We start from the raw sequence: 55,552 nt of genomic DNA, 5'->3' as shown, positions 1-55,552 counted from the left end.
GCGGGCTCGGCGATGTCGCAGTCCTCGCAGTACAGCCCGCCCATGCCGTCCAGTCGGGGCGAGGTCGCCGCCCACACCTGGGTGGCCGCACCCTGCTCGGGTGTCTTGAAGGCGTCCGGGTCCACCAGGGCGCCCGTCTCGTCGATCCAGCCCCGCTCGACCATCTCCTCCTTGGCGAGGTGACGCTGCAGCGGGGTGAGGATGCCGCCGGGGTGCAGCGAGAAGGCGCGGACGCCGTCCTTGCGGCCCAGCCGGTCCAGATGCACGGCGAACAGGACGTTCGCGGTCTTCGCCTGGCCGTAGGCCTCCCACTTGTCGTACCCCTGCTTGAAGTGCAGGTCGTCCCAGCGGATCCCGGACCTGTGGTGGCCGGTCGACGACACGGACACCACGCGCGCCCCGCCCGGTGCGATCGCCGGCCACAACCGGTTCACGAGCGCGTAGTGGCCGAGGTGGTTCGTGGCGAACTGCGCCTCCCAGCCAGGCCCCACCCGTGTCTCCGGGGTGGCCATGATCCCGGCGTTGTTGATCATGATGTCGATGGACCGGTCCGACGCGAGGAACCGCTCGGCGAACTCGCGCACGCTCTGAAGGTCACCGAGGTCGAGCTCGTCCACCTCGACCCGGTCGAGCCCCGCCAGAGCCTCCTGAGCGACATCCCGGCGCCGCGCCGGGACCACCACCCGGGCGCCCGCCTTGACGAGCGCCCGCGTCGTCTCCAGGCCGAGCCCGGAGTAGCCGCCCGTCACCACCGCGAGCTTGCCGCTGAGGTCGATTCCCCGAAGTACGTCGTCGGCGGTGCTCCTGGCGTCGAAACCCGACCCGATCCTGTGCTGTGCAGTGCTCATGCGAGGACGCTACGAATTGGAGTGCGCTCGAAGTCAAGCCGGTGCCGTCCCGGGGCACCAGGACGTACGGCTTGGGATGTGCGGCGTGGGGGGCGTGCGGCCCGGGCGGCGGGCGTCAGGCCGTGCGGGGCCGGGCGTGTGCGGGCAAGGGAAAGCCCCGACCGGACGGGGGAATACCGGTCGGGGCAGTCTGTGTGGGCGCACACGGCGGTCGCCTCTCGGCGAAAGGCTCCACAGGGCTTCAGCCGAACGATCGTCCCTGTGGGCGGAAGGTGAGGCCCGGGGACCCTGTCCCGTGCGCTCCCACGGCTCGTTCAACAGAAAACTACCGGTCGGTGTTCCGGAAAATCCAGCCGCCCGAGGTGATCTGCATCACTTCGCGACGCGTGCGGTCCGCCGTCTACGTATCCGGGGCCAGCGGACTGTCCCCCAGCATGGCCAGCAGATGCGCCGGATCCCGGTAGATCGCGCGCGCCCCGGCCTCCTGGAGATCCGCGCTCGGAATGCCCCCGGACAACAGGCCGACGCACGTCACTCCGGCCCGTGTCCCCGCCCGCATGTCCCACACCGTGTCGCCCACGAACACCGCCTGCTCGGGCGGCACCCCGGCCAGCTCCAGGGCATGCTCCACGGGCTCCGGCGCGGGCTTGCCCGCCGCCACGTCGTCCGCGCTCGCCGTCGCCGCGATCGCGTCGTCCGCCCCGATCGCCCGCCTCAGCGCCGACAGCTCCCGCCCGCTCGCCGAGGTGGCGAGCACGACGTTCCAGCCGTCGTGGTCGAGCCGGCGCAGCAGCCGTCCGGCGTCCTTGAGCGGCGGCAGACGGTCGAAGTACGTGCCGTACAGGGTCGTGTGCGCGGCCACCAGCATGTCGACCTCGTCCCGGTCCCGCCCGCCCAGCAGATGGGCGATCAGGTCCTGGGAGCCGAGGCCCACCGCCCGGTGGATGGCGTGCATCGGCACCTGGTGACCCGCCTGCCGGAACGCCTCCCACCACGTCGTGACATGCAGATGATTTGTGTCGACGAGGGTTCCGTCCACGTCGAACACGGCCGCCCGTCCCATGCTCGGTCCTCTCCTCCCTCAGGTACCGGGCCGGGTACCACGCGCCGCGCCGGCCACACGCGGGGGAACCCGCCGCTCACGGGTCCAGGCCAGCAGCTCCTCGGCGGTCCAGGTCGTGACCACACGGTCCACGGGCACCTGGCACTCCTCGGCCCGGGCGCAGCCGTTGATCTGCCAGTCCAGTTGCCCGGGCGCGTGGGCGTCGGTGTCGATCGCGAACAGCACCCCCGCCTCGACCGCCCGGCGCAGCAGTCGACGCGGCGGGTCCAGCCGCTCGGGCCGGCTGTTGATCTCCACGGCCGTACCGGACTCGGCGCACGCGGCGAACACCGCGTCCGCGTCGAACTCCGACTCCGGGCGCCCGCGCCCGGTGATCAGCCTTCCGGTGCAGTGGCCGAGCACGTCGGCCAGGGGATTGCGGACCGCCGCGATCATGCGGCGCGTCATCGAGCGCGCGTCCATGCGCAGCTTCGAGTGCACCGATACGACCACGACGTCGAGCCGGTCCAGGAGTTCTGGGTCCTGGTCCAGTGAGCCGTCCTCGAGGATGTCGCACTCGATGCCGGTCAGCAGCCGGAAGGGCGCCCACTCCTCGTTCAGCGCGGCGACCACGTCCAGCTGCTCGCGCAGCCGCTCCGCGGACAGCCCGCGGGCGACGGTGAGCCTGGGGGAGTGGTCGGTGAGCGCCGCCCACTCGTGTCCGAGCAGCGCCGCCGTGCGGCCCATCTCCTCGATCGGGCTGCCTCCGTCCGACCAGTCCGAGTGCAGATGGCAGTCGCCGCGCAACAGCGCCCGCAGCCGCTCGCCGCCCCGCTTCGGCGCGGTCCCGGCCTCCTGCTCCAGCTTCTCCAGGTAGCCGGGGACCTGCCCGGCCACAGCCTCCCGCACCACCTGGGCGGTGGTGGGACCGATGCCCTTGAGCGACTCCAGGGTCCCGGCGGCCGCGCGCTCGGCGACCTCGTCCGCGGGCAGAGCGGCCACCACGGCGGACGCGGTGCGGAAGGCCCGTACGCGGTAGGTGGGGGCCTGGGCCCGCTCCAGCAGGAACGCGATCCGGTCCAGCGCTGTGACGGGGTCCATCGGCACCTCCCTCCTCAAGCGTTGCCCAGCCGGGTGCGGCCCGCACGACGGGCGCGTCCGGCCGCCCCGGAGCGCGGACCGCTCTACCCTCGATTGCATGACCGAAATCGCGAGTCCCCACATCTCCCGTCCGCGGATCGTGGTGCTCGGGGTCCAGCCGGGCGACCCGCCGTTCCGGATCGTGGAGGTCGACGGTGAGGTGGTCGGCGCGGCGCACTCGCTCACCGACGTGCTGGCGCTCGCCGCGGAGGCGGGCGTCCTGGTCCACGACTGCGACGACCCGGACATGGTCCGCTGGGTGGGCGGCGGCAAGTTCCGCTGGACGCCGCACTAGCCGGTACGACGACCCGGTACGACGACCCGGTACGACGACCTGGTACGACGGCTCGGCGCGAGGCCGTTGCCTCAGGCCTTGCGCGGCTTGCGCGCATGCACGGCCCGCCCCAGCCTGCGCCCCACCAGCAGATGGCCGAGCAGCGCGCCCGCGGTGTTGAGGATGACGTCGTCGATGTCGAAGGCCCGCCCGGTGACGACCGCGCCCTGCACCAGTTCGACCAGCAGCATCACGCACGCGGTGACGAAACCCACGCGCAGGATGCCCCGCGCCCCGGGCGCCAGTACCGGCAGCAGGATCCCGAACGGAACACCGAGCAGTACGTTCCCGCCGATCTGCCGCACGGCGTCGCGCGCCCCGGACTGGTCCAGATAGGCGCGCAGGGAACGCCCCGGATGCAGATTGCTGTGGACCAGCGCCCGCGACGCGGGCGACGGCTCCAGCGTCAGCCGGGCCAGCGCGGCGGCGAACGCCACCATCGCCACGAAGGCCAGGGCCATGGCCAGCAACCGCAGCGGAAGCGGCAGCGGCCGCCGTTCCCGCTCAGGGGCCGTCTGTGTCCGGCGGAGACCGGACCTGGCGGCCAGTGCGCGCAACGCCGGATGTGCCATCGCTTCCTCCCGTGTCAACTTCCCTCCAGGCGAAGCTGGTTACCCGCTATCGCGGCATCGAAGCGCGGTGGTGCGCAAGCCGGGACAGCCGTCCACCACTGATGAGCCTGAGGCATACCGCCGTCGGTTTCCCCGCCCGTAGGCGGGGCACTCCGAGCAGCAGCCAGTCGCGCGCGCCGCCACCCCCCGCGGCCCGTGCGGTGCTTGGATGACACCCGGATATTTCGGACTTCCACGGCGACGATGGACGGAGGCGGTGCATGAACGCGCGTACGACATTCCGGGCCGCCGTCGAGATCGTCCTCTGGTGGGGCGGCCTCACCGTGCTCTGGATCGTTCTCATCAGCTCCATCGACACCCTGGAGTGGGCCGTCGGCGCGTCGGCCGCACTCGTGGGCGCCGTCGCGGCACGCGCCGCACGACGGGCGGTGGGCGCCCGGTGAACGGCTGGACGCTCACGGCCACGATCGCACTCGGCGCGGGCGTCGGCGCCACGGTGTGGGGTGTCTCGACCGGACCGCTGCGCCGCCGGGTCGTCGCCCAGAACCTGTCCAGCGCGGTCGCCTGCCCCGGACTGCTGCTGCTGTCCCAGGGGTTCGGGCGCACGTCGTACGTCGACCTCGCGCTCCTGCTGGCCCTGCTGGGGCCGGTCGGCACCCTCGTCTTCGCCCGGCTGCTCGCCGACGAACTGGCCGAGGACCCGCCGCAGGCCCGGGGCATCACCCTCGCCGTCGCGGGATACGGGGCCGTGGTGGTGCTGGTGCTGTGCGCCGTCACCGGGCCCGGGCGTGCGATGGTCAAGCTGCTGGTCGTCGGGGCACTGCTGATCAGCGGCAACCTCATCGCCTCCCGGGCGCTCGCGGGCGGATTCGGGAGCCACCGTGGATGACCCGCTGATCGTCGTCGCCCTGCTGCTCGTCGCCGCCTCCGCGACCGCGGCCGTCGCCACCCGCGACCCCGCCCGCCAAGCCCTCGTCCTCGCCCTGCTCGGCCTGTGTCTGGCCGTGCTGTTCACGGTGGTGCAGGCCCCCGACGTGGGCCTGTCGCAGCTCGCGGTGGGGTCCGCGGTCACCCCGCTGCTGATCATGCTCTCGGTGCGCAAGGTCAGGAGGAAACCCAAGGGCGGGAAGGGGGAGGAGCGATGACGCGGCGCGTCCGGGTGGTCGTGCTGGCTCTCGGAGGCGCCTGCATCGCGGCCCTCCTCGTCGCCGCCTGCCTCGACCTGCCCTCCTTCGGCGGCTCCCGGCACCCCTACGGAGACCGGGCCGTCCACGCCTCCCTGTCCCGGCAGACCGCCAACACCATCGCCTCCGTCAACTTCGACCTGCGCGCCTTCGACACGCTCGGCGAGATGAGCATCCTGTTCGCGTCCGTCCTCGGCACGGTCGTCCTGCTGCGCCAGACCCGCGACGAGAAGCGCGCCACGCCGGAACCGGAGGCGGTCGCGCCACCCGTCCGCCGGTATGCGCTGATCGTGCTGCCGGTCGCCGTCCTCACCGGCCTCTACGTCATCGCGCACGGCCAGCTCAGCCCCGGCGGCGGCTTCCAGGGCGGAGTCGTCGCCGCGACCGGTCTGCACCTGCTCTACCTCGGCGCCGACTACCGCGCACTGGAACGTGTCCGGCCGATCGACGTGTACGAGATCGGCGACGCGCTCTCCGCCTCCGGCTACCTCGTGACGGGGCTCGCGGGTGTCCTCGCCGGCACGGCGTTCCTCGCCAACACGCTCCTGCCGTACGGCACGTTCAACACGCTGTCGTCCGGCGGAATCGTGCCGGTGCTGAACGCCGCCATCGGCATGGAGGTGACCTGCGCGATCGTCGTCCTGCTCGCACGCTTCCTGGACCAGGCCGTCGAAATCGAGGAGGAGGACGGGAACCGATGAGCGTACTGCCGTACCTCGTGGCCGTCTGGATCTTTCTGACCGGCTGCTACGGCCTCGCGACCAGCCGCAACCTGATCCACGCGGTCGGCTGCCTCGCCGTCTGCCAGTCCGCCACCTACGTCCTGCTGCTCGCCGTCGGCTACCGCGACGGCGGCACCGCGCCCGTCTTCTCCGACCTCAAGCCCGGCTCACGGCCCGTCGTGGACCCTGTCGTACAGGCGCTCACCCTCACCGACATCGTCGTCGGCGCCACCGTCACCGCCCTGCTGCTCGCCCTCGTCATGCAGGTCGCCAAGCGCCACGGCACGGTCGACCCCGACGAACTGCGGGAGTTGCGCGGCTGATGAACCACCTGCTGCCGCTGCTCGTCGCCGTCCCGCTGCTCGGCGCCGGAGCGCTGGTCGCCTGCGGACGCCGGCTGCCCCGCGTCGTCGCCGAGAGCGCCGGGTGCGCCCTGTCGGCCGGCACCGCCGGGCTGGCGGTGTGGCTGCTCCTCAACTCCTCGCCGCCGCTGACCGAATGGGTCGGTGCCTGGACACCCGTGGGCGGCGAGAGCGTCGGCATCGTCCTCGTCGGGGACGGCCCCGGGCTCGGGATGGCCGCTCTCGCCTCCGTGCTGACGCTGGCCGCCCTCGGGTACTCCTGGCGCTACTTCGAGGAGCCGCCCCGTGGGCACGCCGGTTCCTACCCCGCCCTCATGCTGCTGTTCCAGGGCGGCATGTGCGGCTTCGCGATCACCGGCGACCTGTTCAACGCCTTCGTGTTCTTCGAGTTGATGGGCACCGCGGCCTACGCCCTGACCGGCTACCGGGTCGAGGAGGCCAAGGCCGTCCAGGGCGGCCTGACCTTCGGCATCATCAACTCCCTCGGTGCCTACGCCATGCTCATGGGCATCGGACTGCTCTACGCGCGCACCGGTGAACTCGCCATGACCAAGCTGGGACGCGGGCTCGACGCCCACGGTGGACCCGACGCGCTGACCCTCGCCGCATTCGTCCTCGTCCTGACGGGGTTGCTGGTCAAGGCCGCCGCGGTGCCGTTCCACTTCTGGCTGCCCGACGCGCACGCCGTAGCGCCCACTCCGGTGTGCATGCTGCTGTCCGGCGTCATGGTCGAACTCGGCCTGTACGGGGTCTGGCGCGTCTGCACCACCGTCTTCTCGGGTCCCGGCGGGATTCCGGCGGCCGACCTGGAGCGGGCCCTGGTCGTCCTCGGCATCCTGACCGGCGTCGTCGGCGCCCTCATGTGCTGGCAGCAACGGCACATCAAACGGCTCCTGGCGTGCTCGACCATCGCCCACATGGGGCTGTTCCTCGTCGGGGTCGGCACGCTCGTGCCCGAGGCGGACGACGGGGTCGCCCTGTACATCCTGGGCCACGCCGGAGCCAAGGCCGCCCTGTTCGCCTGCACCGGCCTCCTGCTCGACCGGTTCGGCTGTGTCGACGAGGCGGCGCTGCACGGCAGCGGCCGTCCCCTGCGCGGCGTCGCGGTGATGTTCGTGCTCGGCGGGCTCGCGCTCGCCGGACTGCCCCCGTTCGGCACCTCCCTCGGCAAGGCGGTCCTCGAGGAGGCGGGCGGGCCGCTGACCGTGCTCTACGTCGTCGTGTCCGCGGTGACGGGCGGCGCGGTCCTGCGGGTCGCGGCCCGCGTCTTCTACGGGCTCGGGCCTCAGCCGCAGGTCGATGCGTCGTACGAGACCACCGGCACCGGAGAGGAACCCGAGACCCGGCACCGGCTGCGCCGCATCCCGGACACCATGACGGCCGTGCCCGCCGTGCTGCTCGCCGCGTCGCTCGCGGTGGGCGTCGTCCCCGGCTTCGCGCAGACGGTGGCGCGCTCCGTGAACGAGGCCGGCTCGGGCGGTGCGGCCGTCTCGGTCCACTGGACCGCGGCCGGCGTCCTGCTGGGGCTCGCCTCCACGGTCCTCGCCCTCGCCCTGGCCGCACTCGCCGTCGCCCGCCCCGGACTGCTCGCCCTCCGGGCGTGGACGCTGCCACTGCGCCGGCTGCAGTCCGGGCACATCGGGGACTACGTGGCATGGGTCCTGGCGGGCGCGGCCCTGCTCGGGGTGCTCGCCCTGCCGGCCGTCCTGACCGGCTGAGAGCCCCGGACAGAGGGCAGGGGGCTCAGGTGCCGTAGTAGACCTTCACCTCCTTGAAGCCGAGGGACTTCAGCAGCCCGTCGAGCATGCTGGTGGTGTTCGTCTCGGCGCGGCCGGTCAGTTCGCTCTCCTTCGCGGCCTCGGCGATGTGCTGGACGGCCAGTTTCTGCACGGCCTGCTCACTGCCCGGGTTGTCCGAGAAGAAGTCGCCGATGCGGTCGAGCAGGCCGCGCTGTTTGGAGACGGCGTACGAGCGGTCGGGGTCGAGCGCGGGCTTGCCCAGGGCGGCGTGGGGGAGCCGGATGGTGGCGGACGTGCGGTCGCCGTCGACCTTGACGTCCTGATCGCCGACCTTGCCGAGGTCGACGTAGGCGTCGACGGTGCCCGCGCCGACGTACAGGGTGCGGGTGCCGCGGATCGCCGACGGCAGGAACCTGGAGTCCTTCTCCAGGTCCACGACCACCTGGAAGTTGCCCGAGGCGGCCTGGTAACGGCTCATGTCCTGGATGGACTTCAGCAGTGCGGGTCCGGACCGGTCGTGCGTGTCCGTGCCGAACAGGTCACGCAGCCCCGGGAACACGCTCAGCCGCAGCCCGGCGAAGAACACCGCGAGCAGGGCGACGAGCGCGACGACGGCCTTGCCCCAGCCGGGCATCCGCCGCCTCGCGGCCACCGATGAGGGTGCCTGCTTCGTGGACGTCGTCATCTCGACAGTCCTCCCTTCTGACAAGCGGTTGCCCGCCGGGAGCCTTGCTCGAACGCGGTCCTGGGCGCCGGGGAAGCGAACGGCGTGGCCATGAGGTCGCTGTGAATTTCCGGTGCGGTTGAACACGGGCGGGTTCCGCCACGTACACGGAGGGAGGCTTTCCATGCCGAGCCGGTCAACACCTGTAGGAGCACTGCCTTGAGACGCAATTCGCGTAGACGTCCAACGGGCGCACGGCGCGCGACCTTTGCAGCGGTCGCGCTGATATTGGGCGGAGGGGGGCTGGTAGCGGCGAACGTCTACGCCTCGGCGACCGAGGGCGGCTGGGGCGGCTCGGAACAGGGCGGCGGCGACCGGGTCCTTGCCGCCGGAACCGTCACCATCGACTGCCCGGACGTCGGCCAGAAGCTGACCGACGTGCCGGACGCGGCCAAGCCGCAGGTCGACACGGAACTGGCGACCCTGGACCAGCAGATCACCGAGGCCTACGACCGGCTGGCGTCGACGCGCCAGGCGCAGGCGGGCGACACGAGCTACGTCCAGAACTCCATTCTCGGCCCGCTCAAGGACCGGCGCGCCGCGGTGATCGACCGGATCAAGACCGACTACCAGCGGGCGGGCGGCACCGCCCCGGGCGCGATCGACGGCATGGCGGCGTGCACGGGGATACCGGCCGACCAGGCGCAGCCCTCAACCGGTGGCCAGAGCGACAACGGCGGACAGCAGAACAACGGCGGCGACGCTCAGAACAGCGGCGGGCAGCAGAGCGGCAACGGTCAGGACAACGGCGGGCAGCAGGGCGACGGCGGTCGGACGGACACGAGCGGGCCCGTCGCCTCCGACTTCGTGGACATCCGGACCGTGCAGCCGAACGTCGGGGGACCCGGCCGGCAGGCCGGCGGCTCCACCGGTTCGTTCGAGACCAAGTGCGGTGTCGACGAGAACAAGAACCACAACACCGACAACGTGATCGTGGCGCCCGGCGTGAAGAACGGCGCGCACCACCTGCACGACTACGTCGGCAACCAGTCGAACGACGCCTTCGCCACCAACGACACGTTCGCAGCGGCGCAGACCAGTTGCCAGGACCAGCAGGACAAGTCGTCGTACTACTGGCCGGTGCTCCGCGTGCAGGACGGCACCCAGGACTTCGACCAGAACGCCGACGGCGGCGGCAAGGAAGGCAACGTCGGCCGGATCCTGGTGGCCCGGCAGGCCGAGATCAGGTTCACCGGCAGCCCGACGAGCAAGGTCGTGGCCATGCCCCGGTTCCTGCGGATCATCACCGGTGACGCCAAGGCCTTCACCAACGGCCCCAAGAACGCCAACGCGCACTGGAGCTGCACCGGCTTCGAGGACAAGGTGCAGCTGACGGACAAGTACCCGATCTGCCCGCAGGGCAGCGAGGTGGTGCGGTCGTTCGCGTTCCAGAGCTGCTGGGACGGCCAGAACATCGACAGCGCCAACCACCGCACGCATGTGGCCTTCGCCGACGGGAGCGGCACCTGCCCGAACGGCTTCAAGGCGATCCCGCAGCTGACGATGCGTCTGGTGTACGACGTGCCGCAGCCGGTCGTCGAGAACGGCCAGGTGAGGAACGCCTACGCCGTGGACGGCTTCCCCGAGCAGTTGCACAAGCCGATCACCGACCACGACGACTTCATCAACGTCATGACCGACGAGCTGATGAACCAGGTGGTCGACTGCGTCAACACCGGCAAGCGGTGCGGTGGCGACGCCGGCGACCAGCCGCAGAACACGCCGTCACCGTCCGCCGACGCACCCTCCGGCGGCGGCAACGCCGGGTCCGGCTCGACCACCGCGCCCGGCGGCGGGACGGGATCCGCCCCGGCCGCCACACCCGGTGGCGCCGGAAACGGCTCCGTCATCCCCGGCTCGCAGCCGGCGCAGCCCTCGACGGCCGCCCCGGCCACCACGGCGCCGGCCGGCGGCGCGGGTGACGGCCGCGGCGGGGCGACGCCCCGAGTCCCCGCGACCCCGTCCGCAGCCGGCGGCGCGGTCGCCCAGCCGCGCAGCGCCTCGGAAGGGCACCACACCGGCGCGGCCACGCCTCCCGCGGCGACCTCGCCCACCATCGGGGAGGCGACCTCAGCTCCGTCCGCCGTCTCCTCCACGGCCCCGGCCGCCGACCCCTCCACCGCGCCGGGGACCGCGCCCCAGTCGGTCTCGGGTGGCGGGCTGGCGGAGACCGGTGCGCACCTGTGGCCGGCCGCGGCCGGCGCGGTCCTGGTGATCGCGGGTCTGGTGGTGCTGCGCCGGAACGCACGCAGGTCCTTCTGACCCGCGTTCGTGCCACAGGGAAGAGCGGCGGGACCTGCCCGGTTCGGACAGGTCCCGCCGCTCTCCGTTTCCGCCGCGTCCCGAACGGGCTACAGGGATCCGGCGGACTCCGACTCGCCCAGGATCTCCTCGAGCGACGCCGCGGGCGGCAGCACGGCCGCCAGCCCGGTCAGGCGCAGGATGCGCAGGGTCAGCGGATGGGTGCACACCAGATGCAGTGTGCCGCCCCGCGCGAGCACGCGGCGCCGGGCCCGGTACAGCAGGCGCAGCCCGGAGCAGTCGAAGAACTCCACCGGACGCAGGTCGATGACGATGCGCGGGGCGCGCCGGATCGTCGCGGAGTCCAGGAACGGGATGATCTCCACCGCGGCGAGGATGTCGATCTCGCCGTGGAACTCCAGCACCGTGTGACCGCGGTCCCGGTGGATGCGCAGGTGCCGGGTGAGCGGTGCAGGATCCTGCCCCACGTCGACATCCCCTCCCCCCGCCAACTCCTCGCGCCAGCCTGCAACTTACCCTCGGTAGAGTGAATTTGAGCATGTTCGATTGACATATGTCTTCGAATTGAGGGCGAGTCGCCGGTGAAGGTCGCGGCGGGGACGCTCGTTCGGTCGCGGCGGACCTACGACAACGCGTGCCAGGCCTTCGACAGCGCCTGACGGAACTGGTCGGCCTGGTGGGACGTGAGGTCGCGGACCATCCGCTCCTCCAGCTCCCGCACCGGACCGGCGACCCGCGCCAGCAGTTCGCGCCCGGTGTCGGTCAGCAGGATCAGCAGTTCCCGGCGGTTGCGCGGATTGCGCTCCCGTCGCACCAGGCCGCGGCTCTCCAGTGACCGTACGAGATCGGCCATGGACTGTGCGGTGACGAACGAGTCGCGGGCCAGCTGGGCCGCCGACAGCCCGTCGTGGCGCTCCAGGACGGTGAGGGCCGTGTACTGCAGGGCTGTGATGCCCTCGGGCCTGACCAGCTCGTCCAGGTGCGAGCGCACCACGAGTTCCACCTGCTTGACCATGTAGAGCAACGATGGGCGTGTCTGTGTACCGACCATGCGTGCACCCTAGACCATTGACAGGAAACCTGTCCGTAATCAGACTGCGGACCAACAGGAATCCTGTTTGTTGAACTTTTGGCGATCACCAACGCTGGGGAGTGGGCCATGACCACCACCTTCGACACCGATCCCGGGCAGCTGTTCATCGGCGGCCAGTGGCGCGAGGCCGCGGACGGCGCCCGCATGGATGTCATCGACCCGTCCACCGGCCAGGTGATCACGACCGTCGCCGAGGCGGCCGCCTCCGACGTCGACGCCGCCGTACGCGCGGCCCGGGAGGCCTTCGACTCCGGGCCGTGGCCCCGGATGAGCGGCCGTGAGCGCGGACGCGTGCTGCACCGCGTCGCGGAGCTGATCCGCGCCAACGCCGAAGAGATCGCCGCCCTGGAGAGCCTGGACGTCGGCAAGCCGATCTCGCTGTGCGGCGCCGTGGACGTCACGAACGCGGCCAACGACTACGAGTACTACGCCTCCCTCGCACAGAGCCAGGACGGCGCGACCCGCGACACCCCCCTGGGCGCCTTCGCCTACACCCGGCGCGAGCCGCTCGGCGTGGTCGCGGCCATCACGCCCTTCAACTTCCCGCTGATCCTCTCCGGTTCCAAGCTCGCCCCCGCCCTCGCGGCCGGCAACACCGTGGTGCACAAGCCCGCCGAGGAGACCCCGCTCAGCGCCCTGTACATGGCACGCCTGCTGGCGCAGGCCGGTGTGCCCGACGGCGTGGTCAACGTCGTCACCGGCACGGGCCCGGTGGCGGGCGAGGCACTGCTGCGCAACCCCGGCGTCGACAAGGTCGCCTTCACCGGTTCCACCGCGGTCGGCCGGCACGTGGCGAGCGTGGCGGGCGGAGGGCTCAAGACCGTGATGATGGAGCTGGGCGGCAACGCCGCGCACGTCGTCTTCGAGGACGCCGACCTCGAGAAGGCGATCGGCGCGATCATCAAGGGCTTCGTCTTCAACACCGGCCAGTTCTGCATGGCCGGACCCCGGCTGCTGGTCGCCCGGCCGGTGCACGACACCGTGGTCGGCATCCTCGCGGAGGCGGTCGCCCAGGTGCCCGTCGGCGACCCGCGCGATCCGGGCACCGTCGTCGGGCCGATGGCGGGGGAGAAGCACCTGAAGAAGGTCGAGGAGTACGTCGAACTGGCCCGCAAGGAGGGCGCCCGGATCGTCGTCGGCGGTGAACGGCTCGACCTGGGCGGCGGCTACTACTACAAGCCGACCGTGATCACCGGCCTGTCCAACGACTCCCGGGTCGTCCAGGAGGAGATCTTCGGCCCCGTCCTCACCGTGCAGCCCTTCGACTCCGAGGACGAGGCGGTGGCACTGGCCAACTCCACGCCGTACGGCCTGGCTTCGGGCGTGCAGACCACCAACCTGGCCCGCGCCCACCGCGTCGCCGGGCGGCTGCAGGCCGGCATCGTCTGGATCAACGACTGGGCCATGCTCGACCCCGCGCTCCCCTTCGGCGGCGTCAAGGACTCCGGCTTCGGCCGCGAGTACGGGCCCGAGGCCCTCGCCGCCTACACCAAGGTCAAGTCCGTCCTCGTCTCGCTCGACTGAGCGACCGCGCAAAGGAGTTCACCGCATGACCACCACCACACGCGCCGCCGTGGTCGAGTCCGGGGGAGCGCCCTTCACGCTCTCCGAGGTGGAACTCGACGACCCGGGCCCGGGCGAGGCCCTGGTCCGCATGGTCGCCACCGGCCTGTGCCACACCGACCTCGGCGTGGCGAGCGGCGGACTGCCGTTCCCGCTGCCCGGCGTCCTCGGCCACGAGGGGGCCGGCGTCGTCGAGGCCGTCGGACCGGATGTGACGGGCGTCGAGCCCGGTGACCACGTCGTGCTGTCCTTCACCTCCTGCGGCGGCTGCCGCAACTGCCGCGACGGGCACCCGGCGTACTGCGCCACCTGGCTGCCGCTGAACCTGATCGGCGGCCGCCGCGCCGACGGCACCAGCACCATCAGCCGCGACGGCACCCCCCTGGGCGGCCACTTCTTCGGCCAGTCCTCCTTCGCCGAACGGGCCCTGGTGGACGAGCGCAGCCTGGTCAAGGTCGACCCGGAGGTGCCGCTCGCCTCCATCGCCCCGCTCGGCTGCGGGGTGCAGACCGGGGTCGGCGCCGTGTGGAACGTGCTCAGGCCCCGCGCGGGCAGCACGCTCGTCGTCCTCGGCGCCGGAGCGGTGGGCCTGTCGGCGGTGATGGCCGCCGCCCTCACCCCCGCCGCCAGGATCATCGCCGTCGACCGGGTCGCCGAACGCCTCGCCCTGGCCAAGGAACTGGGCGCCACGCACACCGTCAACGCGTCCGAGGCCGACCTCGCAGAAGCGCTCGCGCTGCTGACCGACGGCCAGGGAGCCGACGGCGTCGTCGAGACCACCGGCAGCGTGGCCGTGCTGCGCCAGGGCGCCGACGCGCTGGCCGCCCGCGGCACCCTGGTCGTCGTCGGCGCCCCGCCCTTCGGCACCGAAGTCGCCCTGGACGTCAACGGCTTGCTGCCCGGCAAGCAGATCGTGGGCATCACCCTGGGGGACAGCGAGACCCAGACCTTCATCCCGGCCCTCGTCCAGCTGGTCAAGGAGGGGCGGCTCCCGCTGGACCGCCTGATCGGCACCTATCCGTTCGCGGAGATCGACCAGGCGGTGCGGGACATGAGCGCCGGCAAGACGATCAAGCCCGTGCTCACCTTCTGAGCGGGCGCCGTCGGTCCACGGGCAGCACCGGCATGTCCGTGGTCCGGCCGGTGCCGCCGGGCGCGTGCGCCTCGGCGGCACCGGCCGCCCGGAACGTCCACGGCGGACGGTTCCGGGCGGCCCGCTGACACTCCAACCCCCGGGCGGCCCTCAGGCGTCCGGCGCCGCGTACACGCACGCGCCCCCGACATAGGTGAGCGCCACCCGCGTTTCGCCGATCGCCTCGGGCGGCCCGGCGTACGGGTCGCGGTCCAGCACCACCAGGTCCGCCAGCGCGCCCGGACACACGGTCCCGGTGTCGTCCAGATGGTTCACGTACGCCGACCCCGCCGTGTACGCCGTCAGCGCGTCCGTGAGGCCGATGCGCTCCTCGGGCAGGAACGCCGGACGCGAGCCGCCGGGAAGCACCCGGTTGACGGCGACATGGACGCCCTGCAGCGGATCGGGGCTGCTCACCGGCCAGTCGCTGCCCGCCGCCAGGGTCGCCCCGGCCCGCAGCAGCGCCCCGAACGGATACTGCCGGGCGGCCCGTTCGGGGCCGAGGAACGGGATCGTCAGCTCGTCCATCTGCGGCTCGTGCGCCGCCCACAGCGGCTGGATGTTCGCCGTCGCGCCGAGCTGCGCGAAGCGGGGCACGTCGTCGGGGTGCACGATCTGCAGATGCGCCAGATGCGGCCGGGTGTCGCTCGGCCCGTTGGCCTTGCGGGCCGCCTCGACGGCGTCCAGCGCGTCCCGTACGGCCCGGTCGCCCAGCGCGTGGAAGTGGCACTGGAAGCCCAGCGCGTCCAGCTCGGTGACGTACGACGGCAGCCGCTCCGGGTCGACGAAGCTGGTGCCCCGGTTGGCGGTGGCGCAGCCGCAGGCGTCCAGGTACGGGTCGAGGAGCGCCGCCGTGCCGGTCTCGGCGACCCCGTCCAGCATCAGCTTGACGCTTCCCGCGCGGAACCTGCCGTGGCTCGACGCGGCCCGTCGCTCGACGAGTTCGGGTATCTGCTCGGCGCCGCGACCGCGGTCCCACCACAGGGCACCGACGACCCGCGCGGTCAGCGAACCCTCGCGGGCGGCGGTCAGATAGGCGTCGGACGGGTCGTCCATGCCCAGGAAGTCGCCGACGAGCGCGTCCTGCCAGGCCGTGACGCCGAGCGCGTGCAGATGCCGCTGGGCGTGCAGCAGCGCGGCGAGCCGGTCGCCCGCGGTGGCCGCGGGCGTGAGCCGGCCGACGTACCGCATCGCCCCTTCCTGGAGCATGCCCGAGGGCTCCCCGGACGCGTCGCGCTCGATCCGCCCGTCGGCCGGGTCCGGAGTGTCCCGGGTGACCCCCGCACGCTCCAGGGCCCGGCTGTTGACCCAGGCGCCGTGATGGTCGCGGTTGGGCAGGTACACCGGCCGGTCCGGGACGACCGCGTCGAGCAGTTCCCGGGTCGGGGCACCGCCCTCGAAGGCCTCCATGGACCAGCCCCCACCGGTGATCCACTCCCGGTCGGGGTGCGCCTCGGCGTACGCCCGTACCGCGGCGACGGTCTCCTCGGCGGTCTTCGTCCAGGTGAGATCGCACTGGGCCATCTCCAGGCCGGCGGGCACCGGATGGATGTGCGCGTCCTGGAAGCCGGGCAGCAGCAGCCGTCCGGCGAGGTCGACGACCTCGGTCCTCGTACCGGTCAGTTCCCGTGCAGCGGTGTCGCCGACGGCGGCGATCCGGTCGCCCACGACCGCGACCGAGGTGGTGACGGGCCCGTCGGGGGTGAGGACGGGACCGCCGGTGAAGAGGAGATCGGCCTGCATGGTGTCCGTTTCTTGACGAGGGGACGGTGATCAGCTGTGGGTGGCGAGGAGCTGGGGCGCGTCGGCGTCCGTGCCGTGCCCCGTGCGGAAGTACGGCGATCTGCGCACCCACTTGGCCCAGGCCGCCGCCACGAAGCCGGAGGCCACCATCAGCGTGGGCATCAGCAGCAGGAACCAGCCGTTGTCCGCGCGGAGCGCGAGGTGGTCGGTGGAGGTGTAGAAGGACCAGCCGAGGTAGCCGCCGAGCCCGAGCAGCGCGAGCGCGCTCAGCGCGGGCAGCACCACCGCCCGGATCCCCTGCCGCCAGTCCTGTCGCAGCAGCCCCCGGAAGCGGGCGGCCGCCGCGAGCGCGGTGAGTGCGTAGGAGAGCGAGACCACGATGCCCACCGCGTTGACCGTCGCCAGGATCATGTCGGAGAGGCGGGGGATGACCAGCGACAGCGCGGCGACCGCGGCGGCCAGCCCGCCGATCAGCAGCGTTCCGGCGGCCGGCGTCCCGTAGCGCGGGCTGACCTTCGCCCACACCGTCCCCAGCGTCCGGTCCCGGCTCATCGCGAACATGGCGCGCGCCGTCGGGATCACCCCCGCCTGCAGCGAGGCCACCGCCGAGAACATCAGCGCCACCAGTGGCAGCGCGGCCAGCGGCTGGGAGGCCAGCCGGTCGCCGAAGTACGCCAGGCCCTGCGGGCCGTGACCCGCCAACTCCTGCTGCGAGAGCACCCGTTGGAAGGCGACCGAGCCGAGCAGGAACAAGGCGAGCATGGTCAGCAGCGTGGTGATCCCGGCGCGGGAGGCGTCCCGCGCGTCGCGCACCTCCTCGTTCACGCTGAACGCCGCCTCGAAGCCCCAGTAGCAGAACACCGACAGCAGCAGCCCCTGTGCGAGCGCCGACGCCGACGGGATGGCGAACGGGTCGAACCAGCTCAGCCGGAACGGGTGCGGGCCGGTGACGATGCCGTAGCCGCAGAAGCCCAGCAGGACCGCGTACTCGAAGACGAGCAGCCCGCTCTGCAGCCGGGCCGCGGTGCGCACACCGGTGACGGCGGTCAGGGTGACCACGACCAGGACCACCAGGCCCACCGCCGTCGTCTGCGCGGTCGAACCCGGGTCGAGGGCCAGCCCGGCGACCCGGTGCAGACCGGCCTCCCCGGCCAGTTGCAGCACCGCCGAACCCGTCACGGCCGTGGTGTAGGCGAGGAACGCCACCGTGGCCACGATGTTCACCCAGCCGACCAGGAAGCCCAGCCAGGGCGTGAGCGAACGGCCCACCCACACATAGCCGTTGCCGGCGTTGGGCTCCACACGGTTCAGCCGGGAGTAGGCGCCCGCGATGCCCAGGATCGGCAGGAAGGCGAGCAGCATGATGGCCGGCAGATGCAGCCCCACCACACCGGCCGTCACCCCGAGCCCGATGCCGATACTGGTGGTGGCCGCCGTGCTGGAGGCGGCGATGGCGACGCCGTCCACGACGCCCAGAGACTTGCGGAGGGAGGGTTGCGCGGGCGGGGCCGCGCCATAGGGGGTCCGTGTCATGACGGGCTCCGATCGCACCAGGGGGCCGGAATGAGCCCCGGTGACCGGAAATGAAACTGCTCGGGGCCTTAACAGGTCAACGCTGTTGACATAAGGTGCCCGCACCCGGACCGAAGGGCCGCCGCCGGGCCCGCGCGGGCCGTCGGCCGCCCCTGGACAGCAGTCGGGAGAGCCCATGACCGACCGAGTGGTTCCACCCGCAGCGCGCCGGCGCAGGCGCCCCACCAAGACCGGTGTCGTCCTGACCGAGGAGCTCATCATCGACACCGCGATGCGGCTGCTGAAGGAACACGGCGCCGACGCCCTCACCGTGCGCCGCCTCGGCCGCGCCCTCGGCGCCGACCCCACCGCGCTGTACCGGTACTTCCGGGACACCGACGACCTGCTACTCGCCATCGCCGACGAACTCATCGGCCGGACGCTGCGCGTATGGCGCCCCACCGGACAGTGGCGCGCCGACCTGTGGGACCTGGGACTGCGCATGCACGCCGGGGCGCTCGCCCATCCGCAGGCGTCCGTGCTCAGCGCCTACCGGGTGACCGGCCGGGTGCACGAGATCGAGGCCGTGGAGACGATCCTCGGGGTACTGCGCGGGGCCGGGTTCCCGGACCGCGAGGCCGTACGGATCTACCACGCGTTCGTCGACCAGGCGCTGGCCTTCGCCGCCCTCGACGCGGCGAACGCGTCCCTTCCGCGCACGGCCCGCGAGGCGGAGACGGAGGTGTGGAGCGCCACCTACGCCCGGCTGCCCGCCGAGACGCACCCGAACATCGCGGCGACGGCCCGCCATCTCGTCGCCGACATGCGTCACGGCTCCTATCCGGTCGCGCTCGGCCTGCTGCTGTCCGCGGCGGCGGCGCGGCTGGCGGAGGTCAAGAGGCCCGCCGGCGCCGGGGGGTGAGCGGGTCGTGACGGACTGAAAACGGGGGCTGCGGATACCCGGGAGCGTATGCGGGCGGGCACGGGCCCGCCCGCGCCCCGAGGAGGAAGCATGCCCACGGTACTGGCGGGCGTCGTGGTCCTGGACTGCGCCGAGCCCGAGAAACTCGCCGCGTTCTACAAGGACCTGCTCGGCGCCGAGGAGACCGACGCCACCGCGAACCGGGTGGAGATCCGCAGCGCCGACGGGTTCCGGATGGCGTTCCGCCGCGACGTCAACGCCACCCCGCCCAGCTGGCCCCGCCCCGAGAACTCCCTCCAGGTCCACCTCGACTTCCTGGCGCAGGACCTCGACGAGGCCGAGCGCAGGGTGGTCTCCCTGGGCGGGCGCCCGCTGGAGGCGAAAGAGGCGCCGGGCCCGTTCGAGGAACGTGGCTACGCCGACCCGGCCGGCCACTCCTTCACCCTGCGGCGCACGAGGGCCACGGCACCGAAACAGGGGTGAGGCGACGACGTCCGCGCGCCCGCCTGGCCGGGCACGGGCTCACCGGGGGTGAGACGCACAGGACCTGCCCGGGGGGACCTGCCCGGGGGGGGAGGGGGAGGGGCAGCGCCGCTCCTTACCGGCGATCGGGGGCGGGGGCGCTGCTGGGTGTCGGCGATCGGGGGCGGGGGCGCTGCTGGGTGTCGGCCCCGGGGGCGGGGGCGCTGCTCGGTGTCGGCCCCTGGGGACGGGGGGCGCTGCTCGGCCCCGGCGCCCGGGAGCCGGGCGTGCGACGCTCGGTCCCGGCGCCGGAGTGAGGTGCGTCCCGGCCCGTGCGTGGAGGTTCAGTCCCGGCCGCCCTTGTCCCCGCCCGGCCACACGCCCGTCGACCGTTCGATCGCCTTCGCCCCCGTCCGGTCCGCCAGGCTGCGCGCGACCGCGAACAGGGCGCCCTGGAGCGCCGCGGCGAGCAGCACCTCGCCCCAGCCGCGGTCCCGGTCCAGCGCGTCGGGCGCGTCGTCCTCGTGGCGTATCGCCTTCCATGTCGCCCGGAAGGCGTACCCCGCGAGGGCCCCGCTCGCCCAGCCGAGGGCGAACCCGACGGGCCGGTAGACGAGCGGGAGCTTCGGCTTCTTCTTGTCGTGGGCCACGTTTCCCTCCTTGTGTGTCCGTGTGTGTCCGTGCCCTGTGCGTACGTGCCCAGGTCGCCTCACGGCTGCCCGTCGGCCGGAACCCGCTCGCCCGCGGGCACCGGCCCCGGCGGCGTCCCGTCACCGAACGGGCGCCCGCCGAGGTCCTCCCGGCCGTGCGGCGTGAGCCAGCCGGCCAGGTCCGGTCCCAGCGGCACGATCCCGGTGGGATTGATGCCCGTGTGCACCTGGTAGTAGTGCCGCTTGATGTGGTCGAAGTCGACGGTGTCGCCGAAGCCGGGCGTCTGGAACAGATCGCGGGCGTACGCCCACAGCACCGGGTCCTCCGCCAGCTTCCAGCGGTTGCACTTGAAGTGACCGTGGTAGACGGCGTCGAAACGGACCAGCGTCGTGAACAGCCGGATGTCGGCCTCGGTGATCGTGTCACCGACCAGGTAGCGCTGGCCGGCCAGGCGCTCCGACAGCCACTCCAGCCGGCGGAACACATCCGTGCACGCCTCCTCGTACTCCTTCTGCTCGTGGGCGAAACCGGCCCGGTACACGCCGTTGTTGACGTCCTTGTACACGAGGCGCATCACGTCGTCGATCTCGTCGCGCAACCGCTCCGGGTAGAGGTCGGGGGCGCCGCTGCGGTGCAGGGACGTCCACTCGGTGGCCAGGTCCAGAGTGATCTGCTGGTAGTCGTTCGTGACCAGCCGGCCGCTCGGCACGTCCACGACCGCGGGCACGCTGACCCCGCCGGGGTACCCCGTCTCACGGGCGTCGTAGGCCTCGCTGAGGTAGCGGATGCCGAGCACGGGATCACGGCCGTCGGGGTCGAGGGTGAACCGCCAGCTGCGGTCGTCCTGGATGGGATCGGCGATGGCCAGCGACAGGGCGTCCTCGAGCCCCAGCAGCCGCCGCGAGATCACGGCCCGGCTCGCCCACGGGCAGGCCCGGCTGGCCACCAGCCGGTAGCGGCCGGCCTCCACCGGCCAGCCGTCGCGCCCATCAGCGGTGATGCGGTCGGCGAAGTGGCTCCTGGACCGCTTGAACTGCTTCTTCCCGTACGCGCTGTTGCTGTACTCGCTGTTGCCGTCGGTCATACGGCCCCTCCTCGCACCGGCGTCCGTCGCACGCCGCTCGGGTTCCCCGATTTGCGTCCCGACACCGTGTGAGAGACGCGGATGGGGGCAATCGGGCGAGGTGAGCGGGACATCCTCGGATACGGAACGGGACAGTACGGCAGTCACACGGACGCCCTCGGACGACGGGCCGCCGCGACACGAGCCGGAGCGGCGCGACGGGTCCTCGGACGGCAGCACGCGTGTCACGGTGCTCGTGGCGCTCGGCGCCAACCTGCTGATCGCCGTGGCCAAGGCCGTGGGAGGACTCCTCGCCGGCTCGCCGGCGCTGCTGTCGGAGGCGGCGCACTCCGTCGCGGACAGCCTGAACGAGATCTTCCTGCTGGCCGCGCTGCGCCGCAGTCGCCGCCCGGCCGACCGGCGCCACCCCTTCGGTTACGGCAAGGAACGGTTCTTCTGGTCGCTCCTCGCGGCCGTCGGCATCTTCGTCATGGGCGGCTGCTTCTCCTTCTTCCAGGGCTTCGAGGCGCTGAAGAGCGGCGCGGAGGAGTCGCACAGCGGCTATGTCGCCGGGCTCGTGGTGCTCGGGGTGGCGCTGGTGTCGGAGGGCGTCTCCCTGGTGCGGGCCCTGCACCAGGTGCGCCGGCAGCACGGCACGTCCCTGCGGGCGTTGCGGGACCCGGCGCTGCGGACGGTCCTCGCCGAGGACAGCACGGCGGTGCTGGGCGTGGTCCTCGCGATCGTCGGCATGGCGCTGCACATGGTCACCGGGCAGGTCGTGTGGGAGGCGTCCGCGTCGCTGGCGATCGGCGCGCTGCTCGTGTACGTCGCCTTCCGGCTCGGCCGTGACGCCCGCGACCAGCTGATCGGCCAGGCCGCCGATCCCGACCTCAGCCGCCGGATCCGGGAGCTGCTGCAGGCACAGTCCGAGATCGACAGCGTGGAGGCGCTGCAGACCATGCAGCTGGGCCTGGAGTCCATCCTGGTCGCCGCCCGGATCGACCTCGTCCCCGGCCTGGACAGCGAGGAGGTCGAGGACGTCGCGGTGCGCATCAAGCGCTCGCTCACCCGGGAGGTCCCCCAGGCCGACCAGATCTTCCTCGACATCACGGACGCCCCGACCCGCGCGGCGTCCCCGCACCCGGACACGCACGCGAAGAGCCCCGCCGCGACGGGGGAACACGGCGGGGCCTGAGGGACGGTTGCCCCGCGCGGAGCGCCTCATGCAGGTGAGTTCCGACGGGCCGCGCGCGTGCACCGTACGACCGCGGCCGCCGCGCCCGGTGCCCGGCGCCCGGTTGAGGCAACGCACCCCAGGGATCATTCTGAGAATATGGAGGAAGCCGCCGCTGCGGCGATCGTCGATGCCCGGGGCACGCTGACGGGATGGAGCGAGGGTGCCCGGCGGCTGACGGGATACACGGCCGAGGAGGTCGTGGGACGCGCCGCACAGGAGCTGCTCGCCGAGGACGTACCGCTGCCGGGGCTGACCGCCCTGACCGGCACCGCCGTCCTGCGCCACCGCGACGGCCATGCCGTCCCGCTGTGCCTGAGCGTGCACCCCGTGACGGGGGTGGACGGCTCCCCGCAGGGATTCGTGGTCACCACCGCGCCCGCCACGGCGGACTCGGCGCTGGTCGCCAGGGCTTTCCAGCAGGCGCCGGTCGCGATGTCCGTCTTCGACCTGGGGCAGCGCTACATCCGCGCCAACGACAGGGCCGGCGAGATCCTGCAGGTCGACGCGGACACGTTGACCGGGCGGTACCTGCCGGACACGGTGGCCGACGACGAGTCCGCCCGGCGCTTCCACAGCCAGCTGCGCCGGGTCGCCGAGACCGGGCTCCCCGTGCACTACGAGAGCTACACCCGCGCCCCGTCGGAGCGCCGGGAGCACGCCTGGACCATCGACATGTGGCCGGTGTGCGGCGCACCCGGCGAGATGACCGCGGTGGCCATGTCGGCCGTCGACAACAGTGAGCAGTACTGGGCGCGTCGGCGCCTGGTCCTGCTCAACGAGGCCGCCACCGTCATCGGCACCACGCTGGACGTGCCGCGCACCGCCGGGGAGCTGCTGGAGGTGGTCGTCCCCGGGTTCGCCGACTTCGCCAGTGTGGATCTGCTCGACTGGGTTCTCGGCGCGGAGGAACCGTTCGTTGAGGCGGAGGGAGACGTCGTCCTGCGCCGCATCGCCCACCGGTCGGTCACCGAGGGCACGCCCGAGGCGGCCGTCCGGCTGGGAGACGTCGACACCTACTCTCCCTTCTCGCCGCCCGCTCGGGCCCTGCGCGGGGGCCGCGCCGTGCTGCGCGGGGCCGGCGAACCCGACTTCGACCGCTGGGTGCAGGAGCGCAACGCCCGGGGGGTGGGCGACTCCGCGTACCGCAGGGACGCGCACTCCCTGGTGGCGGTGCCGCTGCGGGCCCGCGGCACCACCCTGGGCGTCGCGGTGCTCGTGCGCATCGTCAACCCCGACCCCTACGCCGCGGACGACGCCGTGCTCGCCGAGGAGCTGGCGAGCCGGGCGGCCGTCTGCGTCGACAACGCCCGCCGCTTCGCCCGCGAACGCGCGACCGCGCTCGCCCTGCAGCACAGCCTGCTGCCACGCGGCCTGCCAGGCCAGGCCGCGGTGGAGGTGGCCCACCGCTATCTGCCGTCCGGATCGCTGGCCGGAATCGGCGGTGACTGGTTCGACGTGATCCCGCTGTCCGGCAGCAGGGTCGCCCTCGTCGTCGGTGACGTCGTCGGGCACGGCATCCGCTCCTCGGCCACCATGGGCCGGCTGCGCACGGCCGTGCGGACCCTGGCCGACGTGGACCTGCCCCCCGACGAACTCCTCACCCACCTGGACGACCTGGTCATCCACCTGGCCACGGGCGAGGGCGGTGACGAGGTGGGCGAACTCGGCGCGACCTGCCTGTACGCGGTCTACGATCCCGTCACCCGCCGCCTGGCCCTGGCCGCCGCAGGACACCCCGCGCCGGCCGTCCTCGCCCCCGAGGGCACCGCCCGGCTCGTCACGATGTCAGCGGGTCCGCCGCTCGGCGTCGGCGGCCTCCCCTTCGAGGCGAGGGAGCTGGACCTGCCGGAGGGCTCGCTGATCGCCCTGTACACGGACGGGCTGATCGGCGAGGGCCGCGAGCGCGACCTGGACCACGGCACCACCGAGCTGTGCCGCGCCCTGCAGACCCCGAGCGGCTCCCTCGACGCGCTGTGCGACACGGTCCTGAAGTCGGTGCTGTCCGAGGAGCCCGGCGACGACGTGGCCCTGCTGCTGGCCCGCACCCGGGCCCTGGGCGCCGACCGGGTGGGCACCTGGGACGTTCCGCCCGACCCCGCGTCCGTGGCCACGGCCCGGCAGTACGCCGTCGACCGGCTCGCCGACTGGGGGCTGGACGAGGCCGGGTTCGTCACGGAACTCGTCGTCAGCGAACTGGTGACCAACGCGATCCGCTACGGCGGGCCCCCCATCCAGCTGAGGCTGATCAGGGACCGCTCACTGATCTGCGAGGTCTCCGACGGCAGTTCGACCTCACCGCATCTGCGTCGCGCGCACGCCTACGACGAGGGAGGCCGCGGTCTGCTTCTGGTCGCCCAGCTCACCCAGCGCTGGGGCAGTCGGCAGACCAGCGAGGGAAAGACGATATGGGCCGAACAGCCGCTGCCGGACTGACCGGCGGCCCGCACCGCGCTCGAGCCGCACGAGCCGCACGGGCGGGCGGCCGGTGCGGCTCGGCGCGATGGGGTCACTTCCCGGTCGGCTCCAGCACGAACACGGGGATCACCCGGTCGGTCTTCTTCTGGTAGTCGGCGTACGGCGGGTACGCGGCGACCGCCCGCTCCCACCACACCGCCTTCTCCTCGCCCGTCACCTCACGGGCCGTCATCTCCTGTCGCTGCGGCCCGTCCTGAAGCTCCACCGTGGGATGCTGCTTGAGGTTGTAGTACCAGACGGGGTGCTTGGGCGCGCCGCCCAGCGAGGCCACGACGGCGTACCGTCCCTCGTGTTCGACACGCATCACGGGAGTCTTGCGGATCTTGCCGGACTTGGCGCCGAGGGTGGTGAGGATGACCACCGGAAGCCCCGTGTCGAGCAGCGTCGTGCCCTTGGTGCCGCCCGAACTCTCGTACAGTTCGACCTGATCGCGCACCCACTGCTCCGGGCTGGGCTCGTACTCGCCCTCAAGAGGCATGGCTTCGTCCCATCGTCGTGTACGACTGCTGTCTCGTCCGCGGGGCCCGGACCCGTGCCCCGGGCCGCGGGCCACGCGGTTCACGATTCAACACCAGCCGCCCGCGGATTCATCCTCACCACGCGCCGGCCGGCATCCGGATCGCCAGTGCCGCGACGACCGCGCAGGAGACCAGCGCCGTCACCAGCCGGCCGCGCCGCCCGGTCAGTGCCCGGCCGAGCAGCGCGCCGCCGCCGGCCAGGAGCAGCTGCCAGCTCGCGGACGCGGCGAACGCCGCGAGCACGAACACCGCCTGGTCCACGATCCGTACGGTCTCCGTGATGCGGCTGCCGACCACCAGCGCGGCGAAGTAGACGACGGTGGTCGGGTTGAGCAGCGTGACGCCCAGCAGGCCGAGATACGCCCGCGCGGGACCCGGCGGCACCGCATCGGCCGTCGCGGCGGTCCCCGGCGAGCGGTACCGGCGCACAGCGCGGACGCCGCCGTGCACGGCGAGCGCGGCCAGCACCAGCGCCGCCGCCCAGCGCAGCGGGACCAGCACCGGCTGGAGCGCCGCGGCGAGAGCGCTGCCGCCGGCGGTCGCCACCAGGGCGTAGAGCCCGTCGGCGGTGGCGACACCGAGCGCGGCGCACGCTCCGGTCCGCAGGGACGTACGGGCGGTCAGGGACACCAGGTAGGTGCCGACCGCACCGACGGGAACCGCGATGCCGTAGCCCGCGACCAGGCCCGCGACGAGTGCGGCGGTCACGGCAGGTGAGTCACGGGCATCCGCGGCCGGCCGCACCGCTGCTGTCGCGCCCGTACCCCGCGAACGGCGGCGCAGGACGGCGGCAGAAAGGCTTCGGTGATCGGCATGCGCAGAGCCTGGACGACCGGCGGCGCACGGGCAAGCGAATTACTTTGGCCATATGCGGCGGCCGGCGCATCTGGCCGAACTTCGAGTGGCCCTGTAGGTGCCCGAGGCATCTAATGATGATCGGCAAAGGGAATCTTCGTGCGAGGTCATTCATGACGAAAACCGGTACGACCGTGTCAGAGCCCGTCGCCTTCCCCCAGGACCGCACCTGCCCCTATCATCCGCCCACCGCCTACGAGCCGCTCCGCTCGGCCCGGCCCCTGACCCGGGTCACCCTCTACGACGGCCGCGACGTGTGGGTGGTCACCGGGCACGCCACCGCCCGTGCGCTGCTCGCCGACCCGCGCCTGTCCTCCGACCGGACCCGGTCCGCCTTCCCCGCCGTCACCGCACGCTTCGCCGCCGCCCGCAACCGCAGGCTCGCCCTGCTCGGCGTCGACGACCCCGAGCACCGCGCTCAGCGCCGCATGCTGGTGCCGAGCTTCACGCTCAAGCGGGCCACGGCACTGCGCCCGCGCATCCAGGCCATCGTCGACCGGCTCCTGGACGCCATGGAGGCCGCGGGCCCGCCGGTCGAACTGGTGAGCGCCTTCGCGCTGCCGCTGCCGTCGATGGTGATCTGCGCGCTGCTCGGCGTGCCGTACGCCGACCACGACTTCTTCGAGGAGCAGTCGCGCAGGCTGCTGCGCGGCCCGTCCGTGGCCGACACCCAGGACGCCCGCGACCGGCTGAACACGTACTTCGAGGAGCTGATCGACCTCAAGCGCGAGGAACCGGGGGACGGACTGCTCGACGAGCTGATCCAGGAGCAACTGCGGGAGGGCGCCCTGGACCGGGACGAGTTGGTCTCCCTGGCCACGCTCCTGCTGGTCGCCGGGCACGAGACGACCGCCAACATGATCTCCCTCGGCACCTTCACCCTGCTGCACCACCCCGAACAGCTGGCCGAACTGCGCGCCGACCCGGGTCTGATGTCCGCCGCGGTGGAGGAGTTGCTGCGTTTCCTCTCCATCGCCGACGGGCTGGTGCGGGTGGCCACCGAGGACATCGAGATCGCGGGTACGAGGATCCGGGCCGACGAGGGCGTCCTTTTCTCCACGTCCGTCATCAACCGCGACACCACCGCCTTCCCCGAACCGGACACCCTCGACTGGCACCGTCCGGCCCGTCACCACGTCGCCTTCGGGTTCGGCATCCACCAGTGCCTCGGCCAGAACCTGGCGCGGGCCGAGCTGGAGATCGCCCTGCGCACCCTCTTCGACAGGCTGCCCGGACTGCGGCTCGCCGCCCCGGCGGAGGAGATCCCCTTCAAACCGGGCGACACGGTCCAGGGGATGCTGGAACTCCCCGTGAGCTGGTAGGAGGCTGCGGCCATGACCGACATCTCCATCTCCATCGACCCGGACGTCTGCATCGGCGCCGGCCAGTGCGCCCTGACCGCCCCCGCAGTCTTCACCCAGGACGACGACGGCTTCGGCCAGGTGCTGCCCGGCAAGGAGGACGGCGGCGGCGACCCCCTGGTGCGGGAGGCGGCGCGCGCCTGCCCGGTGGGCGCCATCACCGTCTCCGAGAAGGGAAGCTGACTCCTCACCGCCCCGTGATTCCCGTCACCGCCCCGTGATTCCCGTGTCGAGGACGGCGAGTGCGAGCCCGCGCAGCCGCACGGGATCGGCGATCGCCTCGTAGGAGGTGATCCTCCCGTCCTCGACCGTCACCTTCAGCACCAGGCGCAGTCGGCCGCACGGCGCCACCACGGCTCCCACGGCCCCGTCCACCAGCGCCACCTCGGCGAACCGGGCCCGCCCGCGCAGCAGCACCGTCTGCCCCGCCACGGCCCGCGCTCCGCGCAGCTCCGGCGCCCCGCCCGGCGGAAGCGCTGCGGCGTCGGCCCGCCGCACGACATCGGGCGCCAGCACCGCCAGCAGCCCGCTCAGGTCACCGCCGCGTGCCGCCGCGAGGAACGCCTCGACGACCCGGCGGTGCCCGTCCAGCTCGGCGGGCGGCGGCGCGGAGGTGCCGCGGACCTTGTGCCGGGCGCGGCTCGCGAGCTTCTTGGTGGTGACGGTCGAGCGGCCCACGACGGGCGCGATCTGCTCGAACGGCACGCCGAACGAGTCGTGCAGCACGAACGCCACCCGCTCGGCGGGGGAGAGCCGGTCGAGCACGACGAGCAGCGCCAGACCCACCGAGTCCGCGAGCAGCGCCTCCTCCTCGGGACCGGACGCCCCGCCGTCCGCCCCCACCTCGTCGGAGACCGGCTCGGGATCCTCGCGCCGGGACGCGCGCGAACGCAGCATGTCGAGACAGATCCGCGAGATCACGGTGCGCAGCCAGCCGGGCAGGTTCTCCACCTCGGCGGCGTCGGTCCTGGCCAGCCGCAGCCAGGTTTCCTGGACGGCGTCCTCCGCCTCACCGAGCGAACCGAGCATGCGGTACGCGACCGCCCGCAGCCGGCCGCGCTGCGCCTCGAACCGCTCGGCCAGCTCCTCCTGTCCACTCATCGGTCACCTTTCCCGGCCGTGCTCCGTCACCTACCTGACGTACCGAAACCCCAGGAAGTGACAGGAGACGACCATGGCCGACCCCCGACCCCGGCTGCTGCACCTGGACTCCAGCGCCGGCCCCGCCGCCGAGTCTCTCACCCGCCGGCTGACCACGCTGTTCGCGGACATCTGGCGCGACCGCCACGGCATCGACGGCTACCGCCACCGCGACCTCGCCGCCGACCCGGTGCCGCCGCTGGGCCCCGCCTACGTCGTCCTCGGCCGGCGCCTGGAGCGCCGCGGAGTCGTCCCACCCGAGGAGGTCGGCGCCCTCACCGGGACTCCGGACGAGCGGCGCGAGTGGGCGCTCACCCTGCCGCTGATCCGCGAACTGCGGGCCGCGGACACCGTGCTGCTCGGCGTGCCGATGTACAACTTCTCCGTGCCCGCCGCGCTCAAGGCGTGGATCGACCGGGTGACCTTCCCCGGCGCCTTCCTCGACCCGGGGACAGGCGGCAGCGCGCTTCACGGCACCCGGGTCGTGGTGGTCATGGCCCGCGGCGGGGCCTACGGGCCGGGCACGCCCCGCGCGGCCTTCGACTTCCAGCGGCCCTATCTGCGCGCCTGGTTCACGGACCACGGCGTGGCCGAGGAGAACCTCCACTTCGTGCAGGCCGAGATGGCCCTGGCCTCATTCGTCCCCCGCCTCGCCCGCTTCCGGGACCTGGCGGACTCCTCCCTCGCGGAGGCCCGGAAAGAACTGACCGATCTGGCCACCCGGCCGCCCGCCGTGATCACTAGGGTGCGGGCGTGACCCGACACGACAACAAACCCTTCCTCTACGTCGTCGTCTGCGCCGCCGGAGTCGCGCAGGACGTCCCCGAACTGATCACCGCCGCCCAGGACGGGGGCTGGGAGGTGGGCGTCATCGCCACCCCGCTCGCCCTCCGGTTCTTCGACACGGCCGCCGTCGAGGAGCGGACCGGCCGCCCCATCCGGTCCGCGTGGCGCGCCCCGGGCGACCCCCGGCCGTTCCCGGACCCCGACGCGGTCGTCGTGGCCCCCGCCACCTTCAACACGATCAACAAGTGGGCCGCCGGCATAGCCGACACCCTGGCCCTCGGCACCCTGTGCGAGGCGTACGGGCTCGGCGTCCCGATCGCCGTCCTGCCCTGCGTGAGCGAGGCGCTGGCGGCCCACCCCGCCTACCGCGCGAGCCTCGAACGGCTCACCGGTATGGGGGTGCGGTTCGGTGACCCGTACGCCGGAGAGGCGGCCGAGGACGGCACCAGCCCGCGGTTCCGCTGGCAGCGGGCCCTGGACCTCCTCACGCCGCGCCCCTGACGGGGGCCCGTTCACCAGGGCGTACGCCGACCCGACGCTCTACTGTCGTGCCATGACCGCAGACCGTATCGCGCTGGCCGTGCACGACCACGGGGGCGACGGGCCGCCCCTGCTGCTCCTGCACGGTGCCGGGCGCACGCTCGCCGACTGGGCGGCCGTGGCCCCCCTCCTCGTGGCCCGGCACCGCGTGCTCGCCGTCGACCTGCGCGGCCACGGCCTCTCGCCGGACGGACCCTGGCGCCTGCCCGAGGTGCTCGGCGACCTCGAGGAGGTCCTGACGGCGCACGGCATCCCGGACGCTCTTCCGGTCGGGCACTCCTTCGGCGGCATCCTCGCCGTGGTGTACGCGCTGGAGCACCAGGACGTCACCCCCGGGGCAGTGAACCTCGACGGGTTCGGCTGGGGACGCCCGGACCAGTACGTGGGCCTGGACCCGGACTATGTGGCCCAGCACCTCGCCCAGGTACGGGAGTTGAGCGCGGCCGGCCAGGGCAGGAAGCTGCCCCCGGACGGGGTCAAGGACCTCCTCGCCGAACAGCGCGCGATCTCCGAGCGCCTGGGCATCCCCTATGAACTGCTGGAGGCCGGCATCCGGCGGTCCGTGCGGGAGCGGGGTGACGGGGCCCTGGAGCTGCGGCCGGGACGGGAACAGGCGCTGCAGATGCTCGAGGTCATCGACTCGCTGGACCTGTTCGCCCTGTTCCGCAGGATGACCGCGCCGCTGCTCCTCGGCCGGGCCCAGCGGCAGGTGCCCTCCGTCCCCGGCCTTGACTGGTTCGATCCGATGATGCTCGCCTACGCCAGGGGGCTCGCCCGCGACCTGGCCGCCCTCACCGAGGAGCGGCCCAATGTGACCGTCGCCCCGATCGACGGCACGCACGCCATGCTGCTGGAGAACCCGCGGGCGGTCGCGGACGCCATCCTCGCCTTCACGTCCTGACCGTGGTGCTCAGTGCGGACCCACGGCGGCGAACTCCGTGCCGCAGGGGCCCGCGCCCTCGCTCTCGGGCAGCGCGACGGGTGTGCCGTCCATCGTCAGGGCGTCGTAGTAGCCGCCGATGCGCTCCGCGGAGCGGCCGACGTAGTGGCCGATGAAGGAGCGGCGGAAGCGGTCGGCGCTGCGGTTGGGCTGTGAGCCGTGCACCAGGCTGCCGTTGAAGAACAGCACGTCGCCGGGCTCCATCACGACGGGCACCGGTTCGAGGCCGGGCGGCGGCGGCACGTACTCACGGGCGAACGACAGCTCGATGTCCGCCTCCTCCGGGCAGAACAGGTCCATCCGGTGCGTGCCCGGCACCACCTCGAGGCCGCCGTTCTCCCGGTCGATCACGTCGCAGGCGATCCATGCGGCCACACAGGTGCCCGGCTCGACCCGCAGATAGAAGTTGTCCTGATGCAGCGCCTGACCCCGGGCGCCCGGCGGCTTGAAGTAGAACATGCTCTGCGCGGCCAGCACCTCCTCGCCCAGCAGCGTCTGGAGAATCTCCCCGAGCCTCGCGTCCAGCAGGAACCGCAGTGACAGCTCGCTGATGCGGTGCGGGTGCATGACGCGGGGGTGGACGTGCAGCGGATCGGCGGCCTCGTCCGCCGCGGACGCACGGGGCTCGAAGTGCCCCGGTACGGGTCCCGCGTCCTTCAGCGCCGTGAACTCGGCGCACAGGGCGTCGATCTCGGACCGGGAGAACAGCCCGCGCGCGACCGCGAACCCGTCCTCCTCGAACCCCTCCATGCCGGTGACTGCCATGGGCCCTCCCTTCTCAAGGGTCTGGTGTGTGCCTCACGCTAGGCGGGAGTACCTGTGGGGAGGATGCCTGTGCGTGCTGACGACTTGCCCGGGACTGCTGTCCCGGCCCCGCCGCCCGGCCTGGTGACGGTCGGACGCTTCGACCAGTCGCCGGGATACAACATCAACCGGCCACGGGGAGCCGACAGCTGGCTGTTCACCTGGACCACCGGCGGGCGGGGCACCCTGGGCCAGGGCGCCACCGGGGTGACGGCCGGTGACGGGGACCTGGTGGTGCTCGGGCCCGGGGTGCCGCACCGGTACGGGATCGCGCCCGGGGCCCGGCACTGGGCGTTCTGGTGGGTGCACTGCCAGGCACGGAGTTCCTGGGTCGGCCGGCTGGGGCCCCATGAGGTGGGTGACCGTCTCTACACGGTCGGCGCCGGACACGGGCGGGACCGTGTCGAGACGGCCTTCAGGCGCATGCTGGCAGACGCCCGCTGGGGCGGGCTCGGCACACCGCCCGAGCCGGTGCCGCCCGCCGACGGCGAGATCGCGGTCGCACACGGGACCGCCGCCCGCGAGCTGGCCCTGTGCTGCCTCGAGGAGATCGTCCTGCTCGCCACCGCCCGGGTGGGCCCGTCCTCCTCCGGAATCGACGAACGGATCCGCCTCGTCGAGGCGCTGATCGCGGCCGACCCGGCCGCGCCGCACACCGTGCGGTCCCTTGCCGAGGGCGTCTCCCTCTCCCCGTCCAGATTCGCACACCTTTTCACCGAGCAACTGGGCCACTCCCCGATGGCCGCCTTGCGCGAAGCCCGATTGCGGCATGCCGCCCGCCTCCTGGAAGCGACCGAACTCTCGGTCGAACGGGTCGCCGCCGCCTCCGGTTTCGGCAGCCCGTTCCACTTCAACCGCCTCTTCCGCCGGCGCTATGGAACACCGCCGGGCGCCTACCGGGCCGCACAACGGGGTTTCTCGGGCTGAATTCCGGCGCGGAGGGGCCGAGTGAGACAATTCACGGTTACCGGCGCCCAGTTGACTGACATTTGGTCAACAGGCCGTATGTCAAAGGTCGAACGGAAAAGTGAGGGAGTCTCTTGTTCGGGCTCGGCGACCTGTGCGAGGGTGTTCCTCGTCAGCGCGCGGACCATTGCTTTCACCGCGACGCACGCAGGCGCCGTCGATCCCCGCCCGCTCCACGAGAGCTGCCCCGGGCGGAGTTCGGCCTGCCGGACAAGCGTCCTGTGGACACCCCCGCGTGCTGTCGGCCGGGTCGTGCCTCCACTGGTATGTACTAAGAAACCCGCGTGGCTTTTTTGGAGGAACGTGGACGTGAAAGGTGGGGGCCCGCACCATTCCCCCGACCCCGTTCCGTCGTACGGCGTCACTGACGAACAGCTCGCCGCAGAACTGAAGAAGTCCGCCGGGAAGAGGCCCGTGCACCATCCGGTCGGCGAACTGCTCGACCGGCACTGGGAAGCCGCCTTCTCCTACGCCCGCCTGTGCACGGACGGCGCGCATCCCGCGGGAATGCTCACCACCGCCGCATTCACCCGGCTCTTCGAGGATTCCGCGCGCCAGGGCGGACCCACGGCGGCCTGGCGGCCCCAATTGCTGGTCGCCATACGGCGCCTTGCGGCCGAATGGGACACCGACCACCGGCGGGAGCTGCTGCACCCCCTCCTCCGCTCGGACCCCGCACTGGGCGAGCGTGCGGCGGCACGGCTGCTGCCGCCCGGAAACCGGCGGCTGGTCTCCCGCGCCTTCCCGAGGCTCGCCGAACCGGCCCGCTGCCTGCTGTGGCACATCGAGGTCGAACGTGAGGAACTCGCCGCTCCGGCAGCCCTGTTGGGGATCGACACAGGCGACGCCGAGGTGCGGCTCGAGCGGGCGCGCGAGCAGCTGCGCGAGGCGTGCCTCGACGTCCACCGCGAGTCCGCGCCCGACGAGGAGTGCCGCCGCTACGTCCGCCTGCTGGACGTCTCGCTGCGCCGGGAGAACCCCGTCCTCGACCCCGACCTGCGCCTGCACATGGACGGCTGCGCCCACTGCCACCATGCCGCCGAGCAACTGGAGGGCTTCCGCGCCCGGCTTCCGCTCCTCCTCGCCGAGGGCGTGCTCGGCTGGGGCGCACAGGCGTACCTCGACGCCGCCGCCGCACGCAGCCGGGCGGCCGAACCGGTGCCGGCAGCGCCCGTGGGCGGAGAGCCACTGGTCGACCCGGCCGACGCGGACCGGCGGTTCACCGCCGCCGAGCCGCCGGCCGATCCCGCCGACGCGTACCGGCGGTTCGCCCCCGCGCCTGAGCCACCTGCCGACGCCGAGTACCGGCCCGCCACGGACGCAGCCGGCAGCGACCCCGGACGTGGCACCCCGGCCGCCTCCGCCGGGTTCGGCTCCTGCTCCGCCGGCGCGCACAAGGCCCCCCGCCGCTCCCCGCAACGCCGGCAGCTCGTCCTCGCCGTGGCGACGGTGAGCGCGCTCATCCTGCTGCCGCTGGTGGTGTGGTCCGTCGCCCACTCCGGCGGCAGCGCCCCCGCCGGCACCGCTGCGCCGTCCGATGAGCCGAGCCCCGGAGCACGGGCGAGCGCCTCCGGATCGCCCTCCTGGGTCGGCGCCGCCGCCGAGGTGCCCACCGGTGCCTTCCGCGGGCGGCTGCGCAACCAGGACAGCGGGCTGTGCATCGGCCTGGACCGCAAGCAGGCGGTGGCCGGCGCCGAGGCCGTACTCGTCTCGTGCACCTCGTCCGCGACCCAGCAGTGGGCGTACGGGACGGATGGACTGCTGCGCAGTGGTGCCGCACCCGGACTGTGTCTCGACTCCCACCTCGGCTACTCGGTGCAGCTCGCCCCGTGCGCGGGACAGTCGCGGCCCGAGTCGAAGAACGTCCGCTACGACTTCACCGTGCAGGGCGCGATCGTCCCGCGCTGGAGCCAGGACCTGGCCCTGACCCCGGCATCGCCGGCCACCGGCGCGGGGCTCGTGGTCAAGCCGCGCACGCAGGACGGCACCCAGCGCTGGCTCACCGACACGCCGAACTCGCTGAGGATGCAGTCGGTCAAACTGGGGCAGTGAAGCCGAGACGGTCACGCCGGCGGCCCCGAGCGCCGCACCCTCCCGTACGACCACCCCCACGACTCACGGCTCCCCGAAGCCGGCTCCCACCCTCACCCGGCCCGCCCCGGGCACGAGTTGGCCGTCCTCTCAGGGACGGGGAACGTGCTCCTCCCCGTACTGCGTTCCCAACGGCCGGGGCGGACACGACGGTTCGGGTGGATACGGCGGATACGGGGGCTGGGGACCCTACGGCGGTGGGGGCGGCCGGCGCTGACCGGGCGGGCGGCCGTGCGTCACTCCTGGACCAGGTTCAGCTCCGCCCAGATCGTCTTGCCGTCGGCGGTGTGGCGGCTGCCCCATCGCCGGGTGAGCTGGGCCACCAGGAGCAGTCCTCGGCCGCCTTCGTCGTAGATCCTCGCCCGGCGCAGGTGCGGGGCGGTGTGGCTGGCGTCCGAGACCTCGCAGATGAGTGTCGCCGCGTCATGGATCAGCCGCAGGCGGATCGGCCGTTCGCCGTACCGTATGGCGTTGGTGACCAGCTCACTGACCACCAGTTCGGCCGTGAACACGGCATCCTCGTGCCCCCACGTCTCCACCTGCCCTGCGACCTGCTTGCGAACCGCCGCGACCAGCGCCGGATCCGCGGGGATGTCCCAGGTCGCCACCTGGGAGGCGGGCATCGAGCGGGTGCGGGCGAGCAGCAGGGCCACGTCGTCGGACGCCCCGCCGGGGGGAAGCAGCGCGTGCAGGACACGGTCGCAGGCCTCCTCCAGGGAGCCGGGGACGGACGCCGGGCTCGCGGCGGGCGGTCCGGCCAGGGCCGCGCACAGCAGCTCGCGGCTGGTGTCCACATCGCGTTCGCGGCTCTCTGTCAACCCGTCGGTGTACAGGCCGAGGACGGTGCCCTCGGGCAGGTCGATCTCGGCCGACTCGAAGGGCAGCCCGCCCAGGCCCAGGGGCGGCCCGGCCGGCAGTTCGACCGGCCGGGGCGGCCGGCCCGGCATCATCATCACGGGCGTCGGATGGCCCGCGCGGGCGAGCGTGCACCGCCGCGAGACCGGGTCGTACACCGCGTACAGGCAGGTGGCCCCGACCTCTCCGGTGACGCCGTCCCGACCGGCCTCCCCGGAGAGGCGTACGACGAGGTCGTCGAGGTGGGTGAGCAGTTCGTCCGGTGCCAGGTCGATGTCGGCGAGCGTCCGCACGGCGGTGCGCAGCCGCCCCATGGTCGCGGAGGCCTGGATGCCGTGGCCGACGACGTCGCCGACGACCATGGCGACCCGCATCCCGGACAGCGGGATCACGTCGAACCAGTCGCCGCCCACCCCGGCACGCGCCGCGGGCAGATAGCGGGAGGCGGCCTCCACCGCCGCGGTGCGCGGCAGGGTGCGGGGCAGCAGGCTGCGCTGGAGGGCGAGCGCGGTCCTGCGCTCGCGGGAGAACCGGCGGGCGTTGTCGACACAGACGGCGGCCCGGGCCGTGATCTCCTCGGCGAGCAGCACGTCGTCCGCTGTGAAGGCGGCGGGACGCCGGAACCGGGAGAACACGGCCACCCCGAGGGTTCCGCCACGGGCCTGGATCGGCACCGCCATCGTGGAGTGGATGCCGTGGTCCCGCACCCGTGCGGCGCGCGCCGGGTCCCAGGCGAGCCACCGGCCGAGCTCGGTGCCCGTGGCCACGATCGTCCGGCCGGCCACCAGGGCGTCCGCCTGCGGTGAGGGGCTGGGGTAGAGGTCGACACGACCGGGTTCGACGACCGCCTCGGGGCAGCCGGGGGTCACCGACCGGTGGGCGGCCCGGCACAGCGCGACCGGCGCGGTGAGCGAGGCCGGATAGCCCTCGGCACCGTCGGCGGGCGGATCCAGCAGGTCGACGCTGACGAAGTCGGCGAGCGCGGGCACGCACACCTCGGTGAGCTCCTGCGCGGTGCGGGTGACGTCGAGGGTCGTGCCGATGCGGACGCTCGCCTCGTTGACGAGCTGCAGTCTCTGCCGCGCCAGGTACTGCTCGGTGAAGTCGTGGGCGGCCACGCACACTCCCCGCACCCGCCCCTCGGCGTCCGTGATCGGGGACATACGGGCCAGCCACGCGTGCATGCTGCCGTCGCCGCCGATCGGCACGTAACTGTGGACGTCGTTGCCCCGGCCGGTGCTGAGCACCCGGTACATCTGCTGTTCGATGTCCTCGCTCTGCGGCCGGCCGCCGATCTCGGGCAGCCTCAGGCCTCTCAGGCGTTCCTCGGGCAGGCCGATCACCTCGGCCATGGGGCCGTTGATCCGGTGCAGGCGCAGCCGGTCGTCGTAGATCGCGACGGCGCAGGGCGACTGGGTGAGGTCGGCCCGCGCCAGCGGGTCGTCCACGGGAGGCGGTCCGCCGCCCGTGAGCGGGGTGACCACCAGCCAGCCGCCGTGGTCGCCGTCCTGCGGCGGCCGGTGATGGACCAGCAGCCAGACGGAGACGGTCCGGCCGTCGCGGTGCCGCAGGGCGAGGGTGCCGCTCCAGCGGGGATCCATCGGGAGGACGGTCTTCGCTCCGGCGGCCAGCAGTTCGGCCGCGGGCCGGCCCACGACGTCGGCCGGGGCGTAGCCGAGCAGCCTGCGCGCACCCTCGTTCCACTCGACCAGGACGCCCTCGTGGTCGATGAGCGCCCGTGCCGTGTCGGCGTCGTCGAACGGATAGCCGGAGCTCATCGTCGCCACTCCATCGCGCACACGCACAGTGAGCAGAGCCGTCACTGGTGTTCCAGCCTAGTGCCAACCGGGGGTCAGTGAACCCGCGGGCCCCACCGCAAGAAGGGAGCGGGTCCGGCTGTTGGTGGCGGGTGGGGCAGAAGGACGCTGCCGCACCCTTGACGGGTGTGTGTGTCACACCGTCAGAATCTGTTTGGTCACGATCAGTTGTGAGTATTTCTGGGCCCTGATGAGGGAGAGCCGCCCATGACGGTCACGCGCAGATCGGTCCTGATCGCCGGCACGGCAGCCCCGGCGGCCGGCGCACTCCTCGGCGCCGGGAGCGCCCCGGCGGCGGCAGCCGCCCGCGCTCCGGGACGCCGGACGGTGGCCCTTCGCGACGGCTGGCGGTTCGCGCTGGTCAACCCGGGCGGCATCACCGACCCGACGGGGGCGTACGGCGAAGCCGCCGCGCCCGGGTACGACGACTCGGGCTGGCGCGAGGTCGCCGTGCCCCATGACTGGAGCATCGAGCAGACCCCCACCACCGAGCACGGCACCACCAGCGGCACCGGCTTCTTCCCCGGAGGTCTCGGCTGGTACCGCATCGCCTTCACCCTGCCGTCGACGCTCACCGGGAAGCGGATATCGGTGGAGTTCGACGGCGTCTACATGGACTCGTACGTCTACTGCAACGGCACCGAAGTCGGCCGCCACCCCTACGGCTACACCGGTTTCGCCTTCGACCTCACCGATGTGCTGCACACCGACGGCACCACCGAGAACGTCCTCGCGGTCAAGGTCCAGAACCAGCTCCCGAGCAGCCGCTGGTACTCGGGCAGCGGCATCTACCGCGAGGCCCGGCTGGTGATCACCGAGCAGGTGCACGTGGCGCGTTGGGGCACCCACGTCACCACGCCGGACATCACCGAGGCCCGCGCCGTCGTCCGGGCGCGCACCTCGGTGGTGAACGAGTCGGGGGCCACGGTGGACGTGGAGATCCGCTCGGCGGTCACGGACCCGGACGGCCGGACCGTCGCCCGGACGTCCTCCACGGTCACCGTCACCGGCACCACGACCGAGACCCATGAACTGAGCGTGCCCAGGCCCAGGTTGTGGGACTTCGCCACCCCTGACCACCGGTACACCCTGCACACCGAACTACGGGTGGGCGGCGAGACCGTCGACACCTACGACACCACCTTCGGCATCCGTTCCTTCCGCTTCGACCCGGACGAGGGGTTCTCCCTCAACGGCACCCACGCCAAGATCAAGGGTGTCGACCTGCACCACGACCAGGGCGCCCTCGGGGCGGCGATCAGCATCGACGCCGTACGCCGGCAGATGACGATCATGAAGTCGATGGGGGTCAACGCCTTCCGCACCTCCCACAACCCGCCCTCACCGCAGATGATCCAGGTCTGCGAGGAGCTGGGCATCGTGATGATGGTCGAGGCGTTCGACTGCTGGCACACCGGCAAGACCACGTACGACTACCACCGGTTCTTCGACGACTGGTGCGAGAAGGACGCCACCGAGATGGTGCTCGCGGCCCGCAACTCACCGGCCGTGGTCCTGTGGTCGATCGGCAACGAGATCCCCGACTCCACGTCCACCGCCGGGCTCGCCATGGCGGACCGGATCATAGGCGCGATCAAGGCCGTCGACGACACCCGCCCACTCGTCATCGGCTCGGACAAATACCGCAGCGTCCCCAAGAAGGGCTCGGCGGCCGACCTCATGCTCGCCAAGCTCGACGGCCTGGGCCTGAACTACAACACCGCCAAGTCGGTGGACGCCCTGCACGCCGCCTACCCGCACCTGTTCCTCTTCGAGTCCGAGTCGTCGTCCGAGACCTCGACGCGCGGCACCTACCAGGAGCCCGAGCACCTCAACACCGGCGAGAACCACACACCCGGCCGGCGCGCCACCTCCTCGTACGACAACAACCTCGCCTCCTGGACCATGAGCGGCGAGTACGGGCACAAGAAGGACCGCGACCGGAAGTGGTTCACCGGGCAGTTCCTGTGGTCGGGCATCGACTACATCGGGGAGCCCACGCCGTACGACGTCTTCCCGGTGAAGGCGTCCTTCTTCGGCGCCGTCGACACGGCCGGCTTCCCCAAGGACATGTACCACCTGTTCAGGAGCCAGTGGACCGGCGAGCCCATGGTCCATCTGGTGCCCATGACCTGGAACCACGACAAGGGGGACACGGTCGAGGTCTGGGCGTACGCCAACGTCGACACCGTCGAGCTGTTCCTGAACGGAAAGTCCCTCGGGACCAGGAGGTTCGACACCAAGAAGACGACGGACGGGCGTGCCTACCTGGAGACCACCGAGGCGACCGGCGACGACAAGACGTTCACCTCGGGCCCCTACCCCGGCAGCTACACGAGCCCGAACGGCAGCGCGGGCAAGCTCCACCTCACCTGGAAGGTGCCCTTCGAGCCGGGCGAGTTGAAGGCGGTCGCGCGACGGGACGGCAAGGTGGTCGCGACCGACGTCCTGCGCACCGCCGGGCCCCCGCACGCCCTGCGCCTCACTCCGGACCGTACGTCCCTGGCCGCCGACGGCCGCTCCCTCCTCTTCGTGACCGCCGAAGTCGTCGACGCCGACGGCGTGGTGGTGCCCGACGCCGAGGACCTGATCACCTTCGATGTGAAGGGCGGCTCCCTCGCCGCCCTGGACAACGGCCGGGAGGAGAGCGCCGAGCGCTACCAGGCCACCACCCGGACCGCCTTCCACGGGAAGGCGCTCGCCATCGTGCGCTCCGGCACCAGGGCGGGGACCCTGAAGGTGACGGCCCGGGCGGACGGGCTGCGCACCGCCACCGCGACCGTCCGCACCACTCCCGCGCGGTCCACCGCGCTCACACCGGCGCCGGTGTTCAAGCCCGACCTTCCGGCGGCTCCCACCTACCCCCAGGCCGACGCGAGTTACTCCGGCCGCCCCGACACCCTTCCCGCCGCCATGCTCGACGGCGACCCGGCCACCGGGTGGTCCAACGCCTTCTACAAGTCGGCCACCGCCCTGCTGCCCGCCTTCAACGGCGCCCGGCCGAAGGACTGGGTGTCGGTCGACTTCGGGCGCCGGCGGACCATGGACCGCGTCGAGGTCTCCTTCACCGTCGACGCCACCCACGCCCTGCCCGCCTCGGTCGAGGTCTCCGTCTGGGACGGCGAGCGGTACGTGCCCGTGACCGGCGCCGCCGTGGACCGGGCCACCGCCTCCGATGCCCCGACCGTGATCACCTTCGACGCGGTCCGCGGCTCCCGCCTGCGCCTGGCGATGACCAGCGCCCACCCGGGCGCCGCCGACGGCGCGGTCCGCATCAGCCGGCTCGAGGTCCCGGCCGGCTGAACCGGGGCCCTGAGGTACCGGCGGCTGTGCCGCACTGCCGCCGGTACCGTGGGCACCCCGCGCTGACCTGGGGGTATTTACGAGTAAGTACCCTCGCTGTACCGTTACGGCATGCCAGCCCTCAACGTGGAGTTCAGTGATCGGGAGCTAGAGGACCTGCGGCAGATCGCCAAGGAGCGCGGTACGTCGATGAAGGCCCTGGTGCGCGAGGCCGCCGCGGCCGACATCGCCCGGCACCGGGCCCTTCAGGAGGGCGCCGAGGCCTTCCGCCGGTTCTTCGCCACGCACGCCGACGAGTTCGCGGCGGCGTTCCCCGACGACGAGCCAGCCGTGAAGGGCGAGGGGCAGGACGCCTGACCGATGACCTCCGTCATCCATATCGACGTGCCCTGGCTGCTTCAGCGCCACGAAGAGGTCCTGCCGGACCAGCCCGTCATCAACGACTTCTCCGCGCTGGTCGCCGCGGTCGCCCGGCACCGCGTGGACCCGCCCCGCCTCGGTGTGGACTCCGACCCGGCCTGGCGCGCCGCCGCCCTGCTGCACACCCTCGCGCTGCTCAAGCCGCTGCCGTCGGCGAACGCCCGCTTCGCCTGCGCCACCGCGGTCGCGTACATGTACGTCAGCGGCGTCGGCATCGACCCGCCCTACGGCGCCCTCGTCGACCTCACCCGTGACCTGATCTCCGGCAAGGCCGACGTCTACGGCGCCGCGGACCGACTGCGGTCCTGGCAGATCTGAGGTCGCTCACATCCCCTGTTCCGCCCGCCTTCTGGGCCGCCGACCGAGGGCGGGAGATCAGGGTCGGCGGCCCGTTGCGCGCGGCAGTGCCGCCGTGCCGCGCGGGGCCGAAGAGAAGGCCGGCTCCAGTGGACTACGGAGCCCCGCCGCGGCGGGAGCGTGCGAGCGGCGCCGGCATGGGCGCGCGGTTCACACGGGGCGCGTGGGGTCGGCGAAAACGGTTACATAAACAGGGAGTTGGTGACACAGGCTCCCCCTGTCCTTTTCCTGGTGCGGATGTTGTTCAAGTGCCTTGTTGGCCATCAGTGACCTGTGCAAAGGTGACCTGTCTGCGCAGGGGCAATGGCCGGGGCGGCGTCGCTGCTCGCTATTCCGGGCCGTCGGCGAGCTCAAAAGGCGCATCCGCCGACGATCGCCGTGCAGCCGTCACCCGAGACCATTTTCCCGGCGCGGCGCCGAAAAGGCCCAGCAACCGGGTCTTTTCGGCGAGCAGAACTCCGTGTGCAGCCTTGTGCCTTGGAAGGAACCCGCTCAGTGCACACCCCCCACCCCCCGCGTCCGCCCTATCCTCCCCGTCCCGGCGCGGCACCGGGAGAATCCGACGAGAACCTGGCCGCCCGGCTCAGGGGCCGGCCCGTGGGCGAGACCGCCCTGCCCGTCGCGCTGCTGATGGCCAGACACTGGCAGGCGGCCTACGACTACGCGGTCATCTGCCTCGCCTCCTCCCGCGACGTCGCCGCGATGGCCACCGCCGCCGCCTTCCACCGGGTCCTCGGCGACCTCACCCGCTCCCGTTCCGCGGTGGCGCTGCGTCCGAGGCTTCTCGTGGCCGTCCGGGACACGGTCGCGGAATGGGCGGCGGAGGACCGGATATCCGGTGCTCTGCCGGAGCTGAGGAAACCCGCGGGGGCTCGCGGTATGCGCGCCGCGAAGTTCCTGACACCCGAAAACAGCGCCCTCGCCGAACACGCTTTCCGCGCTCTGTCCCCTTTCGCCCAGTCCCTGCTGTGGCACACCGAGGTCGAAGCCGAACACATATCCGTCCCTGCCGTTCTGCTCGGCATGGACTCCCAGACCGCGGCGGCCGCACTGGAACAGGCACGCGAAGAATTCCGGGCGGGCTGTGTACGCGCCCACCGGGAACTCGCGCCGAGCGCCGAATGCCGCTTCCACAACCGGCTGCTGGACATCCCCCTGCGCCGCGGCGGCGACCTGCTGCCCGAGGTGCACCAGCATGTCCTGCAGTGCCGCCACTGCCGTTCCGCCGCCGAACAACTGCGCCGGTGCGAGGACGGCCTCGGCGCGCTGCTGGCCGAGGCGGTCCTCGGCTGGGGCGCCCGGCGCTACCTCGACTCCCGTCACGGCCGCACCCCGCACCCAGTGCGCTCCGGCTCCCGCGGCCGGCGCCCGGGCGGCGGCGGACGCCACCGGTTGCTCACGAGGATCCCCGCGGCGGGCCGCAGGATCACCGCGGGGGAGCGGAACACGAGGACGCTGCTGACCGGCGTCGGCTTCGCCACCGTCGCCGTCCTGCTGGCCCTGCTGGTCACCGGAGTCTGGACCGACGACGGAAGCGGTGCCGACCCGGTCGCCTCCACCAGCGCGGGCGGCGGCTCCCACACCCCCTCGCCCCGCTCCGGCCCCCAAGCGCCGCCCGACACGGCCGGGCTGCCCACAGCCCCGCAGGAGACCCGACTGCGCGCCGTCGCCGCCGGGCTCTGCCTCGACATCCGCGGCACGGTCAGGGACGGTGCGGGCACCCGGCTCGCGACCTGCTCCTCGGCGTGGACCCAGAAGTGGTCGTACGAGAGCGACGGCCTGCTGCGCAGTGTCGCGGACCCGGGCCTGTGCCTCGACTCCCACGCCACCGACGGAGCTGTCACGCTCGCCCCGTGCGTCGAGGCGGGCCGGGCGCACGCCGACGACGTCCGCTACGACCTCACCGTGGGGGGCGAGTTGCTCCCGCGCTGGGGCGCGGGCCTCGCCGTCACGCCCGCGAGCCCCGACCCCGACGCCGACATCGTCGTCAAGGACCGCGACGGTTCCGACGCCCAGCGGTGGGCGACCGACGCCCGCTCGTACCGGCAGCCGGCGGCCTTGGAGGGACCCACCCTCGGTCCTGTCTGAGTCACCGCCCTGCTCCGAGCGACACACGGCGAGCCGAGGGCCGCGTCCTCATACCCGACTACCGTCCGTCCGGGAGGGTAGTCGGGGTGGGCGGATGACCCCGCGATCACCAGTGGTCGCGGCAGACGGACAGAGAGGCGGCATGACGTGCGGACCGTCGGAGTGGAAGAGGAACTCCTCCTGGTCGACCCGGAGACCGGTGAGCCGAAGGCGTTGTCGGCCGCGGTGCTCGCCCGCGCCGCGCAGGACGAGGCGGACGAGGGCCTGTTCGAGAAGGAGCTCTACGGTCAGATGCTGGAGTTCGCCACGCATCCGCAGACGGACATGACGGAACTCGGTGCCGAGATCGTCCGCTGCCGCCGGGAGGCGGCAGAACACGCCGGGGGGATCGGCTGCGCCGTGGCCGCGCTGGCCACCTCACCGCTGCCGGTGAGCCCGTCCATCAGCATGAACCGCCGCTACCAGTGGATGGCCGAGCAGTACGGCATCGCCACGACGGAACAACTGGTCTGCGGCTGCCATGTGCACGTCTCGGTGGAGTCGGACGAGGAGGCCGTCGCGGTGGTCGACCGCGTGCGGCCCTGGCTCCCCGTACTGGTCGCCCTGAGCGCCAACTCCCCGTTCTGGCAGGGCAGGGACTCCGGCTACGAGAGCTACCGCAGCCGGGTGTGGGGGCGCTGGCCCTCCGCGGGGCCGACCGAGCTGTTCGGGTCGCCCGAGCGGTACCACCGGCGGGTGGCCGACATGGTCGCCACCGGAGTCATCCTCGACGAGGCGATGGTCTACTTCGACGCGCGTCTGTCCGAGCGGTACCCGACGGTGGAGCTCCGGGTCCCCGACGTCTGCCTGCACGCGGACACCGCGCAGTTGATCGCCACCCTCGCCCGCGGGCTGGTGGAGACCGCGGCGCGCGAGTGGCGGGCGGGCCGGGAGCCGGTGGACCACAGCGTGAGTCTGCTGCGGCTGGCCGCCTGGCAGGCGGCCCGGTCCGGCCTGGCGGGTGAGCTGCTGCACCCGAGGACGATGCGGCGCATGCCGGCGGAGTCGGTGGTGCGGGACCTGCTCGACCACGTCGGTGACGCGCTGGCCGGCACCGATGACCTCGACGGTGCGGACCAGGCCGTGACCGGGCTGCTGGAGCGGGGGAACGGCGCCCGGGTGCAGCGGGAACTCATGGAGCGGACCGGGAGCCTGCGCGACGTCGTCCTGGAGTGCGTACGCCACACCCAGGGTGAGCTGCAGCCCTGATGTGGCGTCAGAAGAGGCGGGCCGCGCCCAGGCGGGCACATCCGGAGGGCCCAGCAGTCCTGACGAAGCGTCAGTAAGATCAGGACACGACGTCCTGTAGTTCCCCGCTCGTCAGGAAGTCCGCCGCGTTGCGGACCGCCGCCAGCGCGATCCGCACCAGTGTCTCCCGGGTGACACCGGCGACATGCGGCGACAGCACCACGTTCGGCGCCTTCAGCAGCCTCAGGGCCGGGGTGGGCGGTTCGGGGTCGAAGACGTCGATCCCCGCCCCGGCCAGCGCGCCGGCCTCCAGCGCGTCCGCGAGCGCGTCCTGGTCGATCAGGGCGCCCCGCGCCGTGTTGACCACGAACGCGGTGGGCTTCAGCAGCGCCAGGCGCTCGGCGTTCAGCAGATGCCGGGTCGCGTCGGTGAGGGGCGCGTGCAGCGTCACGTAGTCGGAGGTGCGCAGCAGCTCGTCGAGGCCCACGTACCGGGCCCCGAGCCGTGCCTCCGTCTCCGCGTCCAACGGCTCCGGGCCCGCGTACACGATCGACATGTCGAAGGCGGCCGCCCGGCGTGCCACTTCCTGGCCGATGTGGCCCAGCCCGACGATGCCGAGGGTCTTGCCGGACAGCTCCGTGATCGACTGCTGCAGCCGGGGCAGCGCCCAGTCGGCGTCGACGAGCGCGGTGTGCGCCGGGACCAGCTGCTTGGCCAGGGCGAGCATGAGCGCGAAGGTCTGCTCGGCCACGTTCTGCTTCTCGGCGCCACTCGAGCCGATGTTGCACACCGGGATGTTCCGGGCGCGCGCCGCGTCCAGGTCCACGTAGTCGAAGCCGTGGCTCGCGCACTGGATCAGCCTCAACTCCGGTGCGGCGGCGATGTGTTCCGCGGTGACCGGACCGAGCCCCGTGACGATCACGTGGGCCCCGCGCAGCGCCGCCGGATCCTCGTCGGTCCTCTCCACCACGGTCACCCGGGCCTCGCCGGGGAAGACGGTGGCGAGCGCGGCGCCCGCCTGCCGCCCACCCACGTGCGGCGAGACGACGGCCAGGACGTTGTTGGTGTCGGTGGTGTCTGCCGTGTAGGCGGTGTCGTCGGTACCGGTCGTGTGGGTCATGAGGCTTCCTCGATCAGGTCGGCGGGGCCGAGCGTGGCGGGGCGGGCGTGCCCGGAGAGGGCGAGGGTGAGGTCGAACTCGGCGAGCAGACAGCGGATCACGTGCTCGACGCCCGCCTGGCCGTCGAGCCCGAGACCGTAGGCGTACGGCCGTCCCACGAGCACCGCCCGCGCGCCCAGCGCGAGCGCCTTGAACACGTCGTCGCCGGTGCGGATCCCGCTGTCGAACAGCACGGTCAGCCGGTCCCCGGCCGCCTCCACCACCCGCGGCAGCGCCTCTGCGGCGGCCACGGAACCGGCCACCTGCCGGCCGCCGTGGTTGGAGACCACCACCCCGTCCATCCCGGCGTCGGCGGCCGCCCGGGCGTCGTCGGAATGCAGGATGCCCTTCAGGACGATCGGACCGTCCCAGTGCTCCCGCAGGAACGCCAGGTCCGGCCAGGTCTTTCCGGGGTCCGCGAACATGTTCACGAAGTGCAGCACGGCCGCGTTGGGGTCCTCGTGCACCGGCTTCGCCAGGCCGGCCTGGAACGCCGGGTCGGAGAAGTAGTTCGCGGTGCCCACCCCGTGCAGGAACGGCAGATACGCCTGGTCGAGGTCGCGGGGCCGCCAGGCCAGCAGCGGGGTGTCCAGCGTGACGAACAGCGCCGTGAACCCGGCCGCCTTCGCCCGGGTCAGGAAACTGCGGGTGACCTCGCGGTCCTTGGCCCAGTACAGCTGGAACCACCGCTCACCGTCGCCCGAAGCCTCCGCCACCTGCTCCATCGGCGTGCTGGACGCGGAGGACAGGACGAACGGCACGCCCTGCGCCGCCGCGGCCCGCGCCGCCGCCGGTTCGGCGTCCGGATGCATGATCGACAGCACGCCGATCGGAGCCAGGGCCAGCGGTGCGGGCAGCCGCCGCCCCAGCACCTCCACGGAGAGGTCGCGGTCGTGCACGTCCCGCAGCATGCGCGGCACGATCCGGCGCCGCTCGAGCGCGGCCCGGTTCGCCCGGGCGGTGCTGCCGGTGCCCGCGCTGCCCGCTACGTAGCCGACCGGGCCGGGACCGAGCCGCTGCTCGGTCAGCGCCTCCAGCCGGGTCAGATCGGTGGGCAGCCGCGGTACGGCGCCCGTCATGCCGTTGAGATAGATCTCGTACTGGAAGTCCGCCCAGTGCTTCGCCATCCCGTACGTCCCGCCTCTCGTCCCTGAGACCGCGTGGTACGACCACGCCGTACGCCGATGATCCTGGCGACCGTGACAAGGTCCGTCCACCGTGGTGCGCACATCGCGCGGCTGGAATCATCACCCTGTGACAAACCAGCCACTCACGGCCCGCAATGCCGTCCGTGCGGAGATCGTCGCCGACCCTCGGGTCGTGGAGGCGGTCGTCGCCGCCGTGCACGCGACGGTGCCGGTGTACGCCGCGCTCGACGACAGCCGGCTGCCGGAGGTGCGGGCCATCGCGGCCTGGGGCGTGGACCGGCTGCTGCACCTGTGGGCCACCGACAGCACCCTGGGACCGGCCGATCTGCGCCGGTTCCGCGGGATCGCGGCGGCCCGCGCGGCCGACGGCCGGCCCGTGCAGGCCGTGCTGCGTGCCTACCGGGTGGCCGCGGCCGTCCTCACCGAGGAGGTCGCCGCCCGTGGCCGCGCCATCACGGCGTCGGACGGCCTGGCGCTGGCCCGGGTCCTGCTGACGGCCCTGGACACCCTGTCGGAGGAGATGGCCACGGCGTACGCGGCGACCACCGAGGACCTGGCCGGGGACCGGGACCGTGCGCTGCGACTGCTGCTCGACGACCTGATCGCCGGCCGGCACGCCTCGGTGGGCGCGCTGACGGACCGCGCGGCCCGGCTGGGCGTCCAACTCCCCGATCCGTACTGCCTGCTGGTGGCCGAGCCGGCGACGGGTGACGGCCCCGACATGTCGTACGAGGCCGCCGCCGGACTTCCCGGCGCGCTCGGCGGCGCCGCCGGGTCGCTGTCGACGGTGCGCGGCTCCCGCGCGGTGCTGCTGCTGCCCGCCACGGCCGCCGGCCGGGCACCGGCCCTCCTGGACGCCCGGGCGTGGCGTGGCTGCGCCGTCACGGGCGAGGGCCTGGACCGGGTCGCCGTCGCGCACCGACTGGCTGCCGACGCCCTCGACACGGCCCCCGCCCACGCCCACCGGCCCGGCCGCGTCCTCGACGACGCCGACGCACACGTGCTGGCCCTGCTCGCCGGCCACCCGGCGGCCACCCCGGACCACATCGCCCGTCTCGTCCTCGGCCCGCTCACCGACCCGGAACAACGCCACCTGCTCCAGGCCCTGACGGCGTACATCGACGCGGGCTCGGCCACCGCAGCCGCCCGCGCCCTGCACCTCCACCCCCAGTCCCTGCGCTACCGCCTGCGCCGCGTGCACACCCTGACGTCCCGCGACCCACGCGACCCCTGGCAACGCCTGACCCTGGACATCGCCCGCACGCTCAAGGCCTGACCGGCCTCAGGCCTGGCTCCGGTACCCAGCGCTCGGTGGACGATTCATCCACTACGGCCATGCGACCGGATGGCCTTCCACCCTGTTCTGGGACAGACAGCAAATCTGTAATCTGAGGTGGAGGTCTGGTCCGTCGGACCGAGGAGTCGAGGATGGCCCTCTCCATCGACGATGCCGATGCCGCGCTGTACACGATCGGCCAGGTCGCCGAGATGCTGGGCGTCCAGGCCGCCTTCCTGCGGCGGCTGGACGCCCACGGCATCGTGGTCCCGGCCCGCTCCGCGGGCGGCCAGCGCCGCTACTCCCGGCGCGAGATCGACCGGGTCGCCGAGGTGATGGACCTGGTCGCGGAAGGGGTGACCCTCGCCGGGGTGCGGCGCGTCCTGACGCTGCGCGAGCGGGTGGGGGTCCTGGAGGAGGACCTGGCCGCCGCGCGCGCCGCGGCCGCGCCGCCCGAGGAACGGAGCCGGGCGGACGGTCACCCGGACGAGCGGCCGGGAGCCGTCTCCGGCTGAGGGTGGGCGTCGGCCGGCAGCAGCGGCGCGTCGTGCCGCTCCGGGCGGTGGCTGCCGTCCCCGGGGACCGGGCTGCGCGGGGCGTCGGAGCCGCCGGGCAGCGGCACGGGACGGCGTGCCACCAGACGGCCGACCCAGCGGCGGCCGCAGTGCACGCACGGCGGCGCACCCTCCAGCGTGTACGGGGAGGGCACGGGGGTGTTGTCCCGGTAGAAGTACTCCCACTCGTCCCCGTGGCCGTCCGTGGACCGCTGGACGTCGTAGTCGACGCTCCAGCGGTGCCAGCACGAGCCACAGGTGAACTCGACACGTTCGACGGCCAGTTCGGTGATCACACACACCACCTCCGGTCGGTCGGGAGCGGACGGAGGGACGACCTGGACGGTGCCCGCTCGCGCACCGCGTGCCCGCGGTCGCCCGCCGCGCCCGGTGTCATGTCTGTCACGCGGCGATCTCCCTGACGTCGGCGGCGGGACACCCGGCGCGGACGGTCAGGACATCGCGCTCCACGCTCACGTCGACGGACTCCGGATCGACGCCCGGCGGATCGAAGCGGACGATGAAAGAGCGCCTCGCTCCGATGGGCGTCCACCGGTGCCTACGGACACCCCTATACCTCGCCAGGCCAGGCTTGACAAGAGGCGACTCAAGTTTTATCCAGACTAGTGAGGAAGTCAGGTGCAAAGCCGCAGCCCGGAGGGGCAGCCGCCGGGCCGCTCGCAGTCGGCGAGGAGGTGGGACGGTGGACACGCGGAGGGCCACCGGTGCCGCGCCGGACCCCTACGACGTCCTCGGGGTGGATCCCTCGGCCTCGCCCGAGCGGATCACCTCGGCGTACCGGCGCCTGGTGCGCCGACTGCACCCCGACACCCGGTCGGACGAGGTGACCGAGGAGGCGCTCTCGCGGGTGCTCGCCGCCTACGAGACGCTCCGTGACCCCGCCGCACGCGCGGCCCTGGACCGCCGGCGGCGCGCCACGCCCGCTGCGGCCCCCGCCCCGGTGCGTGGTGTCGCGGCCGTCGTGAGGACTGCCACGGGGCGGTTCCCGGCACGGGCGCCCCTGCTGCGCGCGGGCCCGGTTCGGGTGGAACGGACCCTCTGACCCGCTGGAGGAAGACGGACGACGAGGAGGGAACCCCCATGGCACGTCCGGTCGGTATCGACCTCGGCACCACGAACTCGGTGGTCGCGGTCCTCGAGGGCGGTGAACCCACCGTCATCACCAACACCGAGGGCGCCCGGACCACGCCGTCGGTCGTGGCCTTCGCCAAGAACGGCGAGGTGCTGGTCGGCGAGGTCGCCAAGCGGCAGGCGGTGACCAACGTCGAGCGCACCGCGCGCTCCGTCAAGCGTCACATGGACGACCAGAGCTGGCGCTTCCCGGAGAGCGGCACCATCGACGGCAAGCAGTACCGGGCCCAGGAGATCTCCGCGCGCGTGCTGCAGAAGCTGAAGAGGGACGCGGAGGCCTACCTCGGTGAGGACGTCACGGACGCCGTGATCACCGTGCCCGCGTACTTCGACGACACCCAGCGGCAGGCCACCAAGGAGGCCGGGGAGATCGCGGGGCTCAACGTCCTGCGGATCATCAACGAGCCGACGGCGGCGGCGCTGGCGTACGGACTCGACAAGGAGAACGACCAGACGGTCCTCGTCTTCGACCTCGGTGGCGGCACCTTCGACGTGTCCCTGCTGGAGATGGGCGAGGGCGTGATCGAGGTCAAGGCCACCAACGGCGACACCCACCTGGGCGGCGACGACTGGGACCAGCGCATCGTCGACCACCTGGTCAAGCAGTTCAAGAACGCCTACGGCGTCGATCTGTCCAAGGACAAGATGGCGGTGCAGCGGCTGCGTGAGGCCGCCGAGAAGGCCAAGATCGAGCTGTCGAGTTCCTCCGAGACCACCATCAACCTGCCCTACATCACGGCCTCTTCGGAGGGCCCGCTGCACCTGGACGAGAAGCTGACGCGCGCCCAGTTCCAGCAGCTGACCGCCGATCTGCTGGAGCGCTGCAAGAGGCCGTTCCACCAGGCGATCAAGGACGCCGGGATCGAGCTGTCCGACATCGACCACGTGATCCTCGTGGGTGGTTCCACCCGGATGCCCGCGGTGACCGACCTGGTGCGGGAGCTGACCGGCAAGGAGCCGCACAAGGGTGTCAACCCGGACGAGGTCGTGGCCGTCGGCGCGTCGCTGCAGGCGGGTGTGCTCAAGGGTGAGGTCAAGGACGTCCTGCTGCTGGACGTCACGCCGCTGTCGCTGGGCATCGAGACCAAGGGCGGCATCATGACCAAGCTGATCGAGCGCAACACCACGATCCCGACGAAGCGTTCGGAGATCTTCACCACGGCGGAGGACAACCAGCCGTCCGTGCAGATCCAGGTCTTCCAGGGCGAGCGCGAGATCGCGGCGTACAACAAGAAGCTCGGCATGTTCGAGCTGACCGGTCTGCCGCCGGCGCCGCGCGGAGTGCCGCAGATCGAGGTCTCCTTCGACATCGACGCCAACGGGATCATGCACGTCGCGGCGAAGGACCTCGGCACCGGCAAGGAGCAGAAGATGACCGTCACCGGCGGCTCCGCCCTGCCGAAGGACGACATCGACCGCATGGTCCGCGAAGCCGAGCAGCACGCCGAGGAGGACCGCAAGCGGCGGGAGGCGGCCGAGACCCGCAACCAGGGCGAGCAACTCGTCTACCAGACGGAGAGGCTCATCGCCGACAACGCGGACCGGATCCCCGCCGACGCGAGGAGCGAGACGGAGAGTGCCATCACCGAACTGAAGGAGCAGCTCAAGGGCGACAACACCGCGGCGATCCGGCAGGCCATCGACAAGGCCGCCGCCGCGGCCCAGAAGATCGGCACCGCCATGTACGACAAGGCGCGCGCCGAGGGCGGCACGACATCGGAGCAGGGTGCCGCGGCGGGCAGCGGTGCCGCGGCGGGCAGCGGTGCCAAGGCCGACGAGGAGGTCGTGGACGCCGAGATCGTGGACGACGACGACACGTCACGGGCGGGCTGACCATGGACCGGAGCCGGCCGCGGAGCACGGAGCTGCGGCGTCTGCTCGACGAGCGCACCGCCGACCTGCAGCGGGTGAAGGCCGAGTACGACAACTACCGCAAGCAGGTGCGGCGCGACCGCATGGCGGTGCGCGAGATCGCCGTCGAGAACGTCCTGCGCTCACTGCTGCCCGTGCTGGACGCCGTCGAGGCCGCCCGCAGACAGGAGGCGATGACGCCGGGCCTCAAAGCCGTCGCGGAGGTCCTCGAGACCCAGTTGGGCTCGGTGGGTCTGCAGGCGTTCGGGGAGGAGGGCGAGCCCTTCGACCCCGAGCGGCACGAGGCGGTCACGCATGTCGTTGCCCCGGACGCCGGCGGCCTGACGTGCACGGAGATTCTGACGCCCGGCTATCGGGTCGGTGACCGCCTGCTGCGCCCGGCCCGCGTGACCGTCACGGGACCGCCGCCGTCCGGCGCGACCCGGGTCGGCGAGGGAGGCGCGGGGGAGCGGGCCGGCGCCGAACGGGGCGATCCCGCCGCAGGGTGACGGGGTGCCGCAAAGGCCGTGGAGGAGGGGGCCGAACCGGCGGGTTCGGCCCCCTCCTCCACGGCCGCCTCTTTCCTGGCGGGCGCGGGCCTCGGCGAGCCGTGGCGGCGGCCGGCCGTTCGCCCCGACGGAAGACGGCGCTTGCTCAAGCCGATAAGCGGAATGTTTCAGGCCGATTGCCGAGGCGGGGGAATCCGGCCATCCGACCGATTCCAGTGACCCTCACCCGCTCAGTTTCGGGCCTTGAGCGTTCGATTTCTGTGACATCACGCCACTGATTCAACACTCAAAGTTACTGAAATGTGAGGGGTCGATGTGAGTTTCGTGTCAGGAGTCGGCAGACTCGCGCTCGCCGAACCGGCACCCGACCGGACGGCTCCGGCACAGGCTCCGTCGGGGCCGTGCCGGCGACCCGAACCGAGCGGAAGGATGCACACAATGCCGAACACCGCGCGCTGGGCAGCGACCCTCACCCTGACGGCCACCGCCGTCTGCGGCCCCCTCACGGGGTCCGCGCTCGCCGCCCCGACCGCTGCCCCCGCGACCCTCTACGCCCCGTCGGCGCTCGTGCTGACCATGGGCCACGGTCAGCAGGCCACCACCGCCACCCCCGAGCGCGCCGTGACCTTGAACTGCGCCCCGACCGCCTCCGGCAGTCATCCGGACGCCCCCGATGCCTGCGCGGAACTGCGCGCCGCCGGCGGCGACTTGGACGCCCTGTCGTACCAGGAGGGCGTGATGTGCACCAAGCTGTACAACCCGGTGGTCGTCACCGTGCAGGGCGTCTGGCAGGGCAAGCGCGTCGACTACCAGCGCACCTTCGCCAACGAGTGTGTGAAGAACTCCTACGGGACCGCCGTCTTCGAGTTCTGACGGACCGGGGTCGCGCGGACTGACGCGAGCATGGATCCAAGGCTCGTGACTGGGGAGTGCGAGCCCTGTCGCGACACGCCACGCGATCCCCCGCCGGGGGCCGGCCGGACAGAGTGGGGCTGCCGGCCGGCCCCCGGAATCACTCGGCCGTGACGGCCCAGCGTCCCACCTCCCGGTAGGCGGAGTCGTATACGGCCGACCCGTCCCCGGGCTTCATCTCGCAGTGCTTCAGGTTCCCGCCCCAGTACCGCAGGATCCGCCCCAGCTCCTCGGCGGCGTTCCCCTCCCAGCCGTTCTCGCCCATGTCGACCTCGAGGACGAACTTCACGCGGGGCGCCTCCCTTTTCACGGTGACGATGTGGGCCCGCGGCCATCGTTCCACCCGGGTGGCCGGGAAGGCCCGGCTATTTCACGCTCACCTCGCACCCGAACCGGCGGTCGTGCCCGACCACCCGCTTCTCGCCCGTCAGCATCAGCTCGACCGTGCGGCGGGTGTCCGTGCTGGAGGCGGCCAGATCGACGAACAGGCGCCCCGGCTCGAGGATCCTTGAGCCGTCGGGCCCCGTGTACGCCGCCGCGTCGGCCGGGACCGTGACGTGGACCACCGCGGACTCCTGCGGCCGCAGCGGCACCCGCGCGTAACCGATCAGCCGCGTCACCGGACGCGCCACCCGGGCCACGGGGGTGCGGAGGTAGATCTGCACGACCTCCGTGCCGGCCCGGTCCCCGGTGTTGCGGACCGTGAGCCGCAGCGACGTCTCGCCGTCCGTGGCCGGAGCGAGGTCGTCGACCTGCGGCGCCTCCCAGTCGAACCGCGTGTACGACAACCCGTGCCCGAAAGGGAACAGCGGCGTCGGGTCGATGGAGCTCGCCCCGCTCACGTGTCCCAGCGGCGGGGTGAGATACGTCCACGGCTGCCCACCGGGGTCCCGCGGCACGCTCACCGGCAGCCGCCCGGACGGGTTGACCCGGCCGGACAGCACCCCCGCGACGGCCCGGCCGCCCTCCTGACCGGGGAAGAACGCCTGCACCACGGCGGCCAGCCGGTCGGCCCAGCGACCCAGCGCGTAGGGCCGCCCCGCCAGCAGGACCAGGACCACCGGAGTCCCGCTCTCCAGCAGGGCGTCCAGCAACTCGCCCTGCCCCTCTGGAAGTTGCAGGTCGGGTGCGTCACAGCCCTCGCCCGAGGTGCCGCGCCCGAACAGCCCGGAGCGGTCCCCGAGCACCGCGACGCACAGATCCGCCCCGGCGGGGTCGTCGACGAGCCGGGCACCCGGGAACTCGGCCGCCAGTGCCTCCCGTACGGTCGGCACCGTCACCCCCATCGGCACGTCCGGGTGTTCCACGCCGACGTGGCGCGGGAAGGCGTAGCAGCCCATCATCCCGGCCGGATCGTCGGCGAGCGGGCCCATGACGGCGATCCGGCCGCCGTCGCCGAGCGGCAGCACACCGTCCGCGTTCGCGAGCAGCACCACCGACTCCTCGGCGACCCGCGCCGCCAACTCCCGCAGTCGCGGCGGGTCCAGGTCGAGGACCGGTGGCGGCTGCGGCTCCCAGTCCGGGTCCAGCAGCCCGAGTTCGCACTTCTGGGTCAGCACGCGCAGCACGGCCCGGTCGACCGCCCGCTCCGGCGCCTCTCCGGAGCGGACCGCCTCGAGCAGAGGGGTGCCGAAGCAGCGTACGGCGGGCAGTTCCACATCGACGCCCGCGGTCAGGGCCAGCGCGGCGGCCCCGCCCGGAGAGTCCGCCACGCGGTGGGCGGACTCGAGCAAGGTCACGCCGAAGTAGTCGGAGACGACCGTGCCCTCGAACCCCCATGCCTCCCGGAGCAGTTCGGTCAGCAGAGGGGTGTGGGCGTGGGCGGGCAGCCCGTCCAGGTCGTTGTAGGCGGGCATCACCGACCGTGCCCCGCCGTCGCGCACCGCCATCTCGAACGGCGGAAGGATCACGTCCGCGAGTTCCCGGGGGCCGATCGACACGGGCGCGTGGTTGCGGGCGCCACGCGAGGCGGAGTAGCCCGCGAAGTGCTTCAGCGTGGCGATGACCCCGGCGGACTGCAGGCCGCGTACATAGGCCGTGCCGATGGTCCCGACCAGATACGGGTCCTCGCCGATCGACTCCTCGGTACGGCCCCAGCGGGGATCGCGCACCACGTCGAGCACGGGCGCGAGCCCCTGGTG

At 72.6% G+C, this 55,552-nt stretch carries 53 protein-coding genes (2 of these 53 only partly in view); 32 read left to right on the top strand and 21 right to left on the bottom strand.

The window, feature by feature from the left end; genetic code table 11:
- The 3 genes from ACIRC0_RS26475 to ACIRC0_RS26465 all read right to left on the bottom strand — a co-directional run.
- A protein-coding gene (locus tag ACIRC0_RS26475) for an SDR family NAD(P)-dependent oxidoreductase (RefSeq protein ID WP_403620161.1) crosses the window boundary here: on the bottom strand, positions 1-848 show its 5' portion. It extends 121 nt beyond the left edge of the window; 848 of the gene's 969 nt are visible here — the first part of the coding sequence; the start codon lies at positions 846-848; the stop codon falls past the left edge of the window.
- A gap of 400 nt (positions 849-1,248) precedes the next feature.
- On the bottom strand, positions 1,249-1,911 hold the full coding sequence (locus ACIRC0_RS26470) for an HAD family hydrolase (RefSeq protein WP_403620158.1): 663 nt from the start codon (positions 1,909-1,911) through the stop codon (positions 1,249-1,251).
- An 18-nt stretch (positions 1,912-1,929) separates the two neighbouring features.
- Entirely contained in the window at positions 1,930-2,991 is a 1,062-nt protein-coding gene (locus tag ACIRC0_RS26465) for a PHP domain-containing protein (RefSeq protein WP_403620155.1), read from the bottom strand.
- Between the two features lie 97 nt (positions 2,992-3,088).
- On the opposite strand from ACIRC0_RS26465, the gene ACIRC0_RS26460 reads away from it, so the two are divergent.
- Positions 3,089-3,325: a hypothetical protein gene (locus tag ACIRC0_RS26460; protein ID WP_200423068.1), complete on the top strand. Its 237-nt coding sequence runs from the start codon at positions 3,089-3,091 to the stop codon at positions 3,323-3,325.
- Positions 3,326-3,396: 71 nt separating this feature from the next.
- Here the strand turns inward: ACIRC0_RS26460 and ACIRC0_RS26455 are convergent, their stop codons facing one another.
- A complete protein-coding gene (locus ACIRC0_RS26455; protein WP_403620152.1) occupies positions 3,397-3,936 on the bottom strand; it encodes a VanZ family protein in 540 nt (179 codons plus the stop codon).
- 260 nt (positions 3,937-4,196) lie between these two features.
- Here ACIRC0_RS26455 and ACIRC0_RS26450 point away from each other — a divergent pair, with 260 nt between their 5' ends.
- Genes ACIRC0_RS26450 through ACIRC0_RS26425 form a run of 6 tightly spaced genes read left to right on the top strand, consistent with a single transcriptional unit; the run spans position 4,197 to position 7,922 of the window.
- A complete protein-coding gene (locus tag ACIRC0_RS26450) occupies positions 4,197-4,379 on the top strand; it encodes a hypothetical protein (protein ID WP_403620149.1) in 183 nt (60 codons plus the stop codon).
- Positions 4,376-4,825: an MrpF/PhaF family protein gene (locus ACIRC0_RS26445; protein WP_403620146.1), complete on the top strand. Its 450-nt coding sequence runs from the start codon at positions 4,376-4,378 to the stop codon at positions 4,823-4,825. Before ACIRC0_RS26450 ends, ACIRC0_RS26445 begins: the two co-directional genes overlap by 4 nt.
- Positions 4,818-5,081, top strand: a complete 264-nt coding sequence (locus tag ACIRC0_RS26440; RefSeq protein WP_388569353.1) for a Na(+)/H(+) antiporter subunit B — start codon at positions 4,818-4,820, stop codon at positions 5,079-5,081. Before ACIRC0_RS26445 ends, ACIRC0_RS26440 begins: the two co-directional genes overlap by 8 nt.
- Positions 5,078-5,821, top strand: coding sequence for a hydrogen gas-evolving membrane-bound hydrogenase subunit E (mbhE, locus tag ACIRC0_RS26435; protein WP_403620142.1), 744 nt, complete (start codon positions 5,078-5,080; stop codon positions 5,819-5,821). Before ACIRC0_RS26440 ends, mbhE begins: the two co-directional genes overlap by 4 nt.
- On the top strand, positions 5,818-6,165 hold the full coding sequence (locus ACIRC0_RS26430; protein ID WP_200423062.1) for a sodium:proton antiporter: 348 nt from the start codon (positions 5,818-5,820) through the stop codon (positions 6,163-6,165). Before mbhE ends, ACIRC0_RS26430 begins: the two co-directional genes overlap by 4 nt.
- Positions 6,165-7,922, top strand: a complete 1,758-nt coding sequence (locus tag ACIRC0_RS26425) for a complex I subunit 5 family protein (RefSeq protein WP_403620139.1) — start codon at positions 6,165-6,167, stop codon at positions 7,920-7,922. Before ACIRC0_RS26430 ends, ACIRC0_RS26425 begins: the two co-directional genes overlap by 1 nt.
- A 25-nt stretch (positions 7,923-7,947) precedes the next feature.
- Here the strand turns inward: ACIRC0_RS26425 and ACIRC0_RS26420 are convergent, their stop codons facing one another.
- Entirely contained in the window at positions 7,948-8,628 is a 681-nt protein-coding gene (locus tag ACIRC0_RS26420; RefSeq protein WP_403620136.1) for a DUF4230 domain-containing protein, read from the bottom strand.
- A gap of 198 nt (positions 8,629-8,826) precedes the next feature.
- Here ACIRC0_RS26420 and ACIRC0_RS26415 point away from each other — a divergent pair, with 198 nt between their 5' ends.
- Entirely contained in the window at positions 8,827-10,929 is a 2,103-nt protein-coding gene (locus tag ACIRC0_RS26415) for a DUF1996 domain-containing protein (RefSeq protein ID WP_403620133.1), read from the top strand.
- Between the two features lie 89 nt (positions 10,930-11,018).
- Here ACIRC0_RS26415 and ACIRC0_RS26410 read toward each other — a convergent pair whose 3' ends face one another.
- Both ACIRC0_RS26410 and ACIRC0_RS26405 read right to left on the bottom strand, forming a co-directional pair.
- Positions 11,019-11,396, bottom strand: a complete 378-nt coding sequence (locus ACIRC0_RS26410) for an anti-sigma factor antagonist (protein ID WP_403620130.1) — start codon at positions 11,394-11,396, stop codon at positions 11,019-11,021.
- Positions 11,397-11,551: 155 nt separating this feature from the next.
- Positions 11,552-11,980 carry a MarR family winged helix-turn-helix transcriptional regulator gene (locus ACIRC0_RS26405; RefSeq protein ID WP_403620127.1) on the bottom strand — a complete coding sequence of 143 codons (429 nt, stop codon included), beginning with the start codon at positions 11,978-11,980 and terminating at the stop codon, positions 11,552-11,554.
- A gap of 108 nt (positions 11,981-12,088) precedes the next feature.
- Between ACIRC0_RS26405 and ACIRC0_RS26400 the strand changes: the two genes are divergently transcribed.
- Positions 12,089-13,546, top strand: coding sequence for an aldehyde dehydrogenase family protein (locus tag ACIRC0_RS26400; RefSeq protein ID WP_403620124.1), 1,458 nt, complete (start codon positions 12,089-12,091; stop codon positions 13,544-13,546).
- Between the two features lie 25 nt (positions 13,547-13,571).
- Positions 13,572-14,678, top strand: a complete 1,107-nt coding sequence (locus ACIRC0_RS26395; protein ID WP_403620121.1) for an NAD(P)-dependent alcohol dehydrogenase — start codon at positions 13,572-13,574, stop codon at positions 14,676-14,678.
- A gap of 150 nt (positions 14,679-14,828) precedes the next feature.
- Here the strand turns inward: ACIRC0_RS26395 and ACIRC0_RS26390 are convergent, their stop codons facing one another.
- On the bottom strand, positions 14,829-16,460 hold the full coding sequence (locus ACIRC0_RS26390; RefSeq protein WP_403620118.1) for an amidohydrolase: 1,632 nt from the start codon (positions 16,458-16,460) through the stop codon (positions 14,829-14,831).
- Between the two features lie 30 nt (positions 16,461-16,490).
- Positions 16,491-17,993, bottom strand: coding sequence for an APC family permease (locus ACIRC0_RS26385; RefSeq protein ID WP_403620115.1), 1,503 nt, complete (start codon positions 17,991-17,993; stop codon positions 16,491-16,493).
- Between the two features lie 175 nt (positions 17,994-18,168).
- Between ACIRC0_RS26385 and ACIRC0_RS26380 the strand changes: the two genes are divergently transcribed.
- Together ACIRC0_RS26380 and ACIRC0_RS26375 are read left to right on the top strand one after the other, a co-directional pair.
- Positions 18,169-18,894, top strand: a complete 726-nt coding sequence (locus tag ACIRC0_RS26380) for a helix-turn-helix domain-containing protein (protein WP_403620112.1) — start codon at positions 18,169-18,171, stop codon at positions 18,892-18,894.
- Positions 18,895-18,984: 90 nt separating this feature from the next.
- Positions 18,985-19,377, top strand: coding sequence for a VOC family protein (locus ACIRC0_RS26375; RefSeq protein ID WP_403620109.1), 393 nt, complete (start codon positions 18,985-18,987; stop codon positions 19,375-19,377).
- 323 nt (positions 19,378-19,700) lie between these two features.
- Here the strand turns inward: ACIRC0_RS26375 and ACIRC0_RS26370 are convergent, their stop codons facing one another.
- Together ACIRC0_RS26370 and ACIRC0_RS26365 are read right to left on the bottom strand one after the other, a co-directional pair.
- Positions 19,701-20,006, bottom strand: a complete 306-nt coding sequence (locus ACIRC0_RS26370) for a DUF4235 domain-containing protein (protein ID WP_103843591.1) — start codon at positions 20,004-20,006, stop codon at positions 19,701-19,703.
- Between the two features lie 59 nt (positions 20,007-20,065).
- Entirely contained in the window at positions 20,066-21,091 is a 1,026-nt protein-coding gene (locus ACIRC0_RS26365) for a glutathione S-transferase family protein (protein WP_403620105.1), read from the bottom strand.
- 229 nt (positions 21,092-21,320) lie between these two features.
- Between ACIRC0_RS26365 and ACIRC0_RS26360 the strand changes: the two genes are divergently transcribed.
- Complete coding sequence (locus ACIRC0_RS26360) at positions 21,321-22,265, top strand: cation diffusion facilitator family transporter (RefSeq protein ID WP_403620102.1); 945 nt, start codon at positions 21,321-21,323, stop codon at positions 22,263-22,265.
- Between the two features lie 138 nt (positions 22,266-22,403).
- On the top strand, positions 22,404-24,740 hold the full coding sequence (locus ACIRC0_RS26355) for a SpoIIE family protein phosphatase (protein ID WP_403620099.1): 2,337 nt from the start codon (positions 22,404-22,406) through the stop codon (positions 24,738-24,740).
- A 73-nt stretch (positions 24,741-24,813) separates the two neighbouring features.
- Here ACIRC0_RS26355 and ACIRC0_RS26350 read toward each other — a convergent pair whose 3' ends face one another.
- Together ACIRC0_RS26350 and ACIRC0_RS26345 are read right to left on the bottom strand one after the other, a co-directional pair.
- Positions 24,814-25,260, bottom strand: a complete 447-nt coding sequence (locus ACIRC0_RS26350) for a nitroreductase family deazaflavin-dependent oxidoreductase (protein WP_403620096.1) — start codon at positions 25,258-25,260, stop codon at positions 24,814-24,816.
- A gap of 115 nt (positions 25,261-25,375) precedes the next feature.
- A complete protein-coding gene (locus ACIRC0_RS26345) occupies positions 25,376-26,008 on the bottom strand; it encodes a LysE family transporter (protein WP_403620093.1) in 633 nt (210 codons plus the stop codon).
- Between the two features lie 260 nt (positions 26,009-26,268).
- On the opposite strand from ACIRC0_RS26345, the gene ACIRC0_RS26340 reads away from it, so the two are divergent.
- Complete coding sequence (locus tag ACIRC0_RS26340; protein WP_403620090.1) at positions 26,269-27,477, top strand: cytochrome P450; 1,209 nt, start codon at positions 26,269-26,271, stop codon at positions 27,475-27,477.
- Between the two features lie 12 nt (positions 27,478-27,489).
- A complete protein-coding gene (locus ACIRC0_RS26335) occupies positions 27,490-27,699 on the top strand; it encodes a ferredoxin (protein WP_403620087.1) in 210 nt (69 codons plus the stop codon).
- A 24-nt stretch (positions 27,700-27,723) separates the two neighbouring features.
- On the opposite strand, the gene ACIRC0_RS26330 is transcribed toward ACIRC0_RS26335, so the two are convergent.
- Positions 27,724-28,617 (bottom strand): sigma-70 family RNA polymerase sigma factor, encoded by an 894-nt coding sequence (locus ACIRC0_RS26330; protein ID WP_403620084.1) that lies wholly within the window; start codon positions 28,615-28,617, stop codon positions 27,724-27,726.
- A 73-nt stretch (positions 28,618-28,690) separates the two neighbouring features.
- Here ACIRC0_RS26330 and ACIRC0_RS26325 point away from each other — a divergent pair, with 73 nt between their 5' ends.
- Genes ACIRC0_RS26325 through ACIRC0_RS26315 form a run of 3 tightly spaced genes read left to right on the top strand, consistent with a single transcriptional unit; the run spans position 28,691 to position 30,883 of the window.
- Positions 28,691-29,413: an FMN-dependent NADH-azoreductase gene (locus ACIRC0_RS26325; protein WP_403620082.1), complete on the top strand. Its 723-nt coding sequence runs from the start codon at positions 28,691-28,693 to the stop codon at positions 29,411-29,413.
- Entirely contained in the window at positions 29,410-29,943 is a 534-nt protein-coding gene (locus ACIRC0_RS26320) for a flavoprotein (protein ID WP_403620079.1), read from the top strand. The genes ACIRC0_RS26325 and ACIRC0_RS26320 overlap by 4 nt, the downstream gene beginning before the upstream one ends.
- A gap of 52 nt (positions 29,944-29,995) precedes the next feature.
- On the top strand, positions 29,996-30,883 hold the full coding sequence (locus tag ACIRC0_RS26315) for an alpha/beta fold hydrolase (protein WP_403620076.1): 888 nt from the start codon (positions 29,996-29,998) through the stop codon (positions 30,881-30,883).
- Between the two features lie 9 nt (positions 30,884-30,892).
- Here ACIRC0_RS26315 and ACIRC0_RS26310 read toward each other — a convergent pair whose 3' ends face one another.
- Positions 30,893-31,687 (bottom strand): phytanoyl-CoA dioxygenase family protein, encoded by a 795-nt coding sequence (locus tag ACIRC0_RS26310; protein WP_403620073.1) that lies wholly within the window; start codon positions 31,685-31,687, stop codon positions 30,893-30,895.
- 63 nt (positions 31,688-31,750) lie between these two features.
- Between ACIRC0_RS26310 and ACIRC0_RS26305 the strand changes: the two genes are divergently transcribed.
- Positions 31,751-32,653, top strand: a complete 903-nt coding sequence (locus ACIRC0_RS26305) for a helix-turn-helix domain-containing protein (RefSeq protein WP_403620071.1) — start codon at positions 31,751-31,753, stop codon at positions 32,651-32,653.
- A 348-nt stretch (positions 32,654-33,001) separates the two neighbouring features.
- Positions 33,002-34,744 carry a ricin-type beta-trefoil lectin domain protein gene (locus ACIRC0_RS26300; RefSeq protein ID WP_403620069.1) on the top strand — a complete coding sequence of 581 codons (1,743 nt, stop codon included), beginning with the start codon at positions 33,002-33,004 and terminating at the stop codon, positions 34,742-34,744.
- A gap of 275 nt (positions 34,745-35,019) precedes the next feature.
- Here ACIRC0_RS26300 and ACIRC0_RS26295 read toward each other — a convergent pair whose 3' ends face one another.
- Positions 35,020-37,416 (bottom strand): SpoIIE family protein phosphatase, encoded by a 2,397-nt coding sequence (locus ACIRC0_RS26295; protein WP_403620066.1) that lies wholly within the window; start codon positions 37,414-37,416, stop codon positions 35,020-35,022.
- A 246-nt stretch (positions 37,417-37,662) separates the two neighbouring features.
- Here ACIRC0_RS26295 and ACIRC0_RS26290 point away from each other — a divergent pair, with 246 nt between their 5' ends.
- The 5 genes from ACIRC0_RS26290 (at position 37,663) to ACIRC0_RS26270 (ending at position 44,871) form a co-directional block, all read left to right on the top strand.
- Positions 37,663-40,758 carry a glycoside hydrolase family 2 TIM barrel-domain containing protein gene (locus tag ACIRC0_RS26290; RefSeq protein ID WP_403620063.1) on the top strand — a complete coding sequence of 1,032 codons (3,096 nt, stop codon included), beginning with the start codon at positions 37,663-37,665 and terminating at the stop codon, positions 40,756-40,758.
- A gap of 111 nt (positions 40,759-40,869) precedes the next feature.
- The gene (locus ACIRC0_RS26285) at positions 40,870-41,115 is read left to right on the top strand and encodes a hypothetical protein (protein ID WP_403620060.1); all 246 of its coding nucleotides are present in this window, start codon (positions 40,870-40,872) and stop codon (positions 41,113-41,115) included.
- A 3-nt stretch (positions 41,116-41,118) separates the two neighbouring features.
- A complete protein-coding gene (locus ACIRC0_RS26280) occupies positions 41,119-41,496 on the top strand; it encodes a toxin Doc (RefSeq protein WP_403620057.1) in 378 nt (125 codons plus the stop codon).
- A 534-nt stretch (positions 41,497-42,030) separates the two neighbouring features.
- Positions 42,031-43,623 carry an RICIN domain-containing protein gene (locus tag ACIRC0_RS26275; protein ID WP_403620054.1) on the top strand — a complete coding sequence of 531 codons (1,593 nt, stop codon included), beginning with the start codon at positions 42,031-42,033 and terminating at the stop codon, positions 43,621-43,623.
- A 147-nt stretch (positions 43,624-43,770) separates the two neighbouring features.
- A complete protein-coding gene (locus ACIRC0_RS26270) occupies positions 43,771-44,871 on the top strand; it encodes a glutamate--cysteine ligase (protein ID WP_403620050.1) in 1,101 nt (366 codons plus the stop codon).
- 79 nt (positions 44,872-44,950) lie between these two features.
- On the opposite strand, the gene ACIRC0_RS26265 is transcribed toward ACIRC0_RS26270, so the two are convergent.
- Together ACIRC0_RS26265 and ACIRC0_RS26260 are read right to left on the bottom strand one after the other, a co-directional pair.
- Complete coding sequence (locus tag ACIRC0_RS26265) at positions 44,951-45,970, bottom strand: 2-hydroxyacid dehydrogenase (RefSeq protein WP_403620047.1); 1,020 nt, start codon at positions 45,968-45,970, stop codon at positions 44,951-44,953.
- On the bottom strand, positions 45,967-47,136 hold the full coding sequence (locus ACIRC0_RS26260; RefSeq protein ID WP_403620044.1) for a lactate 2-monooxygenase: 1,170 nt from the start codon (positions 47,134-47,136) through the stop codon (positions 45,967-45,969). The genes ACIRC0_RS26265 and ACIRC0_RS26260 overlap by 4 nt, the downstream gene beginning before the upstream one ends.
- A 127-nt stretch (positions 47,137-47,263) precedes the next feature.
- Here ACIRC0_RS26260 and ACIRC0_RS26255 point away from each other — a divergent pair, with 127 nt between their 5' ends.
- Complete coding sequence (locus ACIRC0_RS26255; RefSeq protein WP_403620040.1) at positions 47,264-48,433, top strand: PucR family transcriptional regulator; 1,170 nt, start codon at positions 47,264-47,266, stop codon at positions 48,431-48,433.
- Positions 48,434-48,585: 152 nt separating this feature from the next.
- Positions 48,586-48,948, top strand: a complete 363-nt coding sequence (locus ACIRC0_RS26250; protein ID WP_403620037.1) for a MerR family transcriptional regulator — start codon at positions 48,586-48,588, stop codon at positions 48,946-48,948.
- On the opposite strand, the gene ACIRC0_RS26245 is transcribed toward ACIRC0_RS26250, so the two are convergent.
- Positions 48,912-49,283 (bottom strand): hypothetical protein, encoded by a 372-nt coding sequence (locus ACIRC0_RS26245; RefSeq protein WP_403620034.1) that lies wholly within the window; start codon positions 49,281-49,283, stop codon positions 48,912-48,914. The two genes, ACIRC0_RS26250 and ACIRC0_RS26245, sit on opposite strands and share 37 nt — an antisense overlap.
- 407 nt (positions 49,284-49,690) lie before the next feature.
- Here ACIRC0_RS26245 and ACIRC0_RS26240 point away from each other — a divergent pair, with 407 nt between their 5' ends.
- From ACIRC0_RS26240 to ACIRC0_RS26225, 4 genes are all read left to right on the top strand, one after another.
- Positions 49,691-50,050 carry a J domain-containing protein gene (locus tag ACIRC0_RS26240; RefSeq protein ID WP_403620031.1) on the top strand — a complete coding sequence of 120 codons (360 nt, stop codon included), beginning with the start codon at positions 49,691-49,693 and terminating at the stop codon, positions 50,048-50,050.
- A 38-nt stretch (positions 50,051-50,088) separates the two neighbouring features.
- On the top strand, positions 50,089-51,972 hold the full coding sequence (gene dnaK, locus ACIRC0_RS26235; RefSeq protein ID WP_403620028.1) for a molecular chaperone DnaK: 1,884 nt from the start codon (positions 50,089-50,091) through the stop codon (positions 51,970-51,972).
- 2 nt (positions 51,973-51,974) lie between these two features.
- Positions 51,975-52,499 carry a nucleotide exchange factor GrpE gene (gene grpE, locus ACIRC0_RS26230; protein WP_403620025.1) on the top strand — a complete coding sequence of 175 codons (525 nt, stop codon included), beginning with the start codon at positions 51,975-51,977 and terminating at the stop codon, positions 52,497-52,499.
- A 438-nt stretch (positions 52,500-52,937) separates the two neighbouring features.
- Positions 52,938-53,372: a protease inhibitor gene (locus ACIRC0_RS26225; RefSeq protein WP_403620022.1), complete on the top strand. Its 435-nt coding sequence runs from the start codon at positions 52,938-52,940 to the stop codon at positions 53,370-53,372.
- A gap of 139 nt (positions 53,373-53,511) precedes the next feature.
- Here the strand turns inward: ACIRC0_RS26225 and ACIRC0_RS26220 are convergent, their stop codons facing one another.
- Together ACIRC0_RS26220 and ACIRC0_RS26215 are read right to left on the bottom strand one after the other, a co-directional pair.
- Positions 53,512-53,700, bottom strand: coding sequence for a hypothetical protein (locus tag ACIRC0_RS26220; RefSeq protein ID WP_403620019.1), 189 nt, complete (start codon positions 53,698-53,700; stop codon positions 53,512-53,514).
- Between the two features lie 76 nt (positions 53,701-53,776).
- Positions 53,777-55,552: the 3' portion of a glycoside hydrolase family 3 N-terminal domain-containing protein gene (locus ACIRC0_RS26215; protein ID WP_403620017.1), read on the bottom strand. Its footprint extends 462 nt past the window's final position; 1,776 of the gene's 2,238 nt are visible here — the last part of the coding sequence; its start codon lies off the right edge, out of view; the stop codon is at positions 53,777-53,779.

The organism is Streptomyces sp. NPDC093984 (assembly GCF_044764595.1).
Lineage (GTDB): Bacteria > Actinomycetota > Actinomycetes > Streptomycetales > Streptomycetaceae > Streptomyces > Streptomyces cynarae.
This window is presented reverse-complemented; position numbering and strand designations above follow the sequence as displayed.

Coding starts and splice junctions, on each gene's coding strand:
- dnaK (WP_403620028.1), top strand. CDS start 50,089: ATGGCACGTCCGGTCGGTATCGACCTCGGCACCACGAACTCGGTGGTC.
- ACIRC0_RS26280 (WP_403620057.1), top strand. CDS start 41,119: ATGACCTCCGTCATCCATATCGACGTGCCCTGGCTGCTTCAGCGCCAC.
- ACIRC0_RS26455 (WP_403620152.1), bottom strand. CDS start 3,936: ATGGCACATCCGGCGTTGCGCGCACTGGCCGCCAGGTCCGGTCTCCGC.
- ACIRC0_RS26425 (WP_403620139.1), top strand. CDS start 6,165: ATGAACCACCTGCTGCCGCTGCTCGTCGCCGTCCCGCTGCTCGGCGCC.
- ACIRC0_RS26430 (WP_200423062.1), top strand. CDS start 5,818: ATGAGCGTACTGCCGTACCTCGTGGCCGTCTGGATCTTTCTGACCGGC.
- ACIRC0_RS26225 (WP_403620022.1), top strand. CDS start 52,938: ATGCCGAACACCGCGCGCTGGGCAGCGACCCTCACCCTGACGGCCACC.
- ACIRC0_RS26400 (WP_403620124.1), top strand. CDS start 12,089: ATGACCACCACCTTCGACACCGATCCCGGGCAGCTGTTCATCGGCGGC.
- ACIRC0_RS26420 (WP_403620136.1), bottom strand. CDS start 8,628: ATGACGACGTCCACGAAGCAGGCACCCTCATCGGTGGCCGCGAGGCGG.
- ACIRC0_RS26340 (WP_403620090.1), top strand. CDS start 26,269: ATGACGAAAACCGGTACGACCGTGTCAGAGCCCGTCGCCTTCCCCCAG.
- ACIRC0_RS26305 (WP_403620071.1), top strand. CDS start 31,751: ATGCCTGTGCGTGCTGACGACTTGCCCGGGACTGCTGTCCCGGCCCCG.
- ACIRC0_RS26460 (WP_200423068.1), top strand. CDS start 3,089: ATGACCGAAATCGCGAGTCCCCACATCTCCCGTCCGCGGATCGTGGTG.
- ACIRC0_RS26315 (WP_403620076.1), top strand. CDS start 29,996: ATGACCGCAGACCGTATCGCGCTGGCCGTGCACGACCACGGGGGCGAC.
- ACIRC0_RS26385 (WP_403620115.1), bottom strand. CDS start 17,993: ATGACACGGACCCCCTATGGCGCGGCCCCGCCCGCGCAACCCTCCCTC.
- ACIRC0_RS26375 (WP_403620109.1), top strand. CDS start 18,985: ATGCCCACGGTACTGGCGGGCGTCGTGGTCCTGGACTGCGCCGAGCCC.
- ACIRC0_RS26285 (WP_403620060.1), top strand. CDS start 40,870: ATGCCAGCCCTCAACGTGGAGTTCAGTGATCGGGAGCTAGAGGACCTG.
- ACIRC0_RS26290 (WP_403620063.1), top strand. CDS start 37,663: ATGACGGTCACGCGCAGATCGGTCCTGATCGCCGGCACGGCAGCCCCG.
- ACIRC0_RS26260 (WP_403620044.1), bottom strand. CDS start 47,136: ATGGCGAAGCACTGGGCGGACTTCCAGTACGAGATCTATCTCAACGGC.
- ACIRC0_RS26330 (WP_403620084.1), bottom strand. CDS start 28,617: ATGAGTGGACAGGAGGAGCTGGCCGAGCGGTTCGAGGCGCAGCGCGGC.
- ACIRC0_RS26465 (WP_403620155.1), bottom strand. CDS start 2,991: ATGGACCCCGTCACAGCGCTGGACCGGATCGCGTTCCTGCTGGAGCGG.
- ACIRC0_RS26310 (WP_403620073.1), bottom strand. CDS start 31,687: ATGGCAGTCACCGGCATGGAGGGGTTCGAGGAGGACGGGTTCGCGGTC.
- ACIRC0_RS26405 (WP_403620127.1), bottom strand. CDS start 11,980: ATGGTCGGTACACAGACACGCCCATCGTTGCTCTACATGGTCAAGCAG.
- ACIRC0_RS26350 (WP_403620096.1), bottom strand. CDS start 25,260: ATGCCTCTTGAGGGCGAGTACGAGCCCAGCCCGGAGCAGTGGGTGCGC.
- ACIRC0_RS26355 (WP_403620099.1), top strand. CDS start 22,404: ATGGAGGAAGCCGCCGCTGCGGCGATCGTCGATGCCCGGGGCACGCTG.
- ACIRC0_RS26335 (WP_403620087.1), top strand. CDS start 27,490: ATGACCGACATCTCCATCTCCATCGACCCGGACGTCTGCATCGGCGCC.
- ACIRC0_RS26450 (WP_403620149.1), top strand. CDS start 4,197: ATGAACGCGCGTACGACATTCCGGGCCGCCGTCGAGATCGTCCTCTGG.
- ACIRC0_RS26395 (WP_403620121.1), top strand. CDS start 13,572: ATGACCACCACCACACGCGCCGCCGTGGTCGAGTCCGGGGGAGCGCCC.
- ACIRC0_RS26380 (WP_403620112.1), top strand. CDS start 18,169: ATGACCGACCGAGTGGTTCCACCCGCAGCGCGCCGGCGCAGGCGCCCC.
- mbhE (WP_403620142.1), top strand. CDS start 5,078: ATGACGCGGCGCGTCCGGGTGGTCGTGCTGGCTCTCGGAGGCGCCTGC.
- ACIRC0_RS26325 (WP_403620082.1), top strand. CDS start 28,691: ATGGCCGACCCCCGACCCCGGCTGCTGCACCTGGACTCCAGCGCCGGC.
- ACIRC0_RS26365 (WP_403620105.1), bottom strand. CDS start 21,091: ATGACCGACGGCAACAGCGAGTACAGCAACAGCGCGTACGGGAAGAAG.
- ACIRC0_RS26265 (WP_403620047.1), bottom strand. CDS start 45,970: ATGACCCACACGACCGGTACCGACGACACCGCCTACACGGCAGACACC.
- ACIRC0_RS26295 (WP_403620066.1), bottom strand. CDS start 37,416: ATGAGCTCCGGCTATCCGTTCGACGACGCCGACACGGCACGGGCGCTC.
- grpE (WP_403620025.1), top strand. CDS start 51,975: ATGGACCGGAGCCGGCCGCGGAGCACGGAGCTGCGGCGTCTGCTCGAC.
- ACIRC0_RS26250 (WP_403620037.1), top strand. CDS start 48,586: ATGGCCCTCTCCATCGACGATGCCGATGCCGCGCTGTACACGATCGGC.
- ACIRC0_RS26390 (WP_403620118.1), bottom strand. CDS start 16,460: ATGCAGGCCGATCTCCTCTTCACCGGCGGTCCCGTCCTCACCCCCGAC.
- ACIRC0_RS26470 (WP_403620158.1), bottom strand. CDS start 1,911: ATGGGACGGGCGGCCGTGTTCGACGTGGACGGAACCCTCGTCGACACA.